Genomic DNA, 57,671 nt, shown 5'->3' on the forward strand with positions numbered 1-57,671 from the left:
TCCTCTGCCCGTCCAACACCCCCGATTCTATCGAGACACCCCGACACTCGACAGAGATCACGACGATTGTGGATAACAGTGATCGCCGTGATTGTGGGCAACTGCGCGTTGCCATGCGGAAACCCCCACCGCGGGCCCCGGGAACGTTCTTTCCTCCCCAGATAATGGTTATCCACAATGCACTGATCGCGGCCGGGAGACGAGAGGGCGAGACGCCCGGCCCGAAGACGAGAGGGCGATGAGGCTGCGAAGTGCGCAGCGGCGCGGAAGATCTCCCTCGCAGTGTCGATGCTGACCGTGGCATCGGTCGGGGAGTGCATGACCAGCAGCGGCCGCTCCAGCGTGCGTGCTCGGGCGATCAGCTCGGCGTCGCCCACGTCCTGGACGACGTCCCGTCTCCGCGTCTTCTCGCGCCCACCGACCAGCCAGGTCGCGGTCCCCTCCTCCATCACCCGGTCCGCCACGGAGTCGTCATGGCGCTCGACCTCGGCCGGCTCCGCCGGGGCACCGATGCTCACCACGGCCTTGCCGCTCAGGATCCGCTGAGCGGCGACGATGGCCGCGGCCCCGCCCCAGGAGTGGCCGATGAGGCGGGTCGGAGGAGCGCCGCGCTCGGCGAGGAACTCCGCCGCACGCACCGTATCGTCCACCGTCACCGTGAAGGACCCGTCACCCCTCTCCCCCTCGGAGCCGCCGAGGCCGAGGCGGAGGCCGAGGCCGTCGACGCGGGGCATGCCGATGCCTTCCGCCGCCGCTCCGCGCGATCCGGAACGCTGCCGGCCAATCCGTGCCCAGGGCGACCCCGTGCACCAGCACACCCCATCCGCGGGCGCTGCCCTCGGGAGCGTCCAGCACGCCTGCGAGGTCGGGCCCCGCGAGCTCGGGAATCGGACCTCATCGGTCATCGCCGAGCGCTTCGTCGGCGTCCTGCTGCCCTCACGGCGCAGGGAGAGCCCCGCAGGGAGAGCCCCGCAGGGTCCGGGGGAGTCCACGAGCTCCCGCACCTCAGCAGCGCCTCAGTACGAGGGCCGCCCGGACTCGTCCTGCCCCGTCGGCACCCACTGGGCCGCGAGCGCTTCCGAGCCGCGCGCGAGCAGCGAGACGTCGGCGCCGACCAGCAGGAAGTCGACACCGTCCCGGGCGTAGCCGCGGGCGACGGCGGGGTCGAAGGCGTTGACGCCCACGGGAACGCCTGCGGATCGAGCAGCCACGACGCAGCGGCGCACGGCGGCGACCACCTCGGGGTGGGACTGCTGGCCGAGCAGCCCCATCGAGGCGGACAGGTCGGAGGGGCCCACGAAGATGCCGTCGATCCCGTCGACCGCGAGGATCTCCTCGATGTTCTCGACCGCCTCGGCGGATTCGATCTGCACGAACAGGGCCCCGTGCTGGGCGGCATCGCCCAGGTAGCCCTCCACCCGGTTCCAGCGGGCCGAGCGGGACAGGGCCGAGCCCACGCCGCGGCGTCCCCGCGGCGGGTAGTGCACGGCCTCGACCATCTCCTGTGCCTGCTCGGCGGTGGAGACCATCGGCACCAGCAGGTTCTGGGCGCCGAGGTCGAGCACCTGCTTGATGATGACCGTGTCCCCGACGGGGATCCGCACCATCGGAGTGATCGGGTAGGCGGCGATCGCCTGCAGCTGGGCGAGCAGCGCGCTCAGGGTGACCGGGGAGTGCTCCATGTCCAGCAGCAGCCAGTCCAGGCCGGAGCCGGCGGCGATCTCGGCGGCCACCGGGCTGCCGCTGCACAGCCACATCCCGGCCAGCGGGCGGGCCTGCGCGGCCCCGGGCTGCGCTCCCGTCCCGCGCTGCTCCCCCGCCTCGCGCTGCTGCGCGAGGTCCTCGCGGAAGGTCTGCTTCAGCTGAAGCGGCATGAGATGCTCCCCAGTTCTCCGTAGTCGGCCAGGACGGTGTCCCCGCGCTCGATCCACACCGGGCGGGTGAAGGAGCCGGAGAGGATGATCTCCCCGGCTTCGAGCCGCTCGCCGTGCTGGGCGAGCTTGTTCGCGAGCCAGGCGACGCCGCGGCCCGGGTGGCCGAGCACCCCGGCGGCGACCCCGGTCTCCTCGATGGTCTCGTTGCGGTGCAGCAGCGCGGCGGCCCAGCGCAGGTCCGTATCGTGCGGCCGCACCGGCCTCCCGCCCAGCACCATCGCTCCGTAGGCGGCGTTGTCGGCGATGGTGTCCACGATGGTGCGGCCCTCGAGCTCGACGTGCGCGTCGAGCACCTCGAGGGCCGGGGTGACGTACTCCGTCGCCCGCAGCACGTCGAAGAGCGTGCAGCCCGGGCCCTCCAGCGGCGCCGAGAGCACGAAGGCGAGCTCGACCTCGATGCGCACATTGGTGAAGCGGTCGAACTCGAGCACCGCCCCGGTGTCCACCACGGTGTCGTCGAACATGACCCCGTAGTCCGGTTCGGTGATGCCGGTGGCGGCCTGCATCGCCTTCGAGGTCAGGCCGATCTTGCGGCCCACCAGGCGCCGGCCGCGGGCGAGCTCGCGGTCCCGCCAGCGGCCCTGGATCGCGTAGGAGTCCTCGATCGTGGCCTCGGGGTGGCGGGCGGTGATCCGCGGGATCAGGGTGCGGGTGCGTCCGGCCTCGGCGAGCTCGTCCGCCAGGGCGTCCAGGGTGGTCTCCGTCAGCGTCATGTCCTCAGCCTCTCAGAGCTGGTGGCCCAGCTTGTACTCGCCCTGCTTCCATGCGGGCAGCTCCGTCTCCGCCTCGCCCTCGCGGGTATAGGAGAAGCCGTCGGCGCCGATGGTCTGGGCCATCTCCGAGGCATCGGTGCGCTCGAGGACGGGCTGCGGGTTCCCGTCGAGGTCCAGGACCAGCGAGGCGTCGGTGTACCAGGAGGGGACCACCGGGTTGCCCCACCAGTCGCGGCGCTGGTTGTCGTGGACGTCCCAGGTGACGACGGGGTTGTCGGGGTCGCCGGTGTAGTAGTCCTGGGTGTAGATCTCCACCCGGTGGCCGTCGGGGTCGCGCAGGTAGAGGTAGAAGGCGTTGGAGACGCCGTGACGGCCGGGGCCGCGCTCGATGTGGTCGCTGCGGCGCAGCGCGCCGAGCTTGTCGCAGATCGCGAGGATGTTGTGCTTCTCGTGGGTGGCGAAGGCGACGTGGTGCATCCGCGGGCCGTCGCCGCCGGTCATGGCGGTGTCGTGCACGGTGGGCTTGCGCCGCATCCAGGCGGCGTAGGTGGTGCCGGCCTGGTCCTGGATGTCCTCGGTGACCCGGAATCCGAGGTCCTCCATGAACGCGACCGCCTTCGGCACGTCGGGAGTGACCTGGTTGAAGTGGTCCAGGCGCACCAGCGCCCCGGGACCCTGCAGGTCATAGCGCCAGGCCAGGCGCTCCACGTGCCGGGCGTCAAAGAAGAACTCGTAGGGGAAGCCCAGCGGGTCCTGGACCCGCACCGAGTCACCGATGCCCGTGGTGAAGCCCTCCGTACGGCGCTCGACGCGGCAGCCCAGCTCCTCGTAGAAGGCGACGGCGACGTCCAGCTCCTGCGGCGAGCGGACCCGGTAGGAGAACGCGGCGACCGCGGCCACCTCCCCCTGGCGCAGCACCAGGTTGTGGTGGATGAACTCCTCGAAGCTGCGCAGGTAGACGGTGTTCTCGTCCTCCTCGGTGACCACCAGGCCCAGCACGTCCACGTAGAAATCACGGGAGACGGCCAGGTCGGTGACCACGAGCTCCATGTAGGCGCAGCGCAGGATGTCCGGCGGCGGGGACTTCGGGGTGGGGATCCGGTCGGTGGCGGTGGGGGTCGACGGGGTGGTCATGGTGGCGTCCTTGCCTCTCAGAAACGGGTGGGGCGGTGCGAGGTCAGTCGGCCTTGCCGAAGACGGGGTTGTGGACCTCGCCGAGGTTGATGTGCACGGCCTGCTGGTCGGTGTAGAAGTCGATCGAGCGGTAGCCGCCCTCGTGGCCCAGCCCGGAGGCCTTCACGCCGCCGAAGGGGGTGCGCAGGTCACGCACGTTGTTGGAGTTCAGCCAGACCATCCCGGCCTCGACGCCCTGGGAGAAGTTGTGGGCGCGCCTCAGGTCGTTGGTCCAGATGTAGGCGGCGAGCCCGTACGTGGTGTCGTTGGCCAGCTCGAGCGCCTCCTCATCGGTGTCGAAGGGGGTGATCGCCACCACCGGGCCGAAGATCTCCTCCTGGAAGATGCGGGCGTCCGGGGCGACGTCGGCGAAGACGGTGGGTCGCACGAAGTTGCCCTCGGGGAACTCCTCGGGGCGGCGGCCGCCGGCGGTCAGGCGCGCCTCCTGCTTCCCGATCTCCACGTAGCTCATGACCTTCTCGTAGTGCTCGGGGTGCACGATCGCGCCCACCTCGGTGGCCGGGTCCTCGGGCAGGCCCACTCTCACGCGATCGGCCTGGGCGGAATAGCGCTCGACGAACTCGTCGTAGATGCTGCGCTCGACCAGGATCCGCGAGCCGGCGGTGCAGCGCTCCCCGTTCAGGGAGAAGACCCCGAAGACGGTCGCGTCGATCGCGGTCTCGAGGTCCGCATCGGCGAAGACCACGGCCGGGGACTTCCCGCCCAGCTCCATCGAGAGGCCCTTGAGGTGCGGGGCGGCGTTGGCGAAGATGAGCTTCCCGGTGCCGGACTCGCCGGTGAAGGAGATCAGCGGGACGTCGGGATGCTTGACCAGCGAGTCGCCGGCGAAGCCCTCCTCGCCGTAGCCGTGGACGATGTTGACCACGCCCGCCGGGACCCCGGCCTCCTCGAAGATGCCGGGCCACAGCGAGGCCGACAGCGGCGTGAACTCCGCGGGCTTGAGCACCAGGGTGTTGCCGGTGGCGAGCGCGGGCGCCAGCTTCCAGGATTCCAGCATGAACGGGGTGTTCCAGGGCGTGATCAGGCCCGCGACGCCGATCGGCTTGCGGTTGACGTAGTTGGCCTGCCGGCCGGGGACCTTGAAGGCGTCGTCGTGCTGGGCCACGATCAGGTCCGCGAAGAAGCGGAAGTTCTCGGCGGCGCGGCGGGCCTGGCCGAGAGCCTGGGTGATCGGCAGCCCGGTGTCGAAGCACTCCATCGCGGCGAGCTCCTCGCCGCGGGACTCGACGACGTCGGCGATCCGGTGCAGGATCCGCGAGCGCTCGCGGGGCAGCAGATGCGGCCAGGGACCGTTCTCGAAGGCGTCCTTCGCGGCGGCGACGGCGGCGTCGATGTCGGCGACCTTGCCGGAGGCCGCTTTCAGATAGGGCTGGTTGGAGACGGGGTCGAGCACGTCGAAGGTGTCGCCGTCGAGGGAGTCGACGTGCGCACCGCCGATGAAGTGCTGGATCCTCGAGGGCAGGTTCGCGGGCTTGGTGGCGGCGGGGATGGCCATGATGCTCCTTGCGCGGTGGGTGGTCTCTGGGTCGGGGTGGGGGTCACGGCGGGCGGCGGGGTCGCGGCCGACGGCGTCACGCCGGCCGACGGGGTCAGGGCGCCGACGAGGGCGTCGGGGAATCGTGCTCCCCCAGGTCGAGGTAGGCGGACAGGGTGCGACCCCGGTGCATGCGGCAGGCGTGCTCGACGCCGTCCGGCGTCGCCCCGGCCTCGATGAGGTCGAGGATGTGCTCGTGCTCGCGGACGGACTCCGGGGCCCGGTCGGGGATGAAGGTGAAGGTGGAGTCGCGCAGGTGGCCGAGGCGGGACCATTCGGCCTCGGTGAGGTCCACCAGGTGCTGGTTGGGGCAGGCCCTGTAGAGCAGGGCGTGGAACTGCTGGTTCAGCGCGGTGAACATGTGCGCGTCGAAGTGCTCCAGGCTGCCGCGCATCACCTCGTTGACCTCGCGGGCGCGGCGCAGGGTCGCGGCGTCGAGATGGGCGGCGGCGCGGCTGATCGCGGCGGATTCGAGGACGGCCAGGGCGTCCATCGCCTCCTCGTAGCCGGTGCGGTCGATCATGCCGACGCGGGCGCCGATGTTGCGCTCGAACACCACCAGGCCCTCGGCCTCGAGCCGGCGCACCGCCTCACGGACCGGGACCACGCTCATGCCGAGCTCCTTCCCGATCGCGGCGAGCACCAGGCGGTAGCCCGAGGTGAACTCCTGGCGCAGGATCCGCTCCCGCAGCCAGTCGTAGGCCTGCTGCGATTTGCTCACCGCCGGGGCGGCGGGCCGCTCGCTCAGCGCTCGCGTCGCCATGCCGCGTACCGCGCCTTCCAGGCCTCGTTCATCGGGAACAGCCCCTCGATGGCCTCGCCCTCGGCGATGCGCGCGGCGATCCACGCATCGCGCTCCTCGTTCTCGAGGGTCGTCTCGACGATCTCGTCGAGCACGGCCGGGGGGATGACGACCAGGCCGTCGGAGTCGCCGACGATCACGTCCCCCGGCAGCACGGTCGCACCGCCGCAGGCGACGGCGACGTCGCTGTCCCAGGGGACGTGCTTGCGGCCCAGCACCGAGGGGTGGGCCCCGGCGGAGAAGGCGGTCAGGCCGATCTCGGCGACCGCCTCGAAATCGCGGATGGCACCGTCGGTGACGACCCCGGCGGCGCCCCGGTGCAGGGCGCGCAGCGCGAGGATGTCGCCGAGGGTGCCGGCGCCGGAGTCGCCGCGGGCCTCGATGACGATGACCTCGCCCTCGCCGACGCTGTCGAAGACCTGCTTCTGGGTGTTGAACCCGCCGCCGTGGGCGGTGAAGAGGTCCTCGCGGGCGGGGACGAAGCGGAGGGTCCTCGCGGTGCCGATGAGCTTGCGCTCGGGATGCATCGGGCGGAGCCCGTCCAGGAGGCAGTGGTGCAGACCGCGCTTGCGCAGGGCGGCGCTGAGCCCGGCGACCGGGGCCGCCTCCAGCTTCTCCCGCTGGGCGGGGCTGAGCACGAAGCGCTCGGGACCGCCGGCGGCGGTGGCATCGGCCTCCCCGGCGACCGGGGGCAGACCGGCGGCCTCGCGGGAGCCCCAGGCCTCCTCCCGCTGGGTGTCGTCGACCGCGGGCAGCGAGCCGAGCGCCGGATCGAAGGGCACCTGGCTCTGCGCGATCGTGGTGCGCAGGCGGCCCGAGGTGGGGGCGCCGGGCGCAGTGGGGGCGTCGACCTCGACCTCCACCACGGCGCCGGGGCCGACGACGGAGGAGCCGGCCGGGGTGCCGGTGAGGATCACGTCGCCCCGCTCGAGGGTGAGGTGCTGGGAGAGGTCGGCGACGAACTGCGCCAGCGGGAAGAGCAGGGCGCTCGTGGTGTCCTCCTGCACGAGCTCGCCGTCGACCCAGGTGCGCACGCGCAGGGCCGCGGGGTCGATCGTGCGGGCATCCAGCAGCTCCGGCCCGAGCGGGGTGAAGCCGTCCACGCCCTTGTTGCGCAGGTTCGAGCCCTTGTCGTTGCTGCGCAGGTCGTAGACCCCGAAGTCGTTGGCGGCGGTCACCCAGCCCACGTGGTCCCAGGCCTGTGTGATGCTCACGTGGCGGGCGGGGGTGCCGATCACCAGCGCGATCTCGCCCTCGAAGGCGAGCAGCTCGGTGCCGGCCGGGCGCTCGAGAGTGCCGCCGGTGCCGGCCACGGAGCTGCCGGGCTTGAGGAAGTAGGAGGGGGCGGCGGGACGGCGGCCGCGCTGAGCGGCGCGCGAGGCGTAGGCCAGGTGCACCGCGATGATCTTCCCGGGATGCTCCGGCAGGGCGGCGAACCGATGATCGGCGGGCTCGAGAGGGTGGGTCATCATGCTCCTCGCTGGCGACATTGCTCTTGCGGAATATTTGAAAGCGTATACGATGCTTCTCATCGCGGCAAGAGTCCCGGGGAGTCCCGCCGCTCCCCCAGCACCCGAAACCCCCGGACTCCCGCGAAGCGCACCGCACAAGACACCGTCGTCTGAGGTTCCTGGAGAACAGCAATGCAGAGCACCGACTCCCGCCCACCCGGCGTCCCCTCCGCCGGGCACACCGGCGCATCACCGACCGAGCGCACCACTGCCGCCGAGCGGCGCCGCGTCACCATGGCGACCGTCATCGGCACCACGGTCGAGTGGTACGACTACTTCATCTACGCCTCCGCCGTGGGCATCGTCTTCGGCGAGCTCTTCTTCTCCGGCCTCGGCGCGAACTCGGTGATCCTCGGCTTCGCGACCGTGGGCGTGAGCTTCCTGTTCCGCCCGCTGGGGGCCTTCCTCGCGGGCCACTACGGCGACAGGATCGGGCGCAAGACGGTCCTGATGATCACCCTGATCATGATGGGCGCGGGCACCGCGCTGATCGGCCTGCTGCCCACCTACGACTCGATCGGCATCGCGGCCCCCATCATCCTGGTGATCCTCCGCTGCGTCCAGGGCATCTCCGCCGGCGGCGAGTGGGGCGGAGCCGCCCTGCTCTCCGTCGAGCACGCCCCCGTCGCCAAGCGCGGCATCATGGGCTCCGCACCCCAGATCGGGGTGCCGCTGGGGCTGCTGGCCGCCTCCGGCGTGATGGCCCTGATGACCCAGATCGCCCCGGGAGAGGCCTTCCTGGCCTGGGGCTGGCGGGTGCCCTTCCTGCTCTCGGTGGTGCTGATCGTGGTGGGCTACTACGTGCGCCGCAACGTCGAGGAGAGCCCGGTCTTCACCGAGATCGCCGAACGCAAGCAGGAGACGAAGATCCCCGTCGTCGTGCTGTTCCAGAAGTACGGACTGGTGGTGCTCGTCGCCGCCCTGGTGTTCGCCGGCAACAATGCGGTGGGCTACATGACCACCGGCGGCTTCATCCAGCGGTACACCACCGACCCCGAGGGCCCGATCGCCCTGCAGGCCGGTCCGGTGCTGTGGATCGTCACCGCCTCGGCCGTGTGCTGGCTGTTCTCGACCCTCGCCGCCGGGGCGGTCTGCGACCGGCTGGGCCGCCGCACCACGTACATCCTGGGCTGGGTGCTGCTCGGCATCGGGGTGCTGGCTCTGTTCCCGCTGGTCAACCAGGCATCCCTGGGCGCCCTCTTCCTGGCACTGGCCTTCTTGAGCATCGGGCTGGGCTTCACCTACGGGCCGCAGGCGGCGCTGTACACGGAGCTGTTCCCGGCCTCGGTGCGCTTCTCCGGGGTCTCGATCTCCTACGCCATCGGCTCGATCATCGGCGGCGCCTTCGCCCCCACCATCGCGGCGGCGCTGGTCTCCGCGACCGGCTCGACCGAATCCGTGACCCTCTACCTGCTGGGCATGGTGGTCGTCGGCCTGGCGGCCACCCTGGTGCTGCGGGACCGCAGCGGGATCCCGCTGGGCCCCGAGCACGAGGCCGAGCAGCGGGTCAACCCGCTCCGCGGCACCTCCACCGCGGTCCCGGCGCTCGACTGACCCTGCCCGGCGACGGCGCCGACGAGACCCCCGGCACCGCCCGACCATCCGATGTCGTATACGACCTATCCGGGTCGTGCCGGCACCGCTCCCCCTCCACGTCACTCTCCAGCTCCAGGAAAGGCAGAACGATGCAGTTCCACCACCACGGGTACCTCTCGACCGAGCCGCGGATCGCCGCGGCCGCCGGCACCGGGACGGACCGCCCCGATGAGCTCCCCGACACCATGGACGTGCTGATCGTCGGCTCCGGCCCCGCCGGCGTGATCGCCGCCGCGCAGCTCTCCCAGTACCCCGACGTCCACACCCGCCTCATCGAGCGTCGGCCGGGCCGGCTCGAGCTCGGCCAGGCCGACGGCATCCAGGCCCGCTCGGTGGAGACCTTCCAGGCCTTCGGCTTCGCCGAGCGGATCACCGCCGAGGCCTATCGGATCACCGAGATGAACTTCTGGGCCCCGGACCCGGAGAACCCGCAGAACATCGTGCGCACCTCCCGCACCGATGACGACGTCCGCGGCGTCAGCGAGTTCCCGCACCTGATCGTCAACCAGGCACGGGTGCTGGACTACTACCTCGAGGCCGCGCAGCGCGGCCCGGCCCGCATCGAACCCGACTACGGCTGGGAGTTCACCGGCGAGCTCACCGTCACCGAGGGCGCCGAGCACCCGGTCGCGGTGACCCTGCGCCGCACGGCAGGACCGGACGAGGGCGCCGAAAGAACCGTGCGCGCGAAGTACGTCTACGGCTGCGACGGCGCCCACTCGCGGGTGCGCAAGGCGCTGGGCTGCACCATGAAAGGCGACAAGGCGCTGCACGCCTGGGGCGTCATGGACATCCTGTACGACACGGACTTCCCCGACATCCGCACCAAGTGCGCGATCCAGTCCCACGACGGCGGCAGCATCCTGCTGATCCCCCGGGAGGGCGGCTATCTGATCCGGCTGTACGTCGATCTCGGCACGGTCGCGGAGGACGACGACGGCCAGGTGCGCCGCACCCCGCTGGAGACCGTGGTCGCGAAGGCCAACGAGATCCTCCACCCCTTCACGATCGAGGTGCGGCACGTGGCCTGGAGCAGCATCTACGAGGTGGGCCACCGCCTCACCGACCGCTTCGACGACGTGCTCCCGGCGGACCGCGGCACCCGCGCCCCGCGGGTGTTCATCGCGGGCGATGCCTGCCACACCCACTCCGCCAAGGCCGGGCAGGGCATGAACGTGTCCATGCAGGACGGCTTCAACCTGGCCTGGAAGCTGGGGCAGGTGCTCAGCGGACGCAGCCCCGCCTCGCTGCTGGACACCTACTCCGCCGAGCGCCAGGTGGTCGCCGGGGATCTCATCGACTTCGACCGGGAATGGTCCTCGCTGATGGCGAAGAAGCCCGAGGAGCTCGGCTCCCCGGACGAGGTCGCGGAGTACTACGTGCGCACCAGCGAGTTCCCGGCCGGCTTCATGACCGAGTACACCGATTCGATGATCACCCGCGAGGGGATCGGGCAGGAGCTCGCCACCGGGTACCCGATCGGGAAGCGGTTCAAGTCCGAACGGGTGGTGCGCGTCAGCGACGCCAATCCCGTCCACCTCGGGCACCATGCGCGGGCCGACGGCCGCTGGCGCCTGTACGCCTTCGCCGACGCCGCCGCCCCGTCGGCCGCCGACTCCCCGCTGCGCCGCTGGGCGCAGTGGATGCTGGACGCGCCCGATGCGCCGGTCGCCGCGCACACGCCGGCGGGCGCCGACCTCGATGCGCTGTTCGACATCAAGGTGATCTATCAGCAGGGACACCACGACGTCGAGTTCCCCGACGCCCCGGAGATCTTCCGCTCGCGCAGCGGCCCGTTCCAGCTCACCGACTACGAGCGGGTCTACGCCACCGATCGCCGGGACCCGGAGCTCTTCGATCCCGTGGACATCTTCGCCACCCGCGGCATCTCGCGGGACGGTGCCGTGGTGGTGGTGCGCCCCGACCAGTACGTCGCCGGGATCTTCCCCTTGACCGACACCGCAGGGCTGGCAGAGTTCTTCCGAGGGCACCTGCTGCCGGCCGACGCCGCGGCTGCGGCGTCCTGACCCCCCATCCACCGAGACCGCCGACGATGTCACCAGGAGAGCCATGACCGAGAACCACGAGCACGAGCTGCTGGCCGCTGTCCCCCAGGAGCTGTTCATCGGCGGGCGCTGGCGCGCCGCGGAGGGCGGCGAGACCCTCGAGGTCCGCGATCCCTCCACCGGCGCCGTGATCCGCACCATCGCCTCCGCCTCGCGCGCCGACGCCCAAGCCGCGATGGACGCGACCGCGGAGGCCTTCCCCGCCTGGGCCCGCACCCCGGCGCGGGAGCGTGGCGAGCTGCTGCGGCGGGCCTTCGACCTGCTCACCGAGCGCGCGGAGGAGTTCGCGCTGCTGATGACGCTGGAGATGGGCAAGCCCCTGGCCGAGTCCCGCGGCGAGGTGAAGTACGGCGCCGAGTTCCTGCGCTGGTTCAGCGAGGAGGCGGTGCGGGTCCAGGGCCGCTACGGCGCGAACCCGGAGGGCACCGGGCGCACGATCGTCAGCCAGCATCCGGTGGGGCCCTGCTTCCTGATCACCCCGTGGAACTTCCCGCTGGCGATGGCGACCCGCAAGATCGCCCCGGCCCTCGCGGCCGGCTGCACGGTGGTCATCAAGCCGGCGCAGCTGACCCCGCTGACCACCCTCGCGTTCGTGAAGCTGCTGGAGGAGGAGGGGCTGCCCGCGGGCGTGGTCAACGTGGTCACCTCCCGCTCCTCCCGTGCCGTCTCCGAGCCCATCCTCGCCGATCCGCGGCTGCGCAAGCTCTCCTTCACCGGCTCCACCGAGGTGGGGCAGAAGCTGCTGGCCCAGGCGGCACCGGGCGTGCTGCGCACCTCGATGGAGCTGGGCGGCAACGCCCCCTTCGTGATCTTCGAGGACGCGGACCTGGACGCCGCGGTCGAGGGCGCGATGCTCGCGAAGTTCCGCAACATCGGCCAGGCCTGCACCGCCGCGAACCGCTTCATCGTGCACCGCTCGGTGGCCGACGAGTTCGCCCGGCGGGTCACCGAGCGCGTCCAGGGCTTCGGCATGGGCCGCGGCACCGAGGAGGGCGTGACCATCGGCCCGCTGATCGACGAGGACGCGGTGCACAAGGCGGACACGCTGGTCTCCGACGCCCTCGAGCGGGGGGCGACGCTCACCACCGGTGGGAAGGAGGTCGCCGGGCCCGGCACCTTCTTCGAGGCCACGGTGCTCGCGGACGTCCGCGAGGGCAGCGCGCTGCTGCGCGAGGAGATCTTCGGTCCGGTGCTCGCGATCGTCCCCTTCGACACCGAGGAGGAGGCGGTGCGCCTGGCCAACGGCACCGAGTTCGGGCTGGTCTCCTACGTCTTCACGCAGGACCTGGCCCGCGGGCAGCGCATGATCGAGCTGCTGGAGACCGGGATGCTGGGCCTGAACGTGGGCGTGGTCTCCAACGCCGCAGCCCCGTTCGGCGGCTGGAAGATGTCGGGCCTGGGCCGTGAGGGCGGTGCGGAGGGCATCCACGAATACCTGCAGTCGAAGTACACGCTGACGCCGAATCCCTTCTGAGCAGGCCGCGGCGGCACCGCCACTCCGCCCAGCACGGCGGCGCCGCCGCTCCGCCCAGCACGGCGGCGCCGCCGCCACCAGAAGCCCGCCGTCTCCGAGCTCTGAGCGCCTCTGCAGCGTTCCGCCCTCGCTGACAGCAGATTCCGGGTGGCGTAGCGTGCGGATATGAACACCGATGCGCAGTCCACACCCACCGACCCCACTCCTGCCGCGGAGATCACCGCCGACGTCATCGTGCTCGGCGGCGGACCCGTCGGCGAGAACATCGCCCAGTACGCCACCGAGGGCACCGACCTCACCGCGGTGATCGTCGAGTCCGAGCTGGTGGGCGGCGAATGCTCCTACTACGCGTGCATCCCCTCGAAGTCCCTGCTGCGCCCGCTGGCGGTCGCGGACACCGCCGCCCACCTGCCGGGGGTCACCAGCCCGGAGCTCGACCGCGAGGCGCTGCTGGCCCGGCGCGACACCTGGGTCTCCCACTACGACGACGCCGGACAGGTCGAGTGGGTCGAGGGCGCGGGCATGCAGCTGGTGCGCGGGCACGGCCGGATCGTCGGCGAGCGCGAGGTGCTGGTGGAGTCGGCCGACGGGAGCACGACGACGCGGGTGCATGCCCGCCGCGCCGTGGTGCTCGCCACGGGTTCCGAGGCTGTGCTGCCCGGGCCGCTGCGCGAGCTGCTGCCGTGGACCTCGCGGGATGCGACCGGGGTGCGGGAGGTGCCCGGGGAGCTGGTGATCGTCGGCGGCGGCGTGGTCGCGGTCGAGGCCGCGACCTGGATGGCGGCGCTGGGCTCCCAGGTGCGTCTGCTGGTGCGCGGCGCCGCTCTGCTGACCGGCGCCGAGCCCTTCGCCGGCACGCACGTGCGCGATGCGCTGCGCGCCGCCGGGGTGGACGTCCAGTTCGGCGCCTCGGTCATCGGCGGCGAGCGCGAGCACGCAGAGGCCACCGGCCGCGGCCGGCTCCACGGCGGACGGGTGACGCTACAGGTCGAGGACACCGGCGGGCGCCGCGAGGTGAGCGCGGACGAGGTGCTCGCCGCCACCGGCCGTCGGCCCCGGCTGGGGGACGTCGGCCTCCAGACGGTCGGGCTCACCCCCGAGGACATCACCGGCGCGGAGACCGGCCCGTCCGATGATGCGACCGGTGCCCCGCTCCCGGAGTGGCTGCACGTGGTCGGCGATGCCGGCGGGGAAGCGCCGCTGACCCACTGGGGCAAGTACCGTGCCCGGGTGATCGGGCAGGCGATCCGTGCCGGGGTGACCGGTGAGGCGCTCGAGCCGGTACCGGAGTACGTTCCCGTCCCTCAGGTCGTGTTCACCGATCCGCAGGTCACCTCCGTGGGTCTGACCGAGAAGAGCGCCCGGGAGGCCGGGCACGAGGTGATCACGGCGCAGGTCCCCTTCGGCGGGGCGGCCGGCTCCTCGCTGCTGCGCGATGACGCCACCGGCACCGCCCAGCTGGTGGTGGACCGGGCTGCGCGCACGCTGCTGGGCGCCACCTTCGTGGGCCCCGAGGCCTCCGAGATGATCCACGCCGCGACCATCGCGATCGTCGGCCAGGTGCCGGTGCACGTGCTGCGGCACGCGGTGCCGAGCTTCCCGACCGCCTCCGAGCTGTGGCTGCAGCTGCTCGAGTCGCTGCCGGTGGAGCTGCGGAGCGCCTGAGCCCGAGCCTCCGGCGGCCCGGGCGGGAGTTCGTGGTGATCGCCCGAGCGGGCTGAGCGGGTCCCTGCAGTGCGGTGGGGCGGCCGGTGGCGCTCAGCCAGCACGCACCGCCCCTATGGGCGCCGTGTGCTGGCTGAGCGCCAGTGGGTGCAGCTGCCCGGCTCGCCGGGCCGCGGTGCTGAGACGGTGCGGGGCGGAGGTGCAGGCCCGGGCGACGGACAGGCGGGCTCAGCCCTCCTGGTCGGTGCCGGTGTAGAAGTCGTAGGTGGCGTCGGCCCGCTGCTGGGCGACCTCGGCATCCTCTCCCGAGGCGGTGTGGGCCACGGCCCAGCCGTCGGCCGCGCCGCGGTAGAAGGAGCGGCCTTCCTCGGTACCGCCCCACGCCTCGGCCTCGGAAGGCGCCAGCGAACCCTGGGTCGCGCCCAGGTGCAGGGCCAGGCCCAGCAGGCCGCCGTCCCAGCCTACGCCGGTCGCGCCCGGGCCGAAGGTCTCCCACATCTCGGCAGGGATGTCCGCGGTGTTCGAGACGTGCTCGAGCTCGACGCGGGTCGACTCCTCGCCGTCCGCGGCCAGGCGGATGGTCAGCCAGGACACACCGCCCATCATCTCCCAGGTCACGGAGTACTCGGCTGCGCCGTCCTCGGGCGGCTCACAGGTGAGGATCTCGCCGCCGGCGTTGCCCTCGAACTGGTAGCGACCGCCGAGCCGGAGGTCTCCGCTGATCGGCAGGAACCAGCGCTGGATGCGCTCGGCGGTGGTGACCGCATCCCAGACGTCGGCGAGGGCCGCGGGGTAGGCCTGCTCGAGGGACTGGACGTGAGCAGACCGGCCGTCACGCTCCTCGAGGCGGTAAGTGCGCGTGACGGACTGCAGCTGGGTGGGGACATCGACCATGTCAGGTCTCCTTCGGAGGGGGAACCGCGGAGGGCAGGGCGCCCGGCGCGGGGTCGGAATCGGTGCGGGTGGGCTCGGGGGCGGCAGACGGGACGGCACCGGAGGCGTCCGACCGGACTGTGCCGGGCCCGGCCGGCGATGCCAGGTCAACAGCCGCCGACGGCGTGGCGTCTACGACGCGGCGGCGCTGGAGCTTCCCACGAGCGAGTTCGGTGCCCAGCGCGTCGAGCTTCGGCAGCCAGAAGCGCTCGAAGGGGGTGAGCCATTGCTGTGCCTCGTGCGGGCCGCGAGCATCGACCGCGTAGAGGCGGCGGCGTCCCTCGGTGCGGACGGTGGCGAAGCCGTGCTCGCGCAGGACCCGCAGGTGCTGGGAGACGGCCGGCTGGCTGATCCCGAACTCCGGTTGCACGATCTCGCCGAGCTCGCCGGCGCTGAGCTCAGGCGCGCCGAGCTCGCCGGCGTCGGCGAGGAGCTCGAGGATCCGCCGCCGAACCGGGTCGCCGAGGACATCGAGCGCGTGCATGCCCCGATCCTCGCGCGCACCCTCATATAAGTCAAGACTTATGCGATGGGGGCCGCCCGCACCTCGCCGCGGCCCGCGTGGCCCGCGTGGCCCGCGTGGCCCGCAGGACGTACAGGGCCCGCAGGACTTGCAGGGCCCGCAGGACGTACAGGGCCCGCAGGACTTGCAGGGCCCGCACGGATTGTCCGGATACGTACCATCCGGGCGGTGAATCGAGAACGGATCCTGACAATCCTGGGCGGGCAGCGGGCAGCGGGCACAGGCAGCGGGCAGCGGGCGCCGGGCAGCGGGCACGCGGAAACGGCGCTGGCTGCCGGCATTCTCAGCGGCGGGCGGCGAGGACGATGCCGCGGTAGGCCGCCCCCAGCAGCACCAGGGCCGCTCCGGCCACGATCGTGCTGCCGGGCAGGGCCGCGACCAGCAGCACGCAGCCACACAGCCCCAGCACCTGCATCGCCTTCGGATACAGCCTCCACTCCCCCTCCTGGGTGAGCGCGGCGAGGTTCGCGATCGCGTAGTAGAGCAGCACCCCGAAGGCGGAGGCGGCGATCGCGACCAGCACGTCCGCGGCCAGCAGCACCAGCGCCAGCACGGCGAGACCGGTGGCGATCTCGGCCCGCTGCGGCACCGCGAACCGGTCGCTGACGTGGGCGAGGACCGGCGGCAGATCCCGCTCCCGAGCCATGGCCAGGGCGGTGCGGGAGATGCCGGCGACCAGGGCGAGCAGCGCCCCGCCGGCCGCGGCGATCGCGCCCACGGTGATGACCGCGCTCCACGCCCCGCCGGCGCCCACGGACTCGAGCGCGGTGAGGAACGGGGCCGGGCCCCAGCCCTGGTCACCCGGGGCGGGGCCGACCAGGACCAGCAGCACGGAGAGGGTCAGGTACAGCACGGCCACGATGCCCAGGGCGAGGAGGATCGCACGGGGGATGGTGCGGCGCGGCGCGGCGACCTCCTCGCCGAGGGTCGCCACCCGGGCGTAGCCGGCGAAGGCGAAGAACATCAGCGCCGCGGCCTGGGCCACGGCGAGCGCGATCCCGACCGTTCCGCCGCTGCCGGCACCCAGCACGGCGGCGAGCCCGCCGTCCCAGAGACCTGCGGCGGAGCCGGCCAGAGGGCCGGGGGTCGCATCGGCGAGACCCGCGACCACCGCATCGGCCCCGCCGGCGGGGCGGCGCCCGTCAGCAGGTCCGCTGACAGCACCGCCGTCGGCCCCGGCGCCCCCGGCCGCAAGGCCGATCGAGAGCCGCACCCCGGTGAGCACCAGCGCCGTGAGCGCGATGGTGACCAGCACGCGGGCGAGGGCCGCGGTGCGGGTGACGCCCACCAGATTCACGGCGGTGAGCACCACGACCACGAGCGCGGCGACGATCCGCTGCGCCGGCTCGGGCACCAGGTAGGCGGCGACGACCAGGGCCATCGCAGCACAGGAGGCGGTCTTGCCGATCACGAAGCACCAGCCGGCGAGGAATCCCCACCAGGGGCCCAGCTGCTGCCTGCCGAAGTGGTAGGTGCCGCCCGCGGCGGGATGCTGGGCGGCGAGCTGTGCGGTGGAGGTGGCGTTGCACAGGGCGACGACGGCAGCGAGCAGCACGGCCAGCGGGGCCAGCGCCCCGGCGAGGTCCTGGGCGGCGCCGAGCGAGACGAAGGCACCGGCCCCGATCATCGCGGCCAGCCCGATCGAGACCGCGTCCCGCAGGCCGAGACGTCGGGCGAGCGAGCCGGGGGTGGAGGTCACGGGGTTCCGTTCGATGAGGTCGGACATGGCTGGGGGCGTCGGCGGCTCGCACCGCTGACGCCCCCAGGATGCCGGTCAGGCGGGGTCAGCCGCCATGCCCGGAGCGGACCACGTCCACACCGTGGTCGAGGCCATGACCCTTGTCGTGCCCGTGGCCGTTCCCGTTCCCGTGGCCCGGATGCCCGGGATCACAATGGGGATGGCCCTTGCCCTGCCCCGTGCCATGGCCCTTGCCGTGGCCCGTGCCATGGCCCGTGCCGTGGCCCTTGCCGTGGCCCTTGCCGTGGCCCGTGCCGTGGCCCGTGCCGGGATGTTCGCACTCACCCCCGTCGTCGCCACCGCCCTCGGGGAACCCGCCGCCCAGGCCCACGATGATCGGGTCGTGGTCGGAGGAGGCGAAGGGGCCGTCCTGGTAGAGGTTGACGGCGTTGTAGTTGTACCGGCTGTACTGAGCCAGGACCGGCTCGGCACCGTTGATCTGCCAGTCGTCCGCGCCGGTGACGCGCTCGGCGGCCGACGCGTTGGCGATCACATGGTCGAGCGAGCCGACCATGCCGCCGTAGCTGTAGGACCAGCCCTCGGGATCGTGGGTCTCGCCGAGGTTCACGAAGCCCACGTCGTAGAAGAGCTGCAGCGGCTCCTCCTGGGTGTAGGCATTGAAGTCGCCGCCGTGGAAGATGTCCGAGACGCCGAGCCTGGTGGCCGTCTCCACGCCCCAGGTCTGCAGGGCCTCGGCCTGCTGCAGGCGGGAGGTGCGGGCGTTGCCCTGGACCGGATCCTCCGGCAGGTTCGCGTCCTCGGCGTCCTGCGAGCCCTTGGACTTGAAGTGGTTGACGGTGAAGAAGAACGGCTCACCCTCGACCTGCTCCTCGCCGCTGCCCTCGAGCGGCACGAACACCTGGCCGATCGGCTCCCGGGCATTGTTGAACGCCTCATGACCGGCGAGGATCTGGGCCTGGCCCTGCGGGGCGACCTCGGCGGGCCGGAAGATGATCGCGTTGGTGATGACGTCCTGCCCGCCGTCCAGGCCCATCGCGGCGTAGGCCTCACCGGTCGGGATGTAGTCCCACGTGCCCGCGCCGGCCTGCGCGTTCAGCGCGGCGACCAGGGTGGCGGTCGCCTCGTCGGGAGTCTCGCCCAGACGGGCGGAGTTCTCGATCTCCATCAGACCCACCACGTCGGCCTCGGTGCCGATGATCGCCTCGACGATCTTGGACTCCTGGCGCTGGAGGTTGGGCGCATCCCAGGCGCCGCGCAGCTCGCAGCCACCGCGCACCGTGATCGGGTTGCCGTCCCTATCGGTGTACGGCTCGCAACCGGGCACGTCCGCGCCGAGGGTGGTGAAGTAGTTCAGCACGTTGAAGGTGGCCAGCTGCAGGTCGCCGCCCACCGCCTCGGGGGCGCCCGCACGGGTGTCCCCGAAGTCGACCCCGTCGGTGTCGTGCGAGGCCCAGGGCGTGGTGGTGTTCAGCCGCCACGTGTCGAAGGAGTAGGCGACCACGACCGGCTCGGTGAACGACGCCGCCGCTCCGACGCGGACCGGCTCCTGGGTGGTCAGCCAGCTCATCGGCTGCTCGGGGTTGCGCGAGAAGTCGGTGGTGCGGCCGTCGTCCAGCAGCACCTTGAGGTCCTCACGCCCCTCGAAGTAGGCGGTGGCCTCCTCCCCGGGGCGCATCAGGTCACCGGCCTGCTGCAGCGGCTCGTCACCGATGGCGAGGGTGACCTCGCCGAAGCGGTTGGTGTTGTACACGTCGGTGACGGTGAAGTCGCCCTCGCCGGGCAGGTACAGCATGTGCTCGAGGCTCTCGCGCTGCGTCTCCTCGGTGGGGAACGCACCCTCGAGAGTCAGGGGCTCGACGGCCTCCAGCGGGTCTGCGAGCTGCTCGAGGCCCTCGGCGCCGACGGTGATCTGGGTGGCGTCGTAGTACTCGGAGACGTCGCCTGTCACGCGCACGGAGTCGCCGATCGCGACCTGGTCCATGGTGTCCGGGGAGTAGACGAACACGGCGGTGGAGCCGGAGTGGCTGGAGAAGTCCAGCGCTCCCCCGGTGCCCGCGGTCTGGATGACGTAGCCGTTCAGGCCGCCGGTGGCGTACACCGCGGTCACCACGCCCTCGGTGCTCACGCGTTGGCCGTCCAGCGGGCTCGCGGCGCCGGTGCCCTGGATCTCGGCGATCGTGGCCTCCATCGGCTCTACCGGATCACCGGGATCACCGGGATCGGGCTGCTCGGCGCCCGACGGGGTCGGGGTGGGCTCACCCTCGCGGAAGTCGGTGGAGTTCTCCCCGGTCGCAGCGACGCGGGAGACGGAGGTGGCGTTATCGGTCCCGGGTGCGGGGGCCTCGCCGGAGAAGGTCTCCGCCGCACCCCAGCCCACGAGATCCACGATCGCCGGGTCCTCAGCGCAGGTGGAGCCGTGACAGGTGAGCGTCCCCTCGGCATCGGAGAGGGCGAACACGCCGCCGCTGCCGGAGGCGTTGATCCCACCCTCCAGATCCGCTGCGGGCAGGGGCTCGCCGTTGCCGTTGCCGTCGGCGAGCTGGATGAGGAAGGTGCCGCCGGCCGGAACGGTGCCGGAGAGCGCGAGGGTGTTGTTGAAGGTGCCGGTCCTGGAGGCGTACTGCAGGGACCAACCGTCGATCGAGACGTCGGCGTCGGAGGTGTTGACCAGCTCGACGAAATCGCTGAGCAAGGCGGCGCCGGAGTTGCCGCCCCCGCCGTAGATCTCGTTGATCTGGAGGTCGCCGGGGGCGACCACGGCGGCCTGGGCGGCGGTCGTGACGCCGGGCGCGAGGCTCAGGCCGAGGGCGAGGGCGGCGACGGCGCCGCCGACGCGCGAAAGGCGCGAGCGGAGGCCGGGGCCGTGGGCGATGCTGTTCATGGGTGCTCCTGGGGTGGAGGGTGGGGCGAGTCTGCTGCGGGGGTCCGACGGATGACGCCGGGATCGGGCGGGGCGCACGGTGTCGGGGTCGGGACCGACGCTTCGTGGTGGTCGGTCCCGACCCCGTCAGGGGCTGTCAGCGCCCGTCCGAGGTTCTCCGCGGCCCGTCAGGGGTGTCAGCCCTGTCGGCCGACGCCCTTGCCGATGCCGCTGTTGCTGCCACCGGGGGTGCCGTTGTTGTGCCCGGGGCCGCGGTTGTCGTTCTGCCGTGGACCGTTGCCCCGGTCATGACCCTTGGCCTTGCCGTTGACCTTGCCCGGGTGCTCGGCGCCCGGCTCCTCGGAGCAGGCGGCGAGGCCGAGCCGCTCGGTGGAGAGCTCAACGGTGATGGCGGTGCCTGTGTCCGGGACCGTGGTGAGGGTCAACGGCAGCGAGGTCCCCTCGGCGAGGCAGGTCAGACCCTCGAGGGTGACGTCCGCGTAGTAGCCCCCGAGCTCTTCGGAGTGCACGTAGGGCGCCTCGACGGTGCCGTGCTCGCCGGTGTCGACGCTCACGGTCCTGATCTCCGGAGCACCGAGGCTCTGGGACTCGAGCTTGCCCAGTCGCAGCACCGGGGCGGTGCCCGCCTCGCCGGCCAGGATCTGCAGCTCGGCCTGACGCTGCGAGAAGTCCGGGGTCAGGCCCTCGTGCGCCGCGAGGTACTGGATGAACGCGTCGCGATCCAGCACACCGGAGTCGCGCACGTTCGCGGCGTCGGACAGGGCGTGCATGTTGTCGCCGCCCTCGAAGAGGAAGCTCGCGGCCACGATGGTGTACATCGCGTCGGGGTCGATCGGCTCGCCGTCGATGCGGATGTCGACGATCCGGTCATCGCGCTCGGCGCTGGAGTCGAAGGCGTACTCGACGTTCTCGGAGACGCCGAAGGCGAGGAAGGACTCGTCGCCGGGGTCGACCGCGCCACCCTCGGCGTTGCGCTGCCACTGCTCCTCGAGCATCTGCTCGAACTGTGCACCGGTGACCTCACCGGCGTTGAGGGTGTTGCCGAAGGGGACCATGGAGTTGGCCTCGGCGTAGGTGACCACGCCCTCCCCTTCGTCGGCCGCGGACTCCTCGTACCAGAGCTCCGCGCGGATGCCGCCGGGGTTCATGAACCCGATGACCTCGTGCTCGCCGCCGAGGCCGGCGTCCTCGAGGTACCACCTCATGGAGTCGGCGAGCATGTTGCCGGCCGCGGAGTGACGCGTGCGATTGTCGCCCTTGGTGGTCGCCTGGTTCCCGATCGGCTCGTCCGGGGTGCGGATGCCATCCACGTAGGAGGCCTTGGAGTCGTCCCAGGATGTGGTGACGTCCCCGTCGACGGAACCGACGGGCTCGGCGCCGACCACGGCTGCCTGGTCGATGGCGTCCTGGGCGATCTGGGTGACGTCCTCGACCACGGGGGTCGTGATCGCGCAGGTCTCGCCTTCTTCCAGGGAGGTGGCGATGAGCTCGGGCATGCCCTGCACGTCCCAGTCCCCGTCCTCGCCCAGCTCCAGGTTCACCACGCCGAGGTTCGCGGCGCTGGCGCCGGTCTGCACGATGGCACGCTCCTCGCCGTCCTGGCCGGGGACGGGAGCGTTGAAGTTGTAGACCCGGTGCGAGTCGCCGTTGAAGATCGCATCGACCTCGGCGGAGGTCTCGGTGACGATCTTGTCGAAGATCGGGTCCGTGTTGTCCGGGGCGACGCCCGGCTCGGCGTTCGCGCTCGCACCCTCGTGATAGGAGGCGACGAGGACGTCGTACTCGACCCCGTCGCTCGCCATCTCCGCGACGACGTCGTTGACCGCGTCGACCGGATCGCCGAACTCGAGGCCCTCGATGGCGGCGGGGCTGACCTTGCCCACGGTCTTCGTGGTGACCGCGCCGATCACGGCGATCTTCACCCCGTCGCGATCGATGACGGCGTACGCGTCGTGGATCCGCTCGCCGGTGGCCTCGTCGTAGACGTTCGCGGCGAGGTCCGGGAACGCGGTGCGGGGCTCGATGCGCTCCAGCAGGTCCTCGACGCCCTGGTCGTACTCGTGGTTGCCGATCGCCGTGGCGTCGACGCCCATGGCGTTGAGCACGTCGATCGTGGGCTCGTCGTTCTGCACGGCGGAGGCGAAGGCGGAACCACCCACATTGTCGCCCGCGGAGAGCAGCACCGAGGTATCACTCTCGGCACGCACCGTCTCGACGGCGCAGACGAGGCCGTCGGCACCACCGATGGCGCCGTGGAAGTCGTTGAAGGTCATCAGGGTGACCTGGTCACCGGGATCGGCGGCGGCGGCGCCGAGCGGCACGACGGCCGACGCGACGGCGACCGCGGCGGCACCGAGCCCGGCGGCCACGCCGCGCCCGAGGCGGCGAGCGGGGATGTCCAGCATGGAAAGCTCCTGAGGGCAGGGGATGATGCGAGAAGAGCCGTTCCATCACACCCCAGAAACGTCCCGTCCGCTGACGTTTTCACCAAGCCGGCAGCGACCTGTCATCGGCAGTTCAGCTCCGCCGTGGTCAGGCCGCATTCCGAGTGCCGCCACCAGAAATATCGTGACCTTGCCGTGACCTGAGACGAGCCGTCCGCGCCGCACGATCCTGCGGCGCGGACAGGGCGCAGGACCGGCCGGCGGGGCCGGGGCCACTCCGGCCGCGCGGCCGGCCTGCACCGGGTGACCGCTTTCCGTATGTGACCTCGCCCCGTCGGCGGGAGGCGCTCGTGGCCCCACCGGGACCGAGTGGGTACCATCTGCGAGGACTACGGATGGTCCGCCCGCCCCGTCCCCCGGCCTCTCCTCGATGCTCTCGGCCCCGACCGGGATCGGATCCGGCACCGTCCCCAGCCCGCCCGCTCCGACGCTCTCACCTCTCTTCCAGACGCGGACCGCGACCCGATCGGCCACCAGCCCCGGCCGGGCCGCCCATGCGCCGCTCAAGGAGTCCTCCCCATGGTCATGCCGCTGCCCTTCCTCACCCGTCGCCCCACCGTCCCCGCGAAGGACGGTGCGAGCTGGCCGCACGTCGTCATCCTGGGCGGCGGCTTCGCCGGGGCGCACTCCGTGGGCGCCCTGCGCGATGCCCGAGTGCGCGTGACCCTCATCGACCGCAACGTCTACAAGACCTTCCAGCCGCTGCTGTACCAGGTCGCGACCGCCGGTCTGAATCCGGGGGACGTCACCATGTTCCTGCGCGGCCTCTCCCTGAAGGTGCCGAACATGCGCTACCGCCAGGGCGAGATCGAGGGCGTGGACCCCCAGCGGAAGGTCGTGCGTCTGGACGAGGGGCAGAAGGGCACGCAGGAGATCTCCTACGACTACCTGATCGTCGCCAATGGTGCGACCACCACCTTCTTCGGCACTCCTGGTGCCGAGGAGCACGCGATGCCGATGTACACCCGCAGCCAGGCCCTGGCGATCCGCGATCGCGTCTTCTCCGAGCTGGAGCGCTCGAGCCGCGAGGCCGGGATCAGCCACGACAAACTGCACGTGTGCATCGTCGGCGGCGGGCCGACGGGCGTGGAGATCGCCGGCGCCCTGGCGGACTTCCGGATGCAGGAGCTGGACATCCTCTATCCCGAGATGGATCCGGGCACCCTCCAGGTCACGGTGCTGCAGCGCGGCGACGAGCTGCTCAAGGAGTTCTCCACCAAGTACCGCCAGTACGCGGCCGATGAGCTGCGGGACCGCGGCGTCACCCTGCAGCTGGGGCGCGGGGTGAAGGAGGTCGGCTACGACCACGTGGTGCTGGACGACGGCTCGGTCCTCGAATCCGATATCACCATCTGGGCGGCCGGGGTCGCGATCCCCGCCTCGGTCTCCGAGTGGGGTTTCCCCCAGGACCAGCGCGGCCGCCTCTCGGTGGACGACTACCTGCAGGTCAAGGGCTTCCCCGGCGTCTATGCGGCCGGGGACATCGCCGGTCAGGACGAGGCCCTCCCCCAGCTCGCGCAGCCCGCGATCCAGACCGGCCAGGCCGCCGCCCGGGCGATCGCCGCCGAGGTCGCCGGCAAGCCCCGCAAGAAGTTCTCGTACACCGATCTGGGCACCATGGCCACCATCGGCCGCCATGCCGCGATCGCGGAGATCCCGGTCCTGGGCGGCCTCTCGGGCTCGCTCGGCTGGGCGGCCTGGCTGGGCGTGCACGTCATGAAGATGATCGGGCACCGCAATCAGCGCGCGGTCGCGATGAACCTGGTGTCGCTGTACGGCGGCACCCGCGCCACCCATCAGCCGAATCCGGTGGTGGGCGAGGTGGACTCGCTGCGGGCGGCGAGGATCTTCGAGGAGCAGGCCCCGCGCCGCCTGTTCGGTCAGGGCGCCGAGGCCGCCTGCCCGCCCGAGGAGCACAGCGGCTCGACGCCGGGCTGAGCCGAGCCTGACGCAGCGGCACTGCGTTCCTGCTCGACCAGGGTCTGCTCGGCCAGGCCCGCCGGGCCCGGCCGAGTCCGCAGACCCGGTGTCACCTGCCGCTCAGCGCACGCTGCGGAGAAGCTCGATGAGCAGGTCGGCGTCCTGGCGGAGCGGATGGGGCGCCTCCCCGGTCGGCGCGCCGCCGGTGCTCGCGGGCACGCTCCCGCCTGCCGCGCCGGCTTCTGCGCCCTCCGCCGCCGTCACCCGCTCCGTCACGTCCGGCAGGGGGGCGGCGTAGCGGGCGGCGGTGACCGCGTCGGCGAGACGGGCGGCGGCGGCGCGGTGCTCGGGGACGATGTCGCGGTCAGCGGCCTCGATCTGCGCGAGCAGGTCCTCGAGGGCGCGGTGCGGCGGCAGCGCGGCATCCAGACCGAGGGCCGTGGGGGTCGGGCCCCACGCCCCGGTGAGCCGGAGCCAGCGGATCGCGGTACGGCGCACAGAGAGCTCTCGGGTGATCTCGGACCAGGCGAGCTCTCCCGCCTCGCGATGCCGCCGCTCCACCGCGAGCGCGGCGCCGGCCCCGTCAGCGCCGGCGCTGCCGTCAGCCCCGGCGCCCCGGCCCCGCAGAGCCGCCCAGCGCGCGTCGCGGGCGCGGTGGCGACGGTGCCGGATGCCGAGCACGGCCGCTGCGGCGCCGGCGGCGAGCAGCCCGCCCAGCGCCATCACCAGCACCACACCCCACTTGACGGTGCGCACGGTGGTCTCGGACGGCCCGCCGCCGTCGGTGGCCTGCGCGGTCGCGGGGTCCTCGACGGTCTCCTCGGCGGTGCCCTGCACGGTGGGCGTCTCCGCGGTGGGCTGGTCCGATGGCGACGGATCCTCGGGAGCGGGGGCGGGGGCCTCGACCTGCTCGGACGGGTCGGTCCGCTCCGGCGTGCTCACCCCGTTGGCGGCCGCGGCCGGGGTGGGCTCGAAGCGCACCCAGCCGTGCTCGGGGCCGAACCACACCTCGGGCCAGGCGTGCGCGTTCTTGGTGCTGACGGACCATGCGTCCCCGTCCTGCTCACCGGAGGTGAAGCCGATGACCACCCGCGCCGGGTATCCCTGCGAGGTCATCATCAGCGCGAACGCCGCGGCGAACTGCTCGCAGTAGCCCACGCGGTCCGCGAGGAAGGATTCCAGCGGGTCCTCGCCCGGCGGGGAGTTCACCGTGAGGGAGTAGGCGAAGGAGGTGCGGAAGTAGTCCTGGAAGGCGACGGCGGTGTCGTAGGCGGTGTCCGCCTGCCGGTTCTCGACGAGCTCGTCCGCGAGCGCTGACGCGATCTCGGGCACCTCGTCACGGGAGGTGTACCCGGTCTCGAAGGGCTGGGCGAACTCGGCCGGGTCCACGCCGCGCAGCTGCTCGGCGGTGGAGGTGCGCGGTTCGGACTCGATGCTGTAGCGCTGCCCGGGCAGTCCGGAGCGGAGGAAGGACAGAGCCACCTCGCCCTCGGTGGGCTGCAGCGTCATCGCCCGGTTCAGCGTGCGGTCCGCACCCTGCACGGAGCGCACATTGGCCGGTACGGGGAGGCGGTCCCCGGCGAGGTCGATGATCTCGACGTCGGTCTCGATGAAGTCCTCGTCGCTGCCGCTGGCGGGGACGCCGTCGTCCCGCGCGTCGCTGAAGGAGTCCCCTCCGCTCCGTGACTCCTCCCCCGTCGCATCGCCGCGGAAGGTCTCGCCGTCGAACGTGTTCAGGGTGCGCAGGCGCAGGTAGGAGGGGTCCTCCGCCGTGGTGGTGTACCGCAGCACCTCGGTCTCCTCCCGCTGCAGGAGGGAGCGGCGCACGGAGACGTCGTCATCGATCATCACCGGCCCGAGAGCGGGAGCGTCGGGATCCTGCCAGCGCTCGAGCAGGTCGACGTTCAGGGCGAGCCGGGCCGGGGCCAGCTGCGGCAGGGCCGGGCCCAGCAGCGGGGTCAGCGCCGCGACCAGGGCCACGCAGAGCGTGACCGCGGCGAGGGTGCGGCCGTGGTGGGCGGGAGGCCCCGCCTGCGGCCGACGGTCGCCGTGGAGGTAGCGCGGATCGGCGTGGACGGTGCGGGTCGCGAAGATCATCGCCCCGGCCAGCACGGGAGCGGCCACCTGCCACCACGGGCCGCCGGCCGGCTGCTGCAGGGCCGGGATCAGCAGCGAGCTCATCAGCAGCAGGGCGGTGGGGGTGTGCCAGCCCAGGTCCAGGAACATCAGGTCCAGCAGCAGGGTCGTCAGCCCGATCAGCGCCACCAGCAAGATGGCGCCGGGCGCTCCCAGGGCCACCGGAGGGACGCCCGAGGCCAGCTCGTTCACGCCGCGGGTGACGATCTCCGCCTGCGCACGGAGCACCGTGACCGGGCCGTCCTGCCAGGGGGCCAGACCCAGCACCGTCTCGGCCACCAGCACCAGCACCACCAGCAGCCCGGCCTGGGCCGGCGGCGCCAGCAGCTGGCGCGGCACCACGGTACGCAGCACCACCCCGCCGAGGATCACGGGGACGGCGGCGACCAGGGTCAGCAGCAGCCAGGACGAACCGGCCAGCAGCTGGGAGACGGGGGCCGAGGCCAGCGCCAGTCCGCACAGCAGCAGCAGCGCCCGGCCGGTGAGGTGGGCGCCCTCGAGCGGTGGCCGGCCCAGCAGCGGGCTCATCGTGGCGACTCCTCAGGGGCGGTGAGCAGGTCGGTGAGGGTGTCCGCGGCGGTGCCGCGCACCAGGTCCCAGGTACCGAGCCGGGAGCGGGTGGGGGCGTGCCGGTCGCGGACGGCGGCCAGCCGCCGGGCGTGCTGCTCGTGGGCGTGGCCGAAGTCCTCGCCGTCGGCCGGGCCGATGCGGCGGGCGGGACCGCCGCGCCGCGCTCGGTGCGGGGCCCGCGTGTCGGGGGCGGCGCGGGGGTCCTCGAGGGCGGGGCGCAGCGCGATCGCGGTGCGGTGGGCGGCGCGGCCGGCGAAGCGGTCCAGCTCGAGGCCGGAGAAGGGGTCGCCGTCGTCGGGCCCGAGGGCGATCGCGAGAGCGGTGTGCCCGGCGGCATGATCCTGGCCGATGCCGCCGGGGGCGTCGTCGTCGAAGTCGACGTCGGCGAGCGCGAGCAGGGAGGCGCGCTGCTCGACGGTGTCCGCCTCGCGTCCCAGCGGGGACGCGCCCGCCAGGCCGCGGCGGCGGCCGGTGCGGGTGATCTCGTCCCCGGAGGCGTCGACGACGCGCACCTCCCAACCGTGCAGCCCCAGGGCCTCGAGCACGGTCGCGGCGTGGGAGACCAGCGCATCCTCGACCTCGGCGGAGGGGTTCTCGCGCCGGCTGGTGTCGAGCACGATCACGGCGCTCTGCGCGGAGGCGGGCTCCTCCTCGCGGGTCATCAGCTGGCCGGTGCGGGCACTGGCGCGCCAGTTGATGCGGCGGATGTCGTCCCCGCTGGCGTAGGGGCGGGCGAGGGGGCCGATCTCGCCGATGCCCGGGGAGCCGGCGGCGCGGCGGGCGCTCTGCCGGCTGATGCCGGTGGCGCGTTCGGCGGCCGGCTCGATCGCACCGATCACCGGCAGGCCGATCAGGCGCAGGTCATCGGCCACGGTGCGGCGCAGATGGAACAGACCCAGCAGGTCGCGGACGATGAGCGAGTAGGGGCCCAGGCCGTGCCCGCCCCGTCGGCCCACGTGCAGCACATGCGGCATCCGCGCGGCCAGCGGCAGATCTCCCTGGCCGCCGAGCGGCTCGGGCAGGTGCTCGCGCACGATCCCGCGCCCCAGCGGCACCACGGTGATCCAGGCGGGGCCCGTCAGTTCGAGCATCACGCGGGCGGTGGAGCCCACCGGCACCGCGTCATCGACCAGATACCGGCGCGCCCGCAGCCCGACGCTGCTCACCATGATCCCGATCGCCCCGAGGACCAGCATGAGCAGCAGCGCTGCGGCCAGCTGACGGGCCGGGGTGACGCGGGCCAGGTCGCCCAGGAGCCACATCACCGTGCACAGCCCGAGCACCGCCACGCCCCGCCCGGTGGGGCGCAGCATCGTGCCGGGGCGCGGACTCATGTCTGCGAGGTGCCGGCCAGCACCTGCTCGACCAGCTCCTCCGCGGTCGCGCCGCGGGAGAGGGCCTGCGGGGTCAGGTGCATGCGGTGGCGCCACACCGGCATGATCACGTCGGCGATGTCCTGCGGGGTGGCGAAGGTGCGGGCGGAGAGCGCGGCCTTCGCCTTCGCGGCGCGCACCAGATGCACGGCGGCGCGCGGGGAGGCGCCGAGGGTGACCTGCGGATGGGAGCGGGTGGCCTGGGCCAGGCGCACCGCGTAGTCGAGGATCACCGGGGAGGCGTGCACACTGCGGACCAGGGAGATGTGCGCGGCGATCCGCTCGGGGCTGGTGCGGGTGATGACGGCGTCGATCACGTCGTGATCGCCCTCGGGGACGGGTCCGGTCTGGGTGGCGAGCATCCGTGCCTCGGCGCTGGGCACCGGGTAGCCCATGGTGGTCTGGGCCAGGAAGCGGTCCCGCTGCGCCTCGGGCAGGCGGTAGGTGCCCTCCATCTCGACGGGGTTGGAGGTGGCGACCACCATGAACGGCTCGGCGAGGGGGTAGGTGGTGCCGTCGACGGTGACCTGCCGCTCCTCCATCGCCTCCAGCAGCGCGGACTGGGTCTTCGGGGAGGCGCGGTTGATCTCGTCGGCCAGCAGGATCTGGGTGAACACGGCGCCGCGGCGGAACTCGAACTCGCTGGTGGCCTGGTTGAACACGCTCGCGCCGGTGACATCGCCCGGCAGCAGGTCGGGGGTGAACTGGATGCGGTGGCGCTGGGCCCCGAGGGAGGCGGCCCGGGACTTGGCGAGCATCGTCTTGCCCACCCCGGGGATGTCCTCGATGAGCAGGTGCCCGCCGGCCAGCAGCACCAGCACTGCGATGCGGGCCACCTCGTCCTTGCCCTCGACGACGGTCGCGATCTCCGAGACCACGCTCTCGGCCTCGGTGGCGATCTCGTGCGCCTGCGCGTCGGAGAGGACTTCTGCGGTCTCGCCGGGGCGGCTGCGGGAGGCATCCCGGGGATCGCGAGGAGCCTGCAGCGCGATGTCGTCCTGAGTCATGTCGAACTCCTCCGTGTCACCGGTGACACATGTTCACGAAAGCTTTGCCGTCTGATGAACTCCCCCGCTGAATCATCGTGACGATGCCTCGTACAGTATGACTGGTCCAGACTGCCATGCCCGAGGAGTTCCGATGTTCGTCCGACGTGGCCGAGCCCCCGTGAGGCTCGGCGCCGGGCTCCTGCTCGCCATGACATGCGCTGTGGCGCCGGTCCTCGCACTGGCCCCGCCGGCCGCGGGTGCGCCGACGCCGCCCGGGGCGTGCACCGACAAGGCACCGAGCGCGACGGCGACCTCGACGCAGCTGGGCGGGCCCGTCGAGGTCTCCGGTGACTGCTTCCCGACGCGCTCGACGGGCACGGTCGAGATCTTCATCCAGGGCAACGACGAATCGCGGCAGATCGACGACGTGAGCACCGGGGGCGGACAGTCGGTCCACAAGTCGTTCACGCCGACGGTGGCCGGCGACTATCAAGCCGTCATCGAGGTCGACGGCGTGCCTGCGACCACCACGTTCACGGTGGATCCGCCCACGGAGGAGCCGATCGACCCCGAGCCGACGGAACCTGCACCGACGGACCCCGACCCGACGGATCCCGAGCCGACGGATCCCGAACCGACAGATCCCGAGCCGACGGATCCCGAGCCACCCGACCCCGAGCCGACGGACGATCCGTCCGACGGACCGACCACCCCGGCACCGACCGACGATCCGGCGGAGCCGCTGCCGTCCGACCCGGCGCCCTCGGACGAACCGTCGACCCCGGCACCGACCCGGGACCCGAACACCTCGACCCCAGCACCCAGCGATCAGGACACCGAGGACCCGCAGGGCGCGCCCTCCCCGACCCCTGCGGATCCCTCCCCGAACGCCGAGGAGGACGAGGCCGCCACTGCGCCGCCGACGGCCTCCGACCGGCCGGGCACCTCCTCACCGGCGCCCGACTCCTCCACCCCCTCGGACCCCGCCCCGGCGACCGGCGACGTCCCGTCCTCGACTCCCGAGCACGACGCCGAGCAGCAGGAGGCGGCCGCGCTCGCGGTGCTGATGACCTCGCTGTTCGCGCACGGAGTCTCCGAGGGTGAGGTGGGCATCTCCCCCGCCGAGGCGGCGGTCTCCGGTCACGACGGCGCGTCCGACGCGGGCGGCAGGCCCGACAGCGGCGATTCCGACGGCGGCGATTCCGACGGTCACGGGGCCTCCGACGGCGGCGGCGAGGAGCTCGCCGAGACCGGTACGAACGCCTCCACACCCGCAGCGCTCGCAGGGCTCGCGCTGCTCAGCGGTGCCGGTCTGCTCTGGCATCAGCGCCGGCGGGACTGAGCTCTTCCGCGGTCGAGCCGTGGGAAACATGCGCTGGGAGGGGCGATGACGCACCTTTCCTACGGGTCACCGAGCGCTGCCCGCGGAACCGACGGCCGGGAGGCGGGCGGAACATGACCACTGCGCGCGGACTCGCTGCCGGTGCCCTGCGCCAGAATGCCTGCGCCGGAGTGGCAGCGTCAGGGTGGTGGCGTCAGGAGGGTTGCGCCAGAGCGGCGGCATCAGGGGGCAGCCTCAGGAGGGCTGTGCGACCACCCGCTGGCCGTGCTCCGCGACGATCGTGACGCCGGCGGGGGCGGAGCCGGGTGCCACGTGGTGCACCGCATCGGAGCCGTTGCCCGCGGCCCGGATCTCGCCGCCCACGTCCCAACTGCCGACAGCGTCCGCCAGGTCGACGGAGACCACGTCGTCGCCGGAGGTCGCGATCGAGCCGCCCACGCGCAGCACGTCGACCGCACCGCCGGGCTGGATGCTCACCGCGATGGCCTTCAGCGTCATCTGCACGCCCTTGACCAGGCTCGTCCCCTCGCCGCCTGCCGTGGTGATGTCCTGGTGCACGGTCAGCCTGGGCAGGGGCCGGGAGAGCTGGATCCCGATCGGGCCGTCGCCGTGGGTCTCGATCGACTCGAAGTCCGCCTCGGCGAGCGATCCGTCGTAGAGGTTGAACCCGCGTGCTCCTTTGCCGTAGGTGCGGATCGGTGCCTGGACGCGCAGGGTCGCGAGATCGCTGAAGTTGACGAAGCCGATCCCGCTGGGACCCCGTGAGGTGATCGGCTGCTGCGCGGTCCAGGTCTGCACCTCGCCCCAGTTGTCCAGCACCATGTCGTTCTGGCCGAGGGTCGTGACCGGCCCGAGGTTCGTCACGCGTTCGACGATCGCCCCGCTGATGACGAAGACCCCGCCGCTGATCAGATCGGGTGTGCCGGGGGCGATCCCGCCGTCCGTGACGATCTCCCCGGTGGTCAGCTCCGTCACGCGCAGGGAGCCGCCGGCCGCCTTGCCGTCGTCGTCCCCGTGGCCGCCGACGAAGACCCCGCTGCCGCGCACGGGAGTCCCCTCCGACCCCACGGACACGGCAGTGATCTCCGCGGTGAGCTGCACGGAGGGGTCGCCTGCCGGTTCCAGACGGTCAGCCCGCCCTGCATGGCCTCGACGCCGAAGCCGCGCGGGCGATCGGTCCGGCCGCGGAGGTCCGCCGCGCGGACGGTCAGAGCATCGATGACGATGTGGCCGGAGCGCACCGCGTCGGCAGCGATGAGGGCGACCTGACCCTCCGTGGTCACGCCCTGCAGCGTGAGCGTCCCCCAGTCGGGTCGGGTGGCGTCAGCGCGGACGGCGATCTCGTGCTCGGGCACGACGATCTCGATGTCCTGCAGGAGGTTGTCGCGGGTCAGCAGGATCCCCGTGGCACCGAATTCGAGCCGACCCCCGCGCAGGCTCGCTCCGGGCGGCAGCACGACGCGGGGGATGCCGGTGATCGTGCCGGAGATCTCGATGTCGGCGACGCCCTCGCCGAGCGCGTCCTGCAGCTGCTCTGCTGTGGTGACTTCGCGGGTCTCAGCCATGGCGAACACTCCCCATGGATCGACGGTCGTTGTCTGTGCCCGCATCCTCGCACAGGCGCGCCCCCGCGGTTCCGGATCGCTCCGGGACCCCGGGGGCGCACCGCCGGTCACCCTGCGGCGTCGCCGGGCTGCTCTGCTCGGCCGCCCGCCCCCACGGCGGGCTCAGGCCGCAGCGCGGACGGGATGATCGCTGGCCAGGGAGATCCGATTGAAGGCGTTGATGAGGGTGGCGCCCCATTCGACCGCAGAGATCTGCTCGGCGGTGAGATGCTCCCCGGCCCGGCGAGCGATCTCGTGGCGGTCCATCGCGGGGTCGATGACGGTCAGCGACTCGGCGAGCAGCAGCGCAGACCTCTCCAGCTCATCGAACACCTCGGCCTCGCGCCAGGCGGGGAGCACGTCGATCTTGAGCTGATCGACCCCGCTCGTGCGCGCCGCCGGCACGTGGATGCTCAGACATGCCCGGCAGCCGTTGATCTGGGACACGCGGATGTTGACCAGCTCGAGCAGCCCGTCGCTCAGGCCCGCCTCCCGGGAGGCCTTCCGGGAAGCGGTCGCCGCCTGCAGCATCGCGCGGTAGACCTCGGGGTGGGCCTTGTCGAGGTAGGGACGGATCGGGTTCATCCGAGGGCCTTGTTCAGCAGGTCGCGATCGGCACCGGTCGCCGAGCGGAACCGACCACCGGCGGCGCGATACTCCTCCCCCTCTTTCCGGAGCTTCGCCACGAACAGGGGGCAGACCGGGACCACGGTGAGGTTCCGCTCCCGGGCATCGTCCAGCGCCCGCGCCACCAGCACCTTCGACAGTCCGCGGCCGGAGAACTGCTGGTGGACGACGGTGTGGTAGAAGATCCGCTCCTCCTCAGGGGCGGGCCCGGGGAGGAAGTAGGCGGCGCCGGCGACCTCGCCGGAGCCGTCCTTGAGGACATAGGCGTTCTGTGACTCGTCGAGCTCGACCGTGACCGGCGATCCCTGCGAGTCCTCGAGCGCATTGACGAGTGCGTCGTTCATGTGTCCCTCTCGAGTGTCGTCGTCTGTGCGAGTGCCTGATGCAGACCCGGCGGGGTCACGTGCCTGCCTGGTCGAGCTCGCTCTTGAGGGGAAAATACCAGTTCATGATCTCTGGGAGGTCGACCCCGTCGGGGCGGGCCCAGTTGCGCATGAGCTCGCTGGCGAAGGAGATCGCGGTGTTCGGCCTCGCGCCTGAGCGGACATCCGCTCCAGGGCGGCCTGGTGGGAGACCGGGCTGACGCCGTCGACCGGTCGCACGGATCGCCACTCGGAACTCCTCCCGCGGAGGCCTCCGCATCGCGGGTGGAATACCCGCCCCGACGACACGGTTCGGAGATCCGGCAGGAGCCGCGGCACGAAAGGGGAGCGATGAGCACGTCGAGGATGGAAGCCTTCAGCGACGGGGTGCTGGCGATCATCCTCACCATCATGGTGCTGGAGCTGCGACGGCCCGAGGCGGACACCTTCGCCGCCTTCCTCCAGGGCACCGGCCCGGCCCTGCTCACGTACCTGCTGTCGTTCATCTACGTCGGCATCTACTGGAACAACCACCATCACACCCTGCAGATGACCGACTCCGTCAAGGCTCCCGCGATGTGGGCCAACCTCGCACTGCTGTTCTTCCTCTCCCTGCTGCCCTTCGCGACCGGATGGATGGACGAGACGTCCTTCGCGCGGGTGCCGGTGATCATCTACGGGACCACCCTGCTGCTCTCCTCGATGGCGTTCTTCATCCTCCAGCGGGTGATCATCCACAGCCAGGGGGAGTACTCGCCGCTGCGCAGGGCGCTCGGCCGCGACCGGAAGGGCAAGGCCCCGGCCCTCCTCTACGCGCTCGGGGTCCTCGCCGCCGCCCTCGACACCACCTCCAGCGGGATCGGCGTGGCCATCGCCCTGTCCGCGTACGTCGTCGTGGCTCTGCTGTGGTTCATCCCTGATCGCCGGATCGATCGCACCTACCACTCGGACGCCTCGGCCTGAGTCGCGACGCTCTGCCCGCTCACGCACCGCGCACCGTCATCAGTCGGCCTCCAGAGCAGGCTGCGGACCGAGTTCTCGCCCCGACGCGGGAGGGCATCCCTGATGCTCGCCGCGCCCACGGTGCAGCGGACGAGACATTGCGGGCGGAGCCGCTGAGCGCGGGACCCGGAACCGGCCCCGCGACCAGCGGATGCCCGCTCAGGCACTGACCGCTCGTCGGGCCTGCAGCGCGATCAGCAGCGCGCCGTACCCGATCCCGGCCTCGTCCCCGGCACCGAGATTCTGGGCGAAGTTCGGCATCGCCACCTGCAGCGAGGCGCCCACGCACACCGCGATCAGGCCGGCCAGCGCGACCATGCCCACCAGCACCCGGTCACCGCCGACGGTGCGCAGCACCCGCGGGATGTCCAGGATCGAGATCCGCTCCCTGTGGACATGGCCGCTGCGCACGTGCCCGGTGAAGGGGGTGCGGATCATCAGCAGAGTCATCGGCAGGGTGGTGACGGCCGCGCCACGTCAGAGGTCGAGCACGAAGCGCAGCGCCTGGTCGACCTCGCTCAGCTCCTCGGGGCCCACGTTGCCTCGGCGGGTCATGAGCCGTTCAGCGGAGACGGTCCGCAGCTGATCGCACCGGGCATAGGAGACGTGTCCCAGGCCGCTGGTGCCCGGTTCCAGCTCGACGTGACTGCGCAGACCGTAGGCGGCAGAGGCGACAGGTACGACCATGACCAGCCCGCCTGGTCCGCTGTTCAGGATGTCGACGGACACCACGACGGCCGGGCGCCGGAACGCCGGCTCATGACCGATCGGCTGACCGAGATCGACGTCGTAGACCTCTCCCCGCCAGATCACGAGAGCGCGTCCCACTCCTGTCGCTCGGCCACATACTGCTCCCAGCGCTCGGGGTCGTCGCGGAGCCGCTCGTAATCCGCAGCGAGCCCCTCGAGGAACTCCTTCCGCTCGAGCGCATCGATCGCCACGTGCACAACATCGATGACCGAGGTCCCACGGGACTTGGCGAGCACGTGGAGACGCTCTGAATCGGGTCGTCGAACTCGAACGGTCGTGGTCTCCGTAGCAGCCATGCTCCAACTGCAGACGAAACATCTACATTCTGGAAGGGCGTGGCGGGCGGTTCACGGCGCGAGCAGCACCGCGAAGGTCTCCAGGGTCTCCTGCAGCGCGATCGAGGGCTCCAGCAGCCACTGGATCTGCAGGCCGTCGCTCGCGGCGACGACGAGGGCGGCGGTGCGGGCGGGGTCGATATCGGACCGGACCAGCCCGGCCTCCTGGTCCTCGCGCAGCTTCCGCTCGAGGTTGCCGCGCACCCGCTCGAAGCGGGCGGTGAAGTACTCCTTGGCGGGCCCGGCCTCGACCTCGAGCGCGGTCGCGACCAGGGTGGAGTAGAGCTGGACCAGGCCCGGCACCTCGAGGTTCGAGAGCGCCGCATTGGCCATCACCTCCACCGAGCGCTCCTGGCTCGGGTCACCCCTGCCCGGATCGGGGCGGTTCTCGGCGTGCTCGTAGACGGCGACCAGCAGCTCCTCGCGGGAGGAGAAGTAGTGCAGCAGCGCGCCGTGCGAGACGCCGATGGCCTCGGCGATGCGGCGCAGGGAGGTGCCGTCGGCGCCGCGCTCGCGGAAGACCTCGATGGCGCGGTCGAGGATCTCCTGGCGGCGGGCGATGCCCTTGGAGTAGGAGCCGGCCCGGCCGATGTGGCGGGCGACGGCGGAGGGGGCGGCCGACGGGGTCTCGTCGGGGGCGCCCGGCGCGGGATCCTCGGTGCTCATCCCGTCAATGTACCCACCTCGGGAGCTGCTGCACCTCAAAACCTCCACCTGGTGGCTTCGCTGATAGGGTGGCGGCAGCGCGTCCCCCGGGGCGCGGCCCCGCCCTCTGTCAACGACGCATGAAAGCAGGTTCGACGTGGCACTGCCTCTCGCCTCCGTCCAGCTGTACACGCTGGCCGCGGAGTTCTCCGCCGACATGAACGGCTCCCTCGACAAGCTCGCGCAGATCGGCCTGAACAACGTCGAGGCCTTCGACTTCGTGCGCCGCCCGAAGGAGATCCGCGCCGCCCTCGATGCGAGCGGCCTGGCCTCCCCGACCGGTCACGCCCCGCTGCTGTCCGATGAGCTGTGGACGCCGGACGGCTCGATCCCCACCCCGGCCAACGAGGTCGTGTTCGAGGCCGCCGCCGAGATCGGCATGACGACCGTCATCGATCCGATGGTCCCCACCGGGCGCTGGCTCACCGAGGACGGGGTGAAGGACATCGCCGAGCGTCTCAACGCCGCCTCCGACAAGGCGCTGGAGTTCGGCCTGAGAGTCGGCTACCACAACCACGCCCAGGAGTTCCTCGCGGACTTCGACGGCCAGAGCGCCTATCAGCGCTTCCTGTCGCTGGTGGAGCCGTCGGTCGCGATCGAGCTGGACCTGTACTGGGCGCTCGTCGGCGGTCAGGACGTCGTGGCGCTGGTCAAGGAGCTCGGCGATCGGCTGGTCGCGATCCACGTCAAGGACGGCATCAAGCCCGCCACCAACCCCTTCGCGCCGGGCGCCCCGACGTTCAGCTCCTCGAGCCTGGACCAGCGCCACGCCGGTGAGGGCGAGGTCCCCACCGTCGAGGCGATGCAGGCCGCGACCGGCGTCAAGTACGCCGTCATCGAGTACGACAACGCCCCCGGCGAGGTCTTCGCCGATATCGAGAACAGCTACCGCTTCCTGATCGACGGAGGACTCGCCGCATGACCACCCTCTCCCCCTTCTCCGGCCCGGTGGGCATCGGCTTCATCGGCGTCGGCGTCATCTCCGACACCTACCTGGAGAACCTCAACTCCTTCCCGGACGTCGAGGTGCTGATCCTCGGCGACCTCGACACCGAGCGGGCCGCGGCACAGGCGGCGAAGCATGGTGTGCCGGCCTCCGGCACCGCGCAGGACGTGCTCGACCACCCGGGCGTGCAGGTCGTGGTGAATCTGACCCTGCCCGCCACCCACGTGGAGATCTCCTCCGCCGCGATCGCCGCGGGCAAGCACGTGTGGACCGAGAAGCCGCTGGGCCTGGACCGCGAGTCCACCGCCGCGCTGCTGCGGCAGGCCGATGAGGCCGGGCTGCGGATCGGCTGTGCGCCGGACACCGTGCTCGGCGCGGGGGTGCAGACCGCGAAGCGGGCGGTCCTGGACGGCGTGATCGGCCGGCCGCTGTTCGCGCAGACCTCCATGCAGTGGCAGGGCCCCGAGGTGTTCCACCCCAACCCCGGCTTCCTCTTCGCGAAGGGCGCGGGCCCGCTGCTGGACATGGGCCCGTACTACTTCACCACCCTGGTGAGCCTGTTCGGCACCGTCGAGCGGGTCGCCGCGATGGGTCTGAAGGCTTCCGAGGAGCGCACGATCCAGGTGGGCGAGAAGGCCGGGGCCACCTTCCCGGTCGAGGTGCCCTCGACGATCTCGGTGCTCACCCAGTTCGCGGGCGGGCAGACAGGCACCTCGCTGCTGAGCTTCGACTCGCCCCTGGCCCGCCAGGGCATCGTGGAGATCCACGGCACCGAAGGGTCGCTGATCGTGCCCGATCCGAACATGTTCGAGGGCCGCATCGCCTACGTGCGCCCCTTCGAGTCCTTCGGCGAGCGCCCGCCGGAGCAGGAGTGGATCGAGATCCCGCAGGAAGGTCCGACCACCGGGCGCGGCCTGGGCCTGCTGGACATGGTCCGCGCCCTCCACACCGGCCGCCCGCACATCGCCACCGGCGAGGTGGGCTACCACGTGCTGGACGTGATGCTCTCGGCCGAGGAGTCCGCCGCCAGCGGCGAGTTCGTCACCGTGGACTCGTCCGTCTCCGAGATCCCGGCCGTCCCGGCGGACTTCGACCCACTGGCCCGCACGATCTGAGAGCAGTCCGTTCGCTCGGATCGACGGCGCCGCTCGGCGCCGACCCCGATGCCCGCCCCGGCTCCGCGCCGCGGCGGGCATCGGAGCATCGCGAGGTGTCGTTCAGTCTCTGCCTGCCCGCCGCGGTGCCCTCGCCCGTCTTGCACGACACCGGACGCCGCGCGAGACTGCTTCCGGCGTGTCCGCACTCACCTCCGACGAGCCGGATTCCGACGCCTCACCCTCGCCCAACCCGCCGAAGGAACCCCGTGGATGCAGTTCGCTCCCTGACCCAGCGGCTCGGCCGGGTCGTCTCCCCCAGCGGCGGGACCGACTCCAAGCAGCTCTACTTCGCCGGGGCCATGCTGGCGCTGACGGTGCTGATCGCCATCTCCCACCACGACCTGGTGCTCACCGGTCCATACCTGCTCGCGCTCGGGGTCCTGGCCGTCTCCACCGTGCTCGCACTCCTCGTCAGATGGGACGAGCTGCGGGTCGGGTGGACAGCGGTGGTGCCGATGCTGGACATCGTCGCCGTCGCCCTGGTGCGGGATCTGATGCGAGAGACGGCGGTGGCCATCTCCCTGCTCGTGTTCATCCCGAGCCTGTGGATGGCGGCGCGGCTGCGCGTTCCCGGCGTGTGGATCTCGACCCTCGCCGTCACCGCGCTGATCACCGGCCCCATCGTGCTGCGCGCGCCTCACATCGACTCCCTGACCGTCGCCTATGCCCTGCTCCTGCCGTTCACCGTGCTGCAGATCGGGCTGCTGACCGTCGGCGGTCTGACCGTCATGGATGGTCAGAACCGGCGCCTGGCCGAGACGCTCGCGGCGAAGGATTCGCTGCTGGACGCCGCGGCGACCTCCGAGCAGCTGCTGACCAGCATCATCGACAGCGTGGACGTGGGGATCGTGGTGGTGGATCGCGACGGGAACGATGCCCTGATGAATCGTGCCCAGCACCGGCTCCATGCTCTTGCCTCGCCGATCGATGTAGCGGACCCGGAGGAATCGCAGCTGCTGCTGCACTACCCGGGGACCTCCGCCCCGATCCCGCCGGGGCAGCGGCCCGCGCGGCGGGCCGTGCTCGGGGAGTCGTTCAGCAACTACGTCGTGGACCTCGGCCCGCCGGGGGATCGTGCCTCCGTCTCCACCTCTGCCCGGCAGATCCTCGACCATCGCGGCGAGCACGCCGGCGCCGTCATCGTGTTCTCCGATGTCACCACGTACATCGAGTCGGTCCGTTCGCAGGAGCGATTCGTCGCAGCGGTCTCGCACGAGCTGCGCACCCCGTTGACCTCCGTGATCGGTTACCTCGAGCTGGCTCGGGAGGATCAGGAGCTCACCCCCTCGACCGCGTCCTTCCTCGAGGTCGCCCATCGCAACGCCGAGCGTCTGCTGCTCATCGTGGAGGACCTGCTCGCAGATCAGGTGGCCCGCTCGGGGACCCAGGAGCTGACGCTGCGTCCACACCGCCTCTCCGAGATCGCGCAACGGTCCGCGGACTCCTTCGCGCTCCGCGCCGAGGACGCGGGCATCGCTCTGGAGCTCGAGCTCGCCGAGACCCCTGAGCTGCCGCTGGACGCTCACCGGATGCAGCAGGCGGTGGACAACCTGCTCTCCAACGCCGTGAAGTACACGCCGCGCGAAGGGCGGGTGCAGGTGGCGACCGTGGTGAGCGAGAGCCACGTCGAGCTCCGCGTCGTCGACTCGGGCATCGGGATGAGCGCCCAGGAGCAGACGAATCTGTTCACCGAGTACTACCGCACCGCCACCGCTCGCGACAGCGCGATCGAGGGCCATGGCATCGGACTGTCGCTGACGCGCCGGATCGTGGTGGCGCACGGCGGGCAGATCAGCGTCCGCTCCTCCCCGGGAGCGGGATCGACGTTCGCGATCTCCTTCCCGCTGGATGGCGGCGCAGGAGCGGGTGCTGAGAGCTAGGCCTCGTCGTCGAGCGCGCCGCCGGACCCCAGAGCGGTCCTGATGTCATACCGACCGCGCGGCCCGCGACCGTCTCACGCGCTCAGCAGCAGGGCCTCGCCCTGGCCGCCGCCTCCGCACAGGCTCACCCCGGCGCGGCCGCCGCCGCGACGGGCCAGCTCGAGGGCCGCGGTGAGGGCCAGGCGGGCGCCGGAAGCACCGATGGGGTGTCCGAGCGCGATCGCGCCGCCGTGGATGTTGGTCTTCTCCAGCGGGTAGCCGAGGTCCTCCAGGGAGCGGACCACCACCGCGCCGAAGGCCTCGTTGATCTCGACCAGGTCGAGGTCGCTCGCCTGCCAGCCGGCCCGCGTCAGCGCCGCCTGCAGGGCGGCGGAGGGCTGGGAGTGCAGGGAGGAGTCCTCGGGCCCGGCCACCTGGCCCGGGGCGCCGATGGCGGCGAGGATCCGCAGGCCGTGCTGCTCGGCGAAGGCGCGGGAGGTGATCACGAGGGCCGCGGCGCCGTCGGAGAGCGGGGAGGAGTTGCCGGCGGTGATCGTGCCGTCCTTCGCGAAGGCGGCGCGCAGGGAGGCCAGGGAGTCCGCGGTGGTGTCGGGGCGCACGCCCTCGTCGGTGTCCACGATCAGCGGATCGCCCTTGCGCTGGGGCACCTCGACGGGCGCGATCTCCTCGGCGAGGATCCCGGCCTCGATCGCAGCGGCGGCGCGCTGGTGGGAGGCGGCGGCGACCTCGTCCTGGGCGCGACGGTCGATGCTCCGCTCGGTGTTGCCGCGCTCGGTGAGGTCGCCCATCGACTCGTGGCTGAGGGAGTCGGTGAGACCGTCGTGCGCGACGGAGTCGATCATGGTGGCGGGCCCGTACTTGAAGCCCGTGCGCGCGCCGGGCAGCAGGTGGGGGCCGTTGCTCATCGACTCCTGGCCGCCGGCCACCACGGCGGTGACCTCGCCGGTGCGGATCAGGCGGGCCGCGTCGATCACGGCGGTGAGCCCGGACAGGCACACCTTGTTCACCGTGACGGCGGGGACGTCCCAGCCCAGGCCCGCGGCGAGGGCGGACTGGCGAGCGGGGTTCTGGCCCTGCCCGGCCTGGACCACGTGCCCCATGATCACGGCGTCGATCGCTCCGGGCTCCACGTCGGAGCGGTCCAGGGCATGGCGGATGGCATGGGCACCGAGGTCCACCGCGCTGAGCGCGGCCTGCTGCGAGAGGAGGCGGGTGAACGGGGTGCGGGCGCCGCCGACGATGACGGGTTCGAGGGCGGTGGTGTCGGCGTGGTTCATGGGGTGCTCCTTCAGCGGGTTCTTCCCTCGGGACTCGGCCGCGAGGGGCGGATCAGGTGGCGGCTGCCGGCGCATCGACGAGCGGGCAGCGGGACGGGGTCCGCCTGCTCCCATCATCCTCCTCGGCGGGCCGCCGGGCGGGCGAACGCGCGATCCGGCCGCCCCACGGCGTCCCACCCCTCCCCTAGCCTGTGAGCATGACGTCACCGCAGCAGCTCCCGCCCGTCCCCGACCCGGTGCACCGCGTGGACCTGGTGATGGAGGGCGGCGGGGTCAAGGGCATCGCCCTGGCCGGGGCGCTGGAGGTGCTCGAGGAGCGGGGGTACACGGTCAACCGGGTGGCGGGGTCGAGCGCCGGATCGCTCGCCGGGGCGCTGGCCACGGCCGGGATCCCGGCCCGCACCATCGTGGAGATCCTGCGGGCCACGGACTACCGGAGGTTCGAGGACGGTCCCTGGTGGACCCGGTGGCTGCCGGGCAAGGCTCTCTCGATCCTGCTGCACAACGGAATCCACCGCGGCACCTATGTCATGGACTGGCTCGAGGAGCAGCTGGACACCCATGGCGCCCCCGGCCGCACCGGCACCTTCGCCGATCTGCGCTACGTGGATCCCGATCCGGACCATCACCCCGAGGGATCCGCGCGGTTCCGCCTGGTGGTCACCGCCTCGGACCTCACCGCGGGGCGGCTGCGCCACCTGCCCACGGATGCGGAGGCCTTCGGGACCACGCCCGAGCGGCTGCGGGTGGTGGAGACCGTGCGGGCCTCGACCTCGATCCCGCTGTTCTTCCGCCCGGTGCGCTGGAAGAACGCGGCCGGGAGGCCGGCGGTGCTGGTGGACGGCGGGCTGCTGTCGAACTTCCCGGTCTCGGTGTTCGACCGGACCGACGGAGAGCCTCCGCGCTGGCCCACCTTCGGGATCAAGCTCTCCGCCAGGCCGGACGCGGACTTCGGGGTGAGGAACCGGATCCGCGGTCCGCTGAGCTTCGGGAAGGCGATGGTGGACACGGTCACCGGCTTCTACGACCGCATGCACATCGACTCCAGCCACTCGGTGGCCCGCACGATCTTCATCGACACCGCCGCGGTGCGCCCCACCGAGTTCGACCTCTCGGACGCGGATCGGGAGCTGCTGTACCGCAAGGGCCGCACGGCCGCGATCGACTTCCTGGATGGGAAGGAGGGCCAGCCGGCGTGGGACTTCGCGGCGTACACGGCGCGGTTCCGGACCGGCACGGCCGGAACCGGGGAGGACCCTCGCGGATGAGCGCCGATCGGACGCCCCGCGGTCAGCTGCCGTAGGTCTCGGCGAGCCACTGGTCGTAGGTGAGCCCGGCCCGGAGCACCTCGGGGCCGGGGAGCATCCCGCCGCGGGTCATGGACTCGCTCGCGGGCACCCCCACCACCTCGGCGCTCTCCCCGCGCGCGGCGAGGAGGCGACGGGCCTGGTCGAGGGTGCGCTCCTCCTGCGGGCCCGCGATCTCGACGAGCGCGGGAGGGTTCACAGCCAGGGCCTGCGCGATGAGCAGTCCCGCGACCGCACGGGTGTCCACGCTCTGCGAGGGCACGGCCATCACCTCGTAGTGGTCCCCGACGCGTCGCAGGCGGCCGCCCACGAAGTCGTGGAACTGGGTGGCGCGCACGATCACCGGGTCCGGGCAGTGCTCGCGCACGGCGCGCTCGTGGCGCAGCTGCGCCCGGTAGAACGGATAGTCCTGCATGTGGTCGATGCCGACGATCGAGACGGCGACGGTGCGGCCGACGCCCGCCTCTCGGGCGTGCCCCCCGAGCACGGAGGCGGCGGCCTCGAACCACGGACCGGCCGAGTCGTCGAGCTGCGGAGGTTTGAGGCAGTCGATAAGAGCGTGCGCCCCCTCCAGCGCCGCGGCGAGCCCGACGCCGGTGGTCACATCGATGCCGTGGGAGCGGGTGATGCACCGCACCTCGTGGCCTGCGGACTCGGCGGCCGCGACGACGCTGCGGCCCAGGGTGCCGGTAGCACCGGCGACCGCGAGGACGTGCGGGCCCGGGGCGCTCTGGTGGACGGAGCGAGTGATGACCACGGGGCCTCCCTGGGGTGAGCGCGGATGAGTCGCTTCTCCTGACACTCTCCCAGGGCCGGGCACGGGTGTCCACGCGGCGGCGATGCGGGGTCCGCTCCGCGGCGCACGACGCATTTCACGGCCCCCGCCCCCGCTCCTCTCCGTGACCTTTTCGTTACACTGGGCGGCCCCGATTCCCCGAGGAGATCCGTGCCCCCGTCCACGCTGCGCGACGCGCGCCGCCGCAACACCGCGAAGTCCGGCTTCCGCCCCGACATCCAGGGGCTGCGGGCGATCGCGGTGATGCTCGTGGTGCTCTTCCACTCCGAGCTGACCACGCTCTCCGGCGGATACGTGGGGGTGGACGTCTTCTTCGTGATCTCCGGGTTCCTCATCACCACCCACCTGCTGGAGATGCTCGAGCGGGACGGCCGGATCAGCTTCGGAGCCTTCTACGCCAAGCGCGCCCGGCGCATCCTGCCCGCGGCGCTGCTGGTCGCGGCGCTCACGATGCTCGCGGCCTGGATCTGGATGTCGCCGCTACTGCTGCGCAGCGTGGTGCTCGGCGCGATCGCCACCGCGCTGTACGTGCCCAACTACTTCTTCGCCGTCCAGGACACCGACTATCTCGCCGAGACCACCCCGTCGGTGTTCCAGCACTACTGGTCCCTCGGCATCGAGGAGCAGTTCTACCTGTTCTGGCCGGCGCTGCTGGCGGTGGGGTTCTGGCTGCTGCGTCACAGCGAGAAGCGGCTGATGCTGCTGACCGCCGCGGCCACCGGTCTCTCATTCCTCGCCTGTGTGCTGCTGATGGACGTCTCGGAGTCGTGGACCTTCTTCTCCCTGCCCACCCGGGCCTGGGAGCTCGGAGCGGGCGCGCTGGTGGCGTTCCTGATGCGATCCGGGGCGGGGTGGCTGCGCCGCCCCGCGACCGGTCTGCTCGCCTGGGCGGGGCTCGCGGTGCTTGCCGTGGTCGCACTGCGCTTCGACGAGGCCACCCCCTTCCCGGGATGGCATGCCGCACTGCCGGTGCTCGCGACCGCGGCGATGATCATCGGCGGGGCGGCGCCGGGGCGGCTGCATGCCGGCCCTGTGCTCTCGCTGCGGCCGATGCAGTTCCTCGGCGCGATCTCCTACTCGCTCTACCTGGTGCATTGGCCGCTGCAGGTGATCCCGCACGCTGCGACGTTCTCCCCCCGGCCCCTGCCGCTGTGGCAGAGCCTGGCGCTCGGCGCGATCGCGGTGCCGCTGGCGTGGCTGCTGCACCGTCTCGTGGAGCGCCCCGTGATCGGCTGGAGCGTGCTGCGGGAGCGATCCCAGGGGCTCACGGGCCTGGTGGCGGTGGGCGCCTCCCTCGCGGTGGTCCTCGCCGCCGGCGGCGTCCTCACGGCCGGTTCGCAGCGCACGCTGAGCACCGAGCGCACCGTCGCCTCGACCGGCGCGGACCTCGATCCGGAGGGCACCGACTTCGTCCCCGCCAACATCACGCCCGCGCTCGACGCGGTCGCCGACGACAACCCCTCCATCTACGACTCCGGCTGCCACAGGGAGGGCGAGGACGCCGACCCCCACGGCCGCCAGGTCGGGGACAACGCCGAGGCGCCGCTGGTGTTTCTGGTGGGTGACTCCCACGCGGCCAGCTGGTATCCGGCGCTCGAGCAGCTCGCGACGGAGGGGAAGATCCGCCTGGACAGCAACAGCAAGAGCTCCTGCCTGCCGTTGGAGGCCGAGCAGCAGTTCGAGGACGAGCCCTTCGAGTCCTGCCGGATCTGGCGCCAGGGGGTGCTGGAGCGGATCGAGCAGGAGCAGCCCGATCTGGTGATCCTCGCGATGTACAACGCGTCCGGCCGTCTCAGCGGTGGCTCCGGCGCTGCACCCAGCACGCAGTGGCGCGACGGTCTCGCCGCGACCCTCGCACAGATCGACGGCCCTCGCGTCGCGGTGATGAAGGACGTGCCCACCCGCGACCGCGATCCTGATAAGTGCCTCTCGAAGCATCTCGAGGACGCGCAGAAGTGCGCCGTGGAGCGCCGGAACGCCTTCAAGGAGGATCTGATCGCGGCGGAGGACTCCGTGATCGCAGAGTCCGGGGGCGAGGCGCAGCGGGTGGATCTGACCCGCTACTTCTGCAACGCCGAGACCTGCCCCACCGTGATCGGCGGCACCGTGGCGTTCCGCGACACCCACCACCTCACCGAGACCTTCAGCCGGCAGCTGTCACAGCCGATGTGGGAGGAGATCGGGCCGCTGGTGGGGTGAGGGTCTCCCGTCGCCCGCGCTGACCGCCCCGAGCGGTCCGATATCGTTCCCCCACGGCACGCATGCTGCCCCGAGCACGCCTCACGCGACCCGAAGGAGCACCCGCCATGGCCGGAAAGATGCTGGTTCCGGGCTCGTCCCGAACCTCCGCCGCGATGAACGCCGCCCGCTGGGCGGTCCCGCTGCTGATCGCCGGCGGCCGCTGGCTCTCCGCTCACCCCGAGGTGTGGGAGAGCGTGAAGGAGCAGGCCGCGACTCTGCAGCGGACCACCACCAGCCGTCCCGACGGGGTGCTCGAGACGGTCGCGATCCTGCGCGAGCAGGTGGATTACCTCGCAGGCTCCGCCGACGACGCCGCGGAGACCCGCCGCGCCCAGGACTGGGCCAGGCGCCTGGACTCCTGCGAGCGCGCCGCCCGGCTGCTCAAGGCCCCGGGCGCGACCAAGAAGGACCGCAAGGCCCTGAGGGTGAGCACCGAGGCGCTGCGCTCGGAGATCTTCGCGGCGTACATCGAGGAGATGGGTGAGGACGCGGAGGCGGCGGACTCCCGGCCGTAACCGGCGCCTGCCCGGGCTTTCTCTGCCCACCGGACGATCAGGCTTCCGACCCCGCATCGCCATCGGACAGGTCCGCCAGCACTCGCGCGACGATCTCCTCGTACACACCCTGCGTGTAATGGAACGGAGCCGGGCCCCAGCGGTGGTCGGGGTCAGCGAGCACGCCGAGGGGTTGCAGTTCCAGGATGCGGAACCCGAGCTCGCCGAGCAGCTGGTAGTACCGGGCGTATGCGACGTTGGCCTCCCGGGCGGAGGTCCCCATGCTCCACGGGGTCGACTTCCCGTCGGTCGTGACCAGCGCCCACGGCACGCGCAGGACCACGGTCTTGTCGAACAGCCCCAGCGTCGTCAGCACGTCGCGGAGCCGTTCGGCCTGGGGGGACCACAGCTCGAAATGCTCGTCCGTCCCGAAGGGGACATGGCGTGCGCCCTCGACCACGGAGAGCACCTCGGGCACCCGCACGATGTCGATGCTGCGGGTGACGACGCTTCCGTCCTCGAAGATATGCACCCCGTGCCGTTCGTCGGCGAGATCCCAGAGCACGAGATCGGTCGCAGGAGCCGCTTCGGCCAGGCGCTCCTCGAGGTTGCCGGCGAAGTCGCCGGCCATCATGCGGCGCTGGAACTCGGAGTCGATCTCGGCGTCGGCAGGGAACTGCTCAGAGGCATCGTGGTCCGCGGAGAGGAGGGACTGCCGAGCGATGTAGGCGACGACGTCGAAGCGTCCTCCACCGGCGAGGTCCATGGTGTCCCTCGCGACGCAGCTGCCGTAGACGGTCACGCGCACAGCGGGCGCGGAATCTGCGGGCTGCTCGGTCACGATGGTCCTCCGGCTGATCAAGGGTGCGCCCGCGGCGGCCCGGGATCAGGCTGGGTTGTGGACGCTTGCGCACACAATACTCAGCGCACCCGCGCAGCACTTCGACCTGGTTCGATTGTGGTGGGGAACGCAACGTCGAGGGCGGCCGTCGGTCGAACGCGTGCTGGCTCATAGGATGACGGTGTCCAGTCCCCCTGCTCGGAGGTGTCGATGCCCGCGCCGACCTCGTCGTCCCCGCTCCAGACCCTGCGAACGGGTCTGTGGCACCTGCGCACCGGCGGCCTCTCGCAGCTGCGCACCTGGCAGCGACGGCGGCGTACCGCGTCCTATGGGGTCGGGGACGGGGCCGGCACCCGCGATGGCGGCGATCAGCTCTCCTTCCCTCCCGCAAAGATGCCTGAGCGCTCCCCTCACTTCGCAGGGCTGCGGGTCGCGGTGATCCTCGACGACTTCTCTATGCTCGCCTGGAGCTACGAGTTCGACACCGTCGCCGTCACCCCGAGCGGTTGGCGCGAACAGCTGGCGGAGACCCCGGTGGATCTGCTGCTGGTGGAGTCGGCCTGGCACGGCAATCAGGGTGCCTGGCAGTACCAGCTGACCGGCTCGAACGCCCCCTCGGCGCCGCTGCGCGAGCTGGTCGCGCACTGCCGTGAGCAGGGCGTCCCGACGGTCTTCTGGAACAAGGAGGATCCGCCGCACTTCGAGGACTTCCTCGGGACGGCCAAGCTCTTCGACCAGGTCTTCACCACCGACGTCACCCTCCTTCCGCGGTACCGGGAGGAGCTCGGGCACGACCGCGTCGCGGTGCTGCCCTTCGCCGCGCAGTCCGCGGTGCACAACCCGATCCGCCCCCAGCACGGGCACCAGGAGCGGGACGTCGCGTTCGCCGGCATGTACTTCGCGCACAAGTTCCCCGAGCGCCGCGAGCAGATGGACATGCTGCTGGGCGGGGCACTGGACGTCTCCGGCCGCATGGAGCGCGGGCTGGAGATCTTCTCCCGCTTCCTCAGGGACGACGAGCACTACCAGTTCCCCGGCGAACTCGCCGGGAGGGTCGTCGGCTCGCTCCCCTACCCGCAGATGCTCACCGCCTACAAGGCGTACAAGGTGTTCCTCAACGTGAACTCGGTGGTGACGAGCCCGTCGATGTGCGCGCGGCGCATCTTCGAGATCACCGCGTCCGGCACCCCCGTGGTCTCTGCGCCGTCTCCTGCGATCCGGGAGTTCTTCGAGGAGGACGAGGTGCCGGTCGCCTCGACCCGCGAGGAGGCCGCGCACGTGGTGCGGGCCCTCGCCCGCTCTTCCGAGCTGCGGGACCGGATGGTGCATCAGGCGCAGCGGCGGATCTGGCACGAGCACACCTATACCCACCGCGCCCGCCAGGTGCTGGAGGCAACCGGTCTCGACGAGAAGGCGGGCTCCACGGCGCTACCGCCGGTGAGCGTACTCGCGGTCACGAACCGCCCCGAGCAGCTACATCACCTCGTGAGCCAGGTCGCCCAGCAGGCAGGGATGGAGCGTGAGCTGCTGCTGGTCACCCACGGGTTCGAGGCCCCGGCCTCGGTGGCGGAGCGCGCCCGCGACCTCGGCATCGAGAACGTGATGGCGATGGAGGCGCCGAGCGACTGGACGCTCGGGAAGTGCCTGAACGCCGCGGTCGAGCGGGCGGACGGCGCGGTCTGCGCGAAGATGGACGACGACGACCTCTACGGCGAGTTCTACCTCCACGACCTGCTGCGCGCGCGTGAGTTCGCGGCCGCCGACGTGGTCGGCAAGCATGCCCACTACATGTATCTCGCCAGCTCGGACGCGACCCTGCTGCGCTTCCCATGGCTCGAGCATCGCTACACCGACCGGGTCATGGGGCCCACGATCACCGCGGGCCGCGACGTGTTCCGTGCGCACCCCTTCCATGACGTGAACCGGGGGGAGGACACCGGCTTCCTCACCGCCGTCGCCGAGTCCGGCGGCCGGATCTACTCAGCGGACCGCTTCAACTTCACGCAGATGCGCCGCGGCGCAGCGGGCGGGCACGCCTGGTCGGCGAGCGACCAGGAGCTCCTCGCCACCGCGGATGTCGCCTGGTTCGGGCGGAACGACGCACACGTGATGTTCTGACCGTGCTGCGCGGAGTTCCGATGCGCGCCAGCGGGCGAGGGGGCAGGCGATGACCCGGGCTCGCTGGACTCTGCTCGCCGCTGTCCTCGTGCTCGCTCTCGTGGCGACCGTGGGCCTTCTCGTACTGCGGCCGGAGCAGCCTGCCGCTCCCTCCGTTGGCCCGAGCAGCACGGCCACCGCCTCCCCCGAGCAGGCCTCTCCCCCTCCGTGGGAGTTCACCAGGCTGCCCGGCTACGATCCCGATCCCGGCCCGTTCTCGCCCACCCCGCTCGAGGACGCCACCGGTGATGGCATCACCGTCTTGCTCGCACTGGAGCCCGACGCTCCCCGCTTCGGCGGAACAGTGGGTCTGAGCTTCGATGCCACCGAGCTCGCGAATCCGATGTGGGACTCCCCGGAATCGAACTTGACACTCACCCTGGCAGAGATCGACCGACCAGTGCTGCGCTTCGGCGGCAACGGCGTGGACCGCCGCATGTGGTGGACCTCCGCCGACGAGCCCGCACCTGACTGGGCGGAGGCGACCGTGACGCCGAAGGACCTGGAACGGGTCTCGAACGTCGCCGAGGACGTCGATGCCGAGGTCACCCTGGTGCTGGATCTGGGGCACGACGACCCTGCCCGCGCCGCAGACATGGCCGCCCATGCACAGGTGGCGTTCGGGGACAGGCTGCTCGCGGTGTCGATCGGTAATGAGCCCAACGGCTTCTTCCACGAGAACCAGCCGCAGCTCGCCGTCCGCACCGACACGTGGGGACCTGAGCCGTACCAGGACTCGCTGCAGGAGTACTCCGATGCTCTGCAGGAGGACGTTCCGGGCGCTCCCGTTGCGGGCCCCGGCGCGTATGACGCGACCTGGTGGCGAGCTTTCGCAGAGTCCGGCATCCCTGACAAGCGGGCCCTGTCCATGCACTGGTATCCGCTGTGGGACTGCGACGGCCCGGAGGACTCGATCGCAAATCCGACGGTCGAGGATCTCACTGCACCAGCGATCAGGGACCAGGCTCGGAAGATCGTGGGCCAGGGCGTCGAGGTCGCCGACGAGCACGACCTGCCGCTGTGGATGGAGGAGACGGGCCCGACGTCATGCCCAGGGACCACTGACGTCTCCCGCACCCATGCGCAGGCCCTGTGGACCGTCGATTATTCGCTGACCCTCGCCGAACTGGGGGTGGAGCGCATCGCTTTCCATTCGACGCTGCAGGCCTGTGACGGCGGCGCCCCCATGAGCCCGCTGTGCGCGACCGGCCCCTACCGGAACCCCGGCAAGATCGTGGAGGGACAGGGAAGCTTCCTCGCGCTTATGCTGCTCGGCCAAATCCCGGACGGCCAGGTGCTCAGGCCCACTGTCGACGGCCATCGTGGGGTAACCGCTCATGGAGTGCTAGGCGAAGACGGTTCAATCACACTATCGCTAGTGGACTTACGAGATCCCGAAGCGGCAGACCCCATATCAGTCGAGATTTCCTGCCCATCGGATTTAGGGAAAGAAAATCCGACAGATTGGCTGCTGACAAGCGGAAGCCGCCTGTCCGGCGCCTCCCTCTTCAGCCCTGCAAGCACCCTGCGCGGGCCAACGGAATATGGCGAGCCGACCCAATCAATAATCTGCAGTTCGAACACCGCTGCAACCATCACTACGACTCCGGGCGAAGCAACGCTCTTCCACCTAAGCCCACACACACAGACCGCAGACCGCTAACGTCGGAGCCCATAATGGTCAATCTTGAGCACTCGAGGGCCCTCAAGGCTGCGGGCTCCATCGGGCGCACAAACATACGCAACCCTCCGATTCGGCGATGTATGCATCGCTAGTCCCGCTCAGAATCAATCCACGAAGGCCGTAAATCCATACCATTAGCCCACACATTCATGATTCCGGCCGCTAGCCGCATAGTTTTTGGGCAAACTTCCGAGTGCTGCGAAATTGACGGGTCTGGCGAAACAAAGAAGGCAGTAGCCTCCACGGGCATTCTTTGCGCCAATTTCGATATTTGAGAGAACAAAGGCGATCGCCTTGATGTCACAACTGCAAACCTCGGGGCCGAATCATCCTCCAGCAGTCCGTCAGCGAGCGATCCGTACAAATCAACCTTCCGGTGGAGAAAAATATTACCCGCAGTCCAATGAGAGTCATTGTAGGCGGATTCGTAGTACACGTCATCGACAACCGGATCGACAGCCACGCACTTCCAACCAACTCTACTGCTCAAGCCATACAGCAAGGCTCCCGATCCGCCCTTCGATGCGCCATACAGTATGACGCGATCGGACTCTACGCCGAGAGACTCGGCCGTTGACGCAATCAGAGATTCGACCCGAGCAATTCGATCCGGGGCAAACCGTGTTGGCGCATAGAATCCACCGACCACACCATCCATGTCCGCAATTCGCAGCACAGCGAATCCTGAATCAAGATGCTTACCAAGAGACCTGAAATTTTGATAGAAGAAACGGGAAAGGCTGGCATCGTCAAATGTTTCGGCCATGGACGAGAAAACGACTATCAGTGCACGCGCCCGCCGATCCGAGCTATCTACCGAAAGCGTGTAAATCGTGCCGGCCTCGTCAACCGAGAACTCGCCCGAAGTAATCCGGTGCCAAAACCTAGGAACAAAATCGGCGCGAACAAGCGTCGACAAGTCAGGAGAAGACTTGTACAAGAACCATCCATCGGAAACGCACTCCTCCATCAGCGGACGAAGCTCCCGAGCCTTGGCGCAAATGCGAATAAAGTTCTGGCCTTCGCCCGCATGCTTGCCATGAGCAATCTGAATAAAGTTCACGCTCTCATCTATAGAGGCGACGTTACCCATTGGACTTTCGGCGAAGTGATCTAAATCATATCGGACAATGGACTCACTCACGGGTTTATACACGGCATTTTCCTATTCAATATCCCTCGTTCCGACCAGGCGCCCCATAAGCCACATGCCTGCCCGGATATAAAAGTCATCAATTCTTAATTGAGTTCCATCGCCTGATGGACGAATTCAACATTTACTGACCGTCAACCTTACCTAGGACGTGCGATTACCTTCGAGTCCGCCAGCATCTTCGCGCGACCGGCATATCCACTCTCGCTTCGATCTCGCGTTTCGTATGTCAAGCCCATCGCCCGGGACATTAAGAGTGCATCCACGGAGCACTGAGGGCATATATCACACACGATCTGCTCACAGCCTTTCGACATCCACTCCGAAGGCTGCTGCGAAGTTACTGGTCGCCTCATTGAGGTAACTACCAAAGTCAAAAGGCTTCTCTGCGGTCCAGCCTTTCGCAACCATGCTCATGCCCTCAGCCAGTCCCGCTACAGAGTTTTCAACGAGAAGCCCCTCGCCACCTTCAAGGATTGAATGAGGCCCCACGACATCGGTCGAGACAGCAGTCAGTCCAAGCGCCAGTGCCTCAAGCACTACGAGGCCCTGCCCCTCATAGTCCGATGAGAGAACAAATGCGTCCGCAGCCCTCATAGCCGGGAACGGGTTCTCTCGATAGCCAGCGAGGAAGAAGTTACTGTTATTAAGCCCGAGCCGTCGCGCGTTCGAGGCCAGAGACTCACGCAACGGCCCTTGGCCGACAATCATCAGCTGTGCGTCTAGCCCGTCCTCGAGAGCGCGTGCAAAGGCTTCGATCAACTTCGCCTGCCCCTTTTCGGGCGAGAGCCGTCCGACGTTCACAAACGTTTTTACATCGGTTCGGATCCACGCGGCGATGTCATCATCCAGCGTTTCCTGCGAAAGCGTTACGGTCCGCGTTGCGTCTGTAACGTTTGGGACGGTGACGAAACGGTCCTCGTCAACGTCCGCGATCCTTGGGACCGCCTCCCGATTCACCTCGTGAACGCTCTCGCTCACCGAAGCAAGCGTCGAGTACTTCGGATACTGGTTCGCTACGCCATAGAGATACGGGAACCGGGTATATGCCTCGCCGAGCATGTCGTTGTGGAGGTAGGCGCCATGCCGAGTCGCGCTAACTCCCGGGAAGAGGCCCATCCAGAAGCGGGCGTAGCCCTCGAAGCAGACGGCGACATCGAAATGCGCACTTCCGAAAATACGCTTCGCTTCGCGCTCGAAAGCCTTCCAATAGGTCATCTCGAACTCCGGAGATGAGAACTCGTGCAGGCTATTGAAGCGATCGATCACCCAACGCTCTTCAGCGGTGACCGACTGTCCACCAGCCCGCGCGATAACTCGAACCTTGCTATCCATGGATTCGAAACGTTGAACCCGCTGCTCTTCGGAGTAGAGCGCGTCGGGCTCGACCACGACGGTCACGCCCACGCCGGCGTTGACGAGGTGGTTCGTGAGCGCCAAGAAGCTAGCTGTGATGCCGTTCGGCATAAATGAGCCCTGATAGAAAAGTACTTCACGCTTGTGCCGCTGGTCGGAGAGGTCGAGCACCTCTGCGGCATACTTCTGATCCTCGAGGAAGAAGGAGAGCGCCCTAGGGGCAGCGGAACCGTCCTCGTGCGCGACCAGTTCCGCCCGCATGGGATCTATCCAGCCGTCGCCCCGGGTGCCATCGGAGATATCCCTGATTCCCTCGACCAGTGACTCCGGGTCCCCGAAGACGTTGGTCGACACGGCGGACGGTTCAAGCGCGAAGCCCCGCTTCTCGCGATAGTCGTCGATGTCGTACGTGTAGAACGCGGCTGGCTTCCCAAGCGGGATGAAGTCAAAGATGACGGAGGAGTAGTCGGTGATCAGAAGGTCAACTGCGGCGAGAATTTCATTGGTCGACACCGACTTGTCCGCCTGGATCACTCCATCTAGAGCGAACTCTTCCAGCGCAGCTTCGTCCATGGGGTGGCCACGGAATACAACGTGATAACGATCAGCGACTTGCATAGCCTGAAGTGCGTCAACGATGCCGTTGACATCGACTTCCCTGTTCGCCAGGTCGCCACGCCATGTGGGTGCATAAAAAAGGATTGGTCGGCCGTCTTCAGGGACGCCAAGGCGCTTCCTAATCTCGGACCGTGATTCCACCGCCGAAATCGTAGCGTCGACACGCGGCGAACCAGTGATGGCCACCTTGCCGGAGTATAGGTGCGCGACGTCGTAATCATCCGTCAGAATTCGAGCAGTGTACGCGTCGGGTGCGGCAATATGCGTGGCATGAAGGAAATTACGCGCCGCGTTACGGTGGTCCATCTTTCCACCACGGATATGCTTACCCAGCGTCTTCAGGGGAGTCCCATGCCAGGTGTTAAGATACCGCTGCTCTTCACGTCGAATGAAATAGAGAGGGAACGTGTTGTTATTGACGAGCCACCTGGCGGTTGCGAGATGCCTAAGATAAAGGTCCGAGCCTCTGGGCGCAAAAACGACTCTTGAATCGGCCGCAAGATGCGAGGGGGCGGGGGCGGAGTTGAGGACGACTACGAAAGTCGAACCTTTGAATCGCGGATCCCGAAGAACCTCTTCAAGTAGCGGAAGAACATTGCAAGTTATCGCCGAGCCATGATTACTCTCAAAGAGCCACGTGCTCTCGTCGACTGGAAGGCACTCGCTGTACTCGATATACTTCGCAATTTCCTTCTGGGCGCGAGTCTTCAGAACATGGTTCTCGTCCACGCCAAAGGGTCGGCGAAGCACCCTAACGTTCAGATATGCCTCCACAGCTCCCTTAGCGTCACCGAGCTTGGCCCGGATGCGCGAAGCGGCGAGGTAATGGTCCGGCTTATGAAGAGGAGACCATTTTGCAGCCTTTTCAATCAGCTCAAGGGCGCGCTCCAGTTCTCCACGTGCTTCAGCCTTTTTTGAGAGGAATGCATACGTAGAAACATCGCGCTTCATGAACGCGCCAGAGAGTGCGGAATCTTCGTTACGTCGGTGGTACTCCTCAAGCGCACCGGAGACGTCCGGCTTCATGAATGCATCCTCTTCAAGCGCCTCACCGTACTCAGCGGCGTCCGCTGCAATCTCTGCAGTATCCGCTGCCGCATTGGCCTTAGCGAGCTCCGCGAAAAGTTCGACGGCGAGGACGTCTTCGCCAGCCAGGTGATGACTAAAGACCGCTCTGTAGCGACGGTACGAAGCGAGCGCCGGTGAATTTATTGATTCACGATACGCGAGCGCCGCTTCGCTGTAATTACCCATCCGCTCGAGAGCATAACCGAGGCGGTAGTTGTATTCTTTATTCTTCGGATCGAAGGCTGCAGCATGTCGCAAATCCTCAGCAGCTTCTGCCCAGTTATACAAGCGAAGATGGGCCATGCCCCGCCCATAGTAGATGTTCGCACCGGCGTTCGTCTTGTCGATTGCGGTCGTGAAGGCATCGACAGCCTCCGCCCGGAAGCCCATTTGCTCGAGCAGGTATCCCACCCCTGCGGCATGCGCCTCCTTCGAGCCGTTGTTCCGTACGGCCACGGCTGCCATGTCGTGCTTCGTCGCGATCCCACTATGGCGTGCAGCCACGTAACCGCGAATAGCATCCTTCCAGTCCGCTCCCTTAAGCCCGACGATTTCATCGTAGGAGCGGGCGGAGGCTTCCCACCTCCGCATTTGGAATGCTGCGAAGGCGTGCGACCTGATCCAAATCAGGTCTCCAGGAAAGTAGGGGAGCCCGGCTTCAAGAATCTCAAATCGCCGCCAAAGTGGAAGCGAAGTCGATTCAACCCTGCGGATCTTGTGGAGCCTGGGGTCATCGGGGGTGAGCACCAACGCGAGCTCTGCGTCAGATATCGCCGACTCACTCTGTTTGACCGCCTGGTGCGTACGTGCACGGCGATAAAGATATTTCGCCTCGCCAGGATCGAGCTCGATCGCTTTATCGTAGGAAACGATAGCGTCCTCGTTTTGATTAAGTCGTTCTTGAACAAAGCCGAGACGGTACCAGCGGGTGGCATCCCCCGGGTTCTGCTGTGCGGCACGACTTAGTGGCTCGACGGCCTTATGGTATTGTTCGGCGTTAACGAGGGCATTGCCATAGCGCCAGGCCAGGTCAGCGCCCGGCATATCAGAACGCCCGCGATAGTGCGCACCATAGAGCCGCGCGGCGCTCTCCCAATCTCCGCGCTTCTGCGCCAAAATGGCGTCTGCGATCTTAATCTTGTCAGAGAGTCGCACCGATTACCCCCGTGCCCGTCGAGTTATAATGAAGCTTATATTCACTTGCCCAATTGATATGAGCTCGTGTAATCAGCGCGAAACTGCGGCACCGCCGAGATCGCCCTTGATCTGTGTCGTCGAGATGTCGGGCGTGCGCGGCAGGTAGACGACCTCGCACTGGTCGCGGAGGAAGTCGAACTTCCCCTCCCAGTCGTCCCCGATGACGAAGGTGTCGATGTTGTAGCGTGCCACGTCGTCGACCTTCTGCTCCCAGGTGGTCTCCGGGATCACGAGGTCCACGAAGCGGATCGACTCGAGCATGCGCCGGCGCTCCTCCCACGAGTAGTAGCACTTCTTGCCCTTGCCCGCGTTGAACTCGTCCGTGGACAGCGCCACCACGAGGTAGTCACCGAGGGACCGTGCGCGTCGGAGGAGCTCGATGTGCCCGTAGTGGAGCAGGTCGTAGGTGCCGTACGTGATCACGCGCTGCATGACTTGCCTTTCCTGGGCGTCAAGGACCCCCGTTGCCGTGTGTTCATCCAATATTCAGGGATTCAGTGGGCAGTTGTCATCCTGCTGTGCGGGATGTGACCCGTCTGTGCCGTGGATCGCTTTCAGGACCTCGCCTCGAAGCCAGGAGATGTTCTCCCTCGCAGTGCTGACCGGGTCTGGTCGGTGGTGTGCAACCGTCAGCGCGCCGTTGACGAGGCCCGTGAGCTCCTCTTGGGTCCTGGACATCGGAAGGCTCAGGTCAACGGGCCATCGTCCGTAGAAGCCCCGCTCTACGTCGCGGTACCACTCAAGGTCGGGAGCGTGCACGATCATCGGCTGTCCCGTGAGTCGGTAGTCGTAGAAGATGCTCGAGTAGTCGGAGA

45 protein-coding genes (1 of these 45 running past the window's edge) are annotated in these 57,671 nt (G+C 70.1%); 15 read left to right on the forward strand and 30 right to left on the reverse strand.

The genetic code is table 11. The features are described 5' to 3' along the window. From ACHUEU_RS13365 to ACHUEU_RS13395, 7 genes are all read right to left on the reverse strand, one after another. Positions 1–734, reverse strand: a 734-nt coding sequence (locus ACHUEU_RS13365) for an alpha/beta hydrolase family protein (protein WP_394216624.1), incomplete at its 3' end; no start/stop codon positions are given. A 282-nt stretch (positions 735–1,016) separates the two neighbouring features. After that, complete coding sequence (locus tag ACHUEU_RS13370; protein WP_394216625.1) at positions 1,017–1,874, reverse strand: HpcH/HpaI aldolase family protein; 858 nt, start codon at positions 1,872–1,874, stop codon at positions 1,017–1,019. Beyond that, positions 1,859–2,647 (reverse strand): 2-oxo-hept-4-ene-1,7-dioate hydratase, encoded by a 789-nt coding sequence (gene hpaH / locus ACHUEU_RS13375; RefSeq protein ID WP_394216626.1) that lies wholly within the window; start codon positions 2,645–2,647, stop codon positions 1,859–1,861. The genes ACHUEU_RS13370 and hpaH overlap by 16 nt, the downstream gene beginning before the upstream one ends. A gap of 12 nt (positions 2,648–2,659) precedes the next feature. Then, positions 2,660–3,781 (reverse strand): 3,4-dihydroxyphenylacetate 2,3-dioxygenase, encoded by a 1,122-nt coding sequence (gene hpaD / locus ACHUEU_RS13380; RefSeq protein WP_394216627.1) that lies wholly within the window; start codon positions 3,779–3,781, stop codon positions 2,660–2,662. A 43-nt stretch (positions 3,782–3,824) separates the two neighbouring features. Next, positions 3,825–5,336, reverse strand: a complete 1,512-nt coding sequence (gene hpaE, locus ACHUEU_RS13385) for a 5-carboxymethyl-2-hydroxymuconate semialdehyde dehydrogenase (protein WP_394216628.1) — start codon at positions 5,334–5,336, stop codon at positions 3,825–3,827. A gap of 94 nt (positions 5,337–5,430) precedes the next feature. Then, the gene (locus ACHUEU_RS13390; RefSeq protein WP_394216629.1) at positions 5,431–6,138 is read right to left on the reverse strand and encodes a GntR family transcriptional regulator; all 708 of its coding nucleotides are present in this window, start codon (positions 6,136–6,138) and stop codon (positions 5,431–5,433) included. Then, on the reverse strand, positions 6,120–7,649 hold the full coding sequence (locus ACHUEU_RS13395; protein WP_394216630.1) for a fumarylacetoacetate hydrolase family protein: 1,530 nt from the start codon (positions 7,647–7,649) through the stop codon (positions 6,120–6,122). The genes ACHUEU_RS13390 and ACHUEU_RS13395 overlap by 19 nt, the downstream gene beginning before the upstream one ends. Before the next feature lie 171 nt (positions 7,650–7,820). Here ACHUEU_RS13395 and ACHUEU_RS13400 point away from each other — a divergent pair, with 171 nt between their 5' ends. From ACHUEU_RS13400 to ACHUEU_RS13415, 4 genes are all read left to right on the forward strand, one after another. After that, a complete protein-coding gene (locus tag ACHUEU_RS13400; RefSeq protein WP_394216631.1) occupies positions 7,821–9,242 on the forward strand; it encodes an MFS transporter in 1,422 nt (473 codons plus the stop codon). 131 nt (positions 9,243–9,373) lie between these two features. Beyond that, entirely contained in the window at positions 9,374–11,311 is a 1,938-nt protein-coding gene (locus ACHUEU_RS13405; protein WP_394216632.1) for an FAD-binding monooxygenase, read from the forward strand. A 43-nt stretch (positions 11,312–11,354) separates the two neighbouring features. Next, entirely contained in the window at positions 11,355–12,824 is a 1,470-nt protein-coding gene (locus ACHUEU_RS13410) for an NAD-dependent succinate-semialdehyde dehydrogenase (RefSeq protein ID WP_394216633.1), read from the forward strand. A 165-nt stretch (positions 12,825–12,989) separates the two neighbouring features. Next, a complete protein-coding gene (locus ACHUEU_RS13415; protein WP_394216634.1) occupies positions 12,990–14,489 on the forward strand; it encodes a dihydrolipoyl dehydrogenase family protein in 1,500 nt (499 codons plus the stop codon). 228 nt (positions 14,490–14,717) lie between these two features. On the opposite strand, the gene ACHUEU_RS13420 is transcribed toward ACHUEU_RS13415, so the two are convergent. From ACHUEU_RS13420 to ACHUEU_RS13440, 5 genes are all read right to left on the reverse strand, one after another. Then, a complete protein-coding gene (locus tag ACHUEU_RS13420) occupies positions 14,718–15,383 on the reverse strand; it encodes an SRPBCC domain-containing protein (RefSeq protein WP_394216635.1) in 666 nt (221 codons plus the stop codon). Between the two features lies 1 nt (position 15,384). After that, positions 15,385–15,906 (reverse strand): ArsR/SmtB family transcription factor, encoded by a 522-nt coding sequence (locus ACHUEU_RS13425; RefSeq protein WP_394216636.1) that lies wholly within the window; start codon positions 15,904–15,906, stop codon positions 15,385–15,387. Positions 15,907–16,228: 322 nt separating this feature from the next. Beyond that, positions 16,229–17,671 (reverse strand): APC family permease, encoded by a 1,443-nt coding sequence (locus ACHUEU_RS13430; protein WP_394216637.1) that lies wholly within the window; start codon positions 17,669–17,671, stop codon positions 16,229–16,231. Positions 17,672–17,729: 58 nt separating this feature from the next. Continuing rightward, on the reverse strand, positions 17,730–20,525 hold the full coding sequence (locus ACHUEU_RS13435; RefSeq protein ID WP_394216638.1) for an ExeM/NucH family extracellular endonuclease: 2,796 nt from the start codon (positions 20,523–20,525) through the stop codon (positions 17,730–17,732). Positions 20,526–20,701: 176 nt separating this feature from the next. Then, complete coding sequence (locus ACHUEU_RS13440; protein WP_394216639.1) at positions 20,702–22,930, reverse strand: bifunctional metallophosphatase/5'-nucleotidase; 2,229 nt, start codon at positions 22,928–22,930, stop codon at positions 20,702–20,704. 564 nt (positions 22,931–23,494) lie between these two features. Between ACHUEU_RS13440 and ACHUEU_RS13445 the strand changes: the two genes are divergently transcribed. Next, positions 23,495–24,907 carry an NAD(P)/FAD-dependent oxidoreductase gene (locus ACHUEU_RS13445; RefSeq protein ID WP_394216681.1) on the forward strand — a complete coding sequence of 471 codons (1,413 nt, stop codon included), beginning with the start codon at positions 23,495–23,497 and terminating at the stop codon, positions 24,905–24,907. A gap of 102 nt (positions 24,908–25,009) precedes the next feature. On the opposite strand, the gene ACHUEU_RS13450 is transcribed toward ACHUEU_RS13445, so the two are convergent. Genes ACHUEU_RS13450 through ACHUEU_RS13460 form a run of 3 tightly spaced genes read right to left on the reverse strand, consistent with a single transcriptional unit; the run spans position 25,010 to position 29,975 of the window. Beyond that, positions 25,010–27,553 (reverse strand): transglutaminaseTgpA domain-containing protein, encoded by a 2,544-nt coding sequence (locus tag ACHUEU_RS13450; protein WP_394216640.1) that lies wholly within the window; start codon positions 27,551–27,553, stop codon positions 25,010–25,012. Further along, positions 27,550–28,929 (reverse strand): DUF58 domain-containing protein, encoded by a 1,380-nt coding sequence (locus ACHUEU_RS13455; protein WP_394216641.1) that lies wholly within the window; start codon positions 28,927–28,929, stop codon positions 27,550–27,552. The genes ACHUEU_RS13450 and ACHUEU_RS13455 overlap by 4 nt, the downstream gene beginning before the upstream one ends. Continuing rightward, positions 28,926–29,975 (reverse strand): AAA family ATPase, encoded by a 1,050-nt coding sequence (locus ACHUEU_RS13460; protein WP_394216642.1) that lies wholly within the window; start codon positions 29,973–29,975, stop codon positions 28,926–28,928. The genes ACHUEU_RS13455 and ACHUEU_RS13460 overlap by 4 nt, the downstream gene beginning before the upstream one ends. A 133-nt stretch (positions 29,976–30,108) precedes the next feature. On the opposite strand from ACHUEU_RS13460, the gene ACHUEU_RS13465 reads away from it, so the two are divergent. Beyond that, the gene (locus tag ACHUEU_RS13465; RefSeq protein ID WP_394216643.1) at positions 30,109–31,299 is read left to right on the forward strand and encodes an LPXTG cell wall anchor domain-containing protein; all 1,191 of its coding nucleotides are present in this window, start codon (positions 30,109–30,111) and stop codon (positions 31,297–31,299) included. A gap of 234 nt (positions 31,300–31,533) precedes the next feature. Here ACHUEU_RS13465 and ACHUEU_RS13470 read toward each other — a convergent pair whose 3' ends face one another. From ACHUEU_RS13470 to ACHUEU_RS13485, 4 genes are all read right to left on the reverse strand, one after another. Further along, positions 31,534–32,346, reverse strand: a complete 813-nt coding sequence (locus tag ACHUEU_RS13470; protein ID WP_394216644.1) for a hypothetical protein — start codon at positions 32,344–32,346, stop codon at positions 31,534–31,536. Then, a complete protein-coding gene (locus tag ACHUEU_RS13475) occupies positions 32,271–32,864 on the reverse strand; it encodes a hypothetical protein (protein ID WP_394216645.1) in 594 nt (197 codons plus the stop codon). Before ACHUEU_RS13475 ends, ACHUEU_RS13470 begins: the two co-directional genes overlap by 76 nt. Before the next feature lie 162 nt (positions 32,865–33,026). Further along, a complete protein-coding gene (locus tag ACHUEU_RS13480) occupies positions 33,027–33,488 on the reverse strand; it encodes a carboxymuconolactone decarboxylase family protein (RefSeq protein ID WP_394216646.1) in 462 nt (153 codons plus the stop codon). Next, positions 33,485–33,874, reverse strand: coding sequence for a GNAT family N-acetyltransferase (locus ACHUEU_RS13485; RefSeq protein ID WP_394216647.1), 390 nt, complete (start codon positions 33,872–33,874; stop codon positions 33,485–33,487). Before ACHUEU_RS13485 ends, ACHUEU_RS13480 begins: the two co-directional genes overlap by 4 nt. A gap of 369 nt (positions 33,875–34,243) precedes the next feature. Between ACHUEU_RS13485 and ACHUEU_RS13490 the strand changes: the two genes are divergently transcribed. Further along, positions 34,244–34,855, forward strand: a complete 612-nt coding sequence (locus ACHUEU_RS13490; protein ID WP_394216648.1) for a TMEM175 family protein — start codon at positions 34,244–34,246, stop codon at positions 34,853–34,855. Positions 34,856–35,053: 198 nt separating this feature from the next. Here ACHUEU_RS13490 and ACHUEU_RS13495 read toward each other — a convergent pair whose 3' ends face one another. Genes ACHUEU_RS13495 through ACHUEU_RS13510 form a run of 4 tightly spaced genes read right to left on the reverse strand, consistent with a single transcriptional unit; the run spans position 35,054 to position 36,645 of the window. Beyond that, complete coding sequence (locus tag ACHUEU_RS13495; protein ID WP_394216649.1) at positions 35,054–35,332, reverse strand: hypothetical protein; 279 nt, start codon at positions 35,330–35,332, stop codon at positions 35,054–35,056. Between the two features lie 39 nt (positions 35,333–35,371). Next, positions 35,372–35,707 (reverse strand): type II toxin-antitoxin system PemK/MazF family toxin, encoded by a 336-nt coding sequence (locus ACHUEU_RS13500; RefSeq protein ID WP_394216650.1) that lies wholly within the window; start codon positions 35,705–35,707, stop codon positions 35,372–35,374. Then, entirely contained in the window at positions 35,704–35,940 is a 237-nt protein-coding gene (locus ACHUEU_RS13505; protein WP_394216651.1) for a hypothetical protein, read from the reverse strand. The genes ACHUEU_RS13500 and ACHUEU_RS13505 overlap by 4 nt, the downstream gene beginning before the upstream one ends. Positions 35,941–35,991: 51 nt before the next feature. Continuing rightward, a complete protein-coding gene (locus tag ACHUEU_RS13510; protein ID WP_394216652.1) occupies positions 35,992–36,645 on the reverse strand; it encodes a TetR/AcrR family transcriptional regulator in 654 nt (217 codons plus the stop codon). A gap of 136 nt (positions 36,646–36,781) precedes the next feature. On the opposite strand from ACHUEU_RS13510, the gene ACHUEU_RS13515 reads away from it, so the two are divergent. The 3 genes from ACHUEU_RS13515 (at position 36,782) to ACHUEU_RS13525 (ending at position 40,667) form a co-directional block, all read left to right on the forward strand. Continuing rightward, entirely contained in the window at positions 36,782–37,606 is an 825-nt protein-coding gene (locus tag ACHUEU_RS13515; RefSeq protein ID WP_394216653.1) for a sugar phosphate isomerase/epimerase family protein, read from the forward strand. Beyond that, on the forward strand, positions 37,603–38,745 hold the full coding sequence (locus ACHUEU_RS13520; RefSeq protein WP_394216654.1) for a Gfo/Idh/MocA family protein: 1,143 nt from the start codon (positions 37,603–37,605) through the stop codon (positions 38,743–38,745). The genes ACHUEU_RS13515 and ACHUEU_RS13520 overlap by 4 nt, the downstream gene beginning before the upstream one ends. A gap of 248 nt (positions 38,746–38,993) precedes the next feature. Further along, complete coding sequence (locus tag ACHUEU_RS13525) at positions 38,994–40,667, forward strand: sensor histidine kinase (RefSeq protein WP_394216655.1); 1,674 nt, start codon at positions 38,994–38,996, stop codon at positions 40,665–40,667. 74 nt (positions 40,668–40,741) lie between these two features. On the opposite strand, the gene ACHUEU_RS13530 is transcribed toward ACHUEU_RS13525, so the two are convergent. Continuing rightward, positions 40,742–41,944 (reverse strand): acetyl-CoA C-acyltransferase, encoded by a 1,203-nt coding sequence (locus tag ACHUEU_RS13530; protein ID WP_394216656.1) that lies wholly within the window; start codon positions 41,942–41,944, stop codon positions 40,742–40,744. Between the two features lie 197 nt (positions 41,945–42,141). Here ACHUEU_RS13530 and ACHUEU_RS13535 point away from each other — a divergent pair, with 197 nt between their 5' ends. Continuing rightward, the gene (locus ACHUEU_RS13535) at positions 42,142–43,212 is read left to right on the forward strand and encodes a patatin-like phospholipase family protein (RefSeq protein ID WP_394216657.1); all 1,071 of its coding nucleotides are present in this window, start codon (positions 42,142–42,144) and stop codon (positions 43,210–43,212) included. 22 nt (positions 43,213–43,234) lie between these two features. Here ACHUEU_RS13535 and ACHUEU_RS13540 read toward each other — a convergent pair whose 3' ends face one another. After that, complete coding sequence (locus tag ACHUEU_RS13540) at positions 43,235–44,008, reverse strand: SDR family oxidoreductase (protein ID WP_394216658.1); 774 nt, start codon at positions 44,006–44,008, stop codon at positions 43,235–43,237. A 189-nt stretch (positions 44,009–44,197) separates the two neighbouring features. Here ACHUEU_RS13540 and ACHUEU_RS13545 point away from each other — a divergent pair, with 189 nt between their 5' ends. Both ACHUEU_RS13545 and ACHUEU_RS13550 read left to right on the forward strand, forming a co-directional pair. After that, a complete protein-coding gene (locus ACHUEU_RS13545; RefSeq protein WP_394216659.1) occupies positions 44,198–46,246 on the forward strand; it encodes an acyltransferase family protein in 2,049 nt (682 codons plus the stop codon). A gap of 107 nt (positions 46,247–46,353) precedes the next feature. Further along, positions 46,354–46,803 carry a hypothetical protein gene (locus tag ACHUEU_RS13550; RefSeq protein ID WP_394216660.1) on the forward strand — a complete coding sequence of 150 codons (450 nt, stop codon included), beginning with the start codon at positions 46,354–46,356 and terminating at the stop codon, positions 46,801–46,803. 37 nt (positions 46,804–46,840) lie between these two features. Here ACHUEU_RS13550 and ACHUEU_RS13555 read toward each other — a convergent pair whose 3' ends face one another. Further along, complete coding sequence (locus ACHUEU_RS13555) at positions 46,841–47,623, reverse strand: DUF6270 domain-containing protein (protein ID WP_394216661.1); 783 nt, start codon at positions 47,621–47,623, stop codon at positions 46,841–46,843. 210 nt (positions 47,624–47,833) lie between these two features. Here ACHUEU_RS13555 and ACHUEU_RS13560 point away from each other — a divergent pair, with 210 nt between their 5' ends. Together ACHUEU_RS13560 and ACHUEU_RS13565 are read left to right on the forward strand one after the other, a co-directional pair. After that, positions 47,834–49,741 (forward strand): glycosyltransferase family protein, encoded by a 1,908-nt coding sequence (locus tag ACHUEU_RS13560; protein ID WP_394216662.1) that lies wholly within the window; start codon positions 47,834–47,836, stop codon positions 49,739–49,741. A gap of 49 nt (positions 49,742–49,790) precedes the next feature. Continuing rightward, positions 49,791–51,443 carry a hypothetical protein gene (locus ACHUEU_RS13565; protein ID WP_394216663.1) on the forward strand — a complete coding sequence of 551 codons (1,653 nt, stop codon included), beginning with the start codon at positions 49,791–49,793 and terminating at the stop codon, positions 51,441–51,443. A gap of 109 nt (positions 51,444–51,552) precedes the next feature. Here the strand turns inward: ACHUEU_RS13565 and ACHUEU_RS13570 are convergent, their stop codons facing one another. From ACHUEU_RS13570 to ACHUEU_RS13585, 4 genes are all read right to left on the reverse strand, one after another. Further along, positions 51,553–52,608 carry an XcbB/CpsF family capsular polysaccharide biosynthesis protein gene (locus tag ACHUEU_RS13570; protein WP_394216664.1) on the reverse strand — a complete coding sequence of 352 codons (1,056 nt, stop codon included), beginning with the start codon at positions 52,606–52,608 and terminating at the stop codon, positions 51,553–51,555. 309 nt (positions 52,609–52,917) lie between these two features. Next, a complete protein-coding gene (locus ACHUEU_RS13575; protein ID WP_394216665.1) occupies positions 52,918–56,814 on the reverse strand; it encodes a CDP-glycerol glycerophosphotransferase family protein in 3,897 nt (1,298 codons plus the stop codon). A 72-nt stretch (positions 56,815–56,886) separates the two neighbouring features. Further along, on the reverse strand, positions 56,887–57,288 hold the full coding sequence (gene tagD / locus ACHUEU_RS13580) for a glycerol-3-phosphate cytidylyltransferase (protein ID WP_394216666.1): 402 nt from the start codon (positions 57,286–57,288) through the stop codon (positions 56,887–56,889). 54 nt (positions 57,289–57,342) lie between these two features. Then, positions 57,343–57,671 carry the final stretch of a bifunctional glycosyltransferase/CDP-glycerol:glycerophosphate glycerophosphotransferase gene (locus tag ACHUEU_RS13585; RefSeq protein ID WP_394216667.1) on the reverse strand. It continues 3,133 nt past the right edge of the window, so 329 of the gene's 3,462 nt are visible here — the last part of the coding sequence; its start codon lies beyond the right edge, outside the window; the stop codon is at positions 57,343–57,345.

This window comes from Brachybacterium vulturis (genome assembly GCF_043641765.1).
GTDB lineage: Bacteria > Actinomycetota > Actinomycetes > Actinomycetales > Dermabacteraceae > Brachybacterium > Brachybacterium vulturis_A.

Coding starts and splice junctions, on each gene's coding strand:
- ACHUEU_RS13455 (WP_394216641.1), bottom strand. CDS start 28,929: ATGAGTCCGCGCCCCGGCACGATGCTGCGCCCCACCGGGCGGGGCGTG.
- ACHUEU_RS13430 (WP_394216637.1), bottom strand. CDS start 17,671: ATGTCCGACCTCATCGAACGGAACCCCGTGACCTCCACCCCCGGCTCG.
- ACHUEU_RS13510 (WP_394216652.1), bottom strand. CDS start 36,645: ATGAGCACCGAGGATCCCGCGCCGGGCGCCCCCGACGAGACCCCGTCG.
- ACHUEU_RS13450 (WP_394216640.1), bottom strand. CDS start 27,553: ATGAGCCCGCTGCTGGGCCGGCCACCGCTCGAGGGCGCCCACCTCACC.
- ACHUEU_RS13550 (WP_394216660.1), top strand. CDS start 46,354: ATGGCCGGAAAGATGCTGGTTCCGGGCTCGTCCCGAACCTCCGCCGCG.
- ACHUEU_RS13440 (WP_394216639.1), bottom strand. CDS start 22,930: ATGCTGGACATCCCCGCTCGCCGCCTCGGGCGCGGCGTGGCCGCCGGG.
- ACHUEU_RS13370 (WP_394216625.1), bottom strand. CDS start 1,874: ATGCCGCTTCAGCTGAAGCAGACCTTCCGCGAGGACCTCGCGCAGCAG.
- ACHUEU_RS13400 (WP_394216631.1), top strand. CDS start 7,821: ATGCAGAGCACCGACTCCCGCCCACCCGGCGTCCCCTCCGCCGGGCAC.
- ACHUEU_RS13420 (WP_394216635.1), bottom strand. CDS start 15,383: ATGGTCGATGTCCCCACCCAGCTGCAGTCCGTCACGCGCACTTACCGC.
- ACHUEU_RS13390 (WP_394216629.1), bottom strand. CDS start 6,138: ATGGCGACGCGAGCGCTGAGCGAGCGGCCCGCCGCCCCGGCGGTGAGC.
- ACHUEU_RS13475 (WP_394216645.1), bottom strand. CDS start 32,864: ATGGCTGAGACCCGCGAAGTCACCACAGCAGAGCAGCTGCAGGACGCG.
- ACHUEU_RS13445 (WP_394216681.1), top strand. CDS start 23,495: ATGCCGCTGCCCTTCCTCACCCGTCGCCCCACCGTCCCCGCGAAGGAC.
- ACHUEU_RS13425 (WP_394216636.1), bottom strand. CDS start 15,906: ATGCACGCGCTCGATGTCCTCGGCGACCCGGTTCGGCGGCGGATCCTC.
- ACHUEU_RS13485 (WP_394216647.1), bottom strand. CDS start 33,874: ATGAACGACGCACTCGTCAATGCGCTCGAGGACTCGCAGGGATCGCCG.
- ACHUEU_RS13560 (WP_394216662.1), top strand. CDS start 47,834: ATGCCCGCGCCGACCTCGTCGTCCCCGCTCCAGACCCTGCGAACGGGT.
- ACHUEU_RS13465 (WP_394216643.1), top strand. CDS start 30,109: ATGTTCGTCCGACGTGGCCGAGCCCCCGTGAGGCTCGGCGCCGGGCTC.
- ACHUEU_RS13460 (WP_394216642.1), bottom strand. CDS start 29,975: ATGACTCAGGACGACATCGCGCTGCAGGCTCCTCGCGATCCCCGGGAT.
- ACHUEU_RS13395 (WP_394216630.1), bottom strand. CDS start 7,649: ATGATGACCCACCCTCTCGAGCCCGCCGATCATCGGTTCGCCGCCCTG.
- ACHUEU_RS13435 (WP_394216638.1), bottom strand. CDS start 20,525: ATGAACAGCATCGCCCACGGCCCCGGCCTCCGCTCGCGCCTTTCGCGC.
- ACHUEU_RS13495 (WP_394216649.1), bottom strand. CDS start 35,332: ATGATCCGCACCCCCTTCACCGGGCACGTGCGCAGCGGCCATGTCCAC.
- ACHUEU_RS13480 (WP_394216646.1), bottom strand. CDS start 33,488: ATGAACCCGATCCGTCCCTACCTCGACAAGGCCCACCCCGAGGTCTAC.
- ACHUEU_RS13565 (WP_394216663.1), top strand. CDS start 49,791: ATGACCCGGGCTCGCTGGACTCTGCTCGCCGCTGTCCTCGTGCTCGCT.
- ACHUEU_RS13490 (WP_394216648.1), top strand. CDS start 34,244: ATGAGCACGTCGAGGATGGAAGCCTTCAGCGACGGGGTGCTGGCGATC.
- hpaH (WP_394216626.1), bottom strand. CDS start 2,647: ATGACGCTGACGGAGACCACCCTGGACGCCCTGGCGGACGAGCTCGCC.
- ACHUEU_RS13505 (WP_394216651.1), bottom strand. CDS start 35,940: ATGGCTGCTACGGAGACCACGACCGTTCGAGTTCGACGACCCGATTCA.
- hpaD (WP_394216627.1), bottom strand. CDS start 3,781: ATGACCACCCCGTCGACCCCCACCGCCACCGACCGGATCCCCACCCCG.
- ACHUEU_RS13405 (WP_394216632.1), top strand. CDS start 9,374: ATGCAGTTCCACCACCACGGGTACCTCTCGACCGAGCCGCGGATCGCC.
- ACHUEU_RS13415 (WP_394216634.1), top strand. CDS start 12,990: ATGAACACCGATGCGCAGTCCACACCCACCGACCCCACTCCTGCCGCG.
- ACHUEU_RS13410 (WP_394216633.1), top strand. CDS start 11,355: ATGACCGAGAACCACGAGCACGAGCTGCTGGCCGCTGTCCCCCAGGAG.
- ACHUEU_RS13535 (WP_394216657.1), top strand. CDS start 42,142: ATGACGTCACCGCAGCAGCTCCCGCCCGTCCCCGACCCGGTGCACCGC.
- ACHUEU_RS13520 (WP_394216654.1), top strand. CDS start 37,603: ATGACCACCCTCTCCCCCTTCTCCGGCCCGGTGGGCATCGGCTTCATC.
- tagD (WP_394216666.1), bottom strand. CDS start 57,288: ATGCAGCGCGTGATCACGTACGGCACCTACGACCTGCTCCACTACGGG.
- hpaE (WP_394216628.1), bottom strand. CDS start 5,336: ATGGCCATCCCCGCCGCCACCAAGCCCGCGAACCTGCCCTCGAGGATC.
- ACHUEU_RS13530 (WP_394216656.1), bottom strand. CDS start 41,944: ATGAACCACGCCGACACCACCGCCCTCGAACCCGTCATCGTCGGCGGC.